A 57,671-nucleotide genomic window follows, 5' to 3' on the forward strand; every position below is an offset into this window, starting at 1 on the left:
ATATTTTAAGATACTTGTATGAAGTTTAACCGCAATGTCGCGAGGGTTTACGCAAGGTTCGGTAAGATTTAGATACTGAAACAAGTTCAGTATGACAAGATTCTTTACAGTGGTTCTGCATAGTTTTTTTCGGTGGTGGCGTTGAGGTAGGTTTTCGGTTTTGGTGGGGCATGGGATTCTTTGGTGAATTTATTTGCGTTTAGCATCCAGTTTTGTGCCGCAGCTTGCCAATTTTGCATTGGAGTTCTGCCGCCGACAAGCCAGCCGATGCTTGCGAAATAGTTGTAGAATTTCTGGGCTTCGAGGTCGGGAAATTTCTCTTGTGCGAAGTAGCTTTTGATTTCTTCTTGTGTGGGTTTGAAATTAGTATTTGGTTTTTCCGATTTTATTCCAGGAACGATGAAGTGTTTTTTTACTTTGATATTTTCAACTGAGGTCTCGAGTTGTGCTTCGTCGTCGTCTTTCTTTTTTTTGCGCAACTTTTTTTCTTTTTCGGTTTTAGCTTCCGTTTCTAAAAAATCAGGTTCTGAAGTTTCATTTATTTTTGCTTGCTGGCTTTTGTTTAAGCTGTTTTCAATGTTTGAATTGTTTATAATATTTGTATTGTTTATATAAGGTACTAGCGCTTGTTCAGTGCTTGTTTCAGAAGTAGTACAAGAATTGTTTACAACTTGTTCAACACCAATATACGAAATAGGTTCATTTTTTGAACTTCTTTCAGCTTTCAATTCCGGTCTTAAATTGTCTGAAAAGTTGAATAAAACAACATGACTTCCTCGAAATGGATTGAAAGATGGTTGGTAGTCAATGTAGCCTGACTGATGCAAATTTTTCATGCATTTGTGATACGTGGCTTTTGAACTGATTTTACTGATACGCATGACCTCATCTCGAGATATGCTGATGGGGTTTCTGAAACGGTTGCAGTTCCAGAATTGGAATAGTGCGATGTATAGGCTTACATGGGTAGGATTCAAGTTTTTATCAAGTACTACTTTTTCGAAGAAACCGGTTAGGTGTTTGATATAGTTCATGGGATAAGTATTAAGATTTAAGTATTAAGACTGGAGTTATAGTTGTGGTTTGTAGATTGTAAGTCATCAGTTGTGGGTTGAGAGTTTTGCCTTTTTTATTTTGCCGCGAAGACGCAATGGTGATTTAATTTGTAAGTAGCGCTAGGGTCGTATAGATGCGTTGTTCGTTTTAAGAACTGGATTCTGGCATATGCTGCGTTTTGAACAGTCGCAGGATTCGCAGGTGCCGTTGCAGGTTTTAGGGGTGTTTTTCATGAGTTGTGAGTTGTAGGGTTGTGAGTTATCAGTTTAGGGTTTGGTGTTTTATTGTCTTTGTAATTAATTGGATGTAAGTTTTTTATATTGTGGTTCCATTCCGATGACTCGGAAGGTTATATATAAGATGGTTTGAGTATGCTGATTTATGATTTTCGATGTTTGGCTTTTATAATTGAGTTCCGTTCCGATGAACCGGAAGGTTATGTTGAAATTATGGTTTGGATGGTCTTTTTATTTATTTGAAGAGGGTAGGGATAGCGTTGACTTTATTTCTGGTGAGGAGTTTATTGATGTCTGCTTGGTCGTAATATAAAATACCGCCTATTTTGGTATAGGTTAAGGTGCCGTTAATGCGGTGGGTTTGTAGGGTTCCGGGTGAAATGTTGAGCAGGGTACGTACTTCTTTTGATTTTAGCCATTTTTTTTCTGGCTCTTTTTGATTGTTCAAAAGCTCTTTGAGGTCTTGTAGGAGTGCGGTTTTAAATGCTGCTAAATCTTCGAGGGTAATGATTTGTACTGCCATAACGTTTGTTTTAGTTGGTTATGGTGCAAAATTGGAAGTATTGGTTTAATTTCCGTCACAAGCCACTCACAAGTTGTGATGGAAAGATTTTATTCTGCTTCATTTTCTTGTTTCATTTTGTTTGTTTCGGAGCTCTTCAATTGCTGAATATAAGACATCGGAGTCGCTTTTGTAAAGTTTTTGAAAGCACGGATAAAATTTTGAGTCGAACCAAATCCTGCCTCCTCTCCTAAAGCTGCATTGCTGTAGTAACGGGATTTGTTGTCATTTTCTAAAACGTCAATGATATATTGAATTTTTAAATCGTTGATGTAGCTTACCACTTTTTTGTTACGGTATTTTAGTACAATTCTTGCTGCATATTTACCGTTGATATTCATGTAATCGCCCAACTGTCTTAATGACATATCATTTTCAAGATATTTTTTTGATTTTTCAAATTTCTCCAACTTTTTAAGGGCCTTTGCTACGATGTCTGGGCTGATATCTAGGGTATCCCTATCATAATGGACTTGAATCAATTCATTGTTAGGTTTATCTTGAATTTCCCTTGCATTTTTAGCAAAATTTAAGTATTTTTTTCTATTCGACAAATAACGATATGCTAAAAACACAAAATCAATAATTACTATACTCAGTATAATCGATATTCTTCTGTTTTCAAATAACATCTTTTTTTGAACAATTTGTGCATTTTTGTTGTCGTATTCCTTGCGCAACTTTTTAGACAAATAGCTTTGTTTCTCCGTCAGTATTTTCTGAACGTTTGCCCATTTTTTTAAATACTTTAAGTATTCAGCGTGATTTCTGGATTCGAAATAATGAGCCAATAGTTCATAATTTTCTACTAATTCGGGTTTGATATAATCATTGGTGTCGTAGGACTTGTCTACCTCTAACAGATAAGGTATCGCCTGTTTTTGCTGATTTAAATACCAGTACGATCTACCGATATAAAAATTTGCTAAAGTTTGGTTGGGATAGTCTTTTTGTTCTATTAAAAAGGGCATTAAATCCGTGAGCTGCACTATAGCCTCCTCGTATTCCTCTAAATAATGTTGATTGATTGCTTTAGCATGTTTGAAATAGTTTTCCATTTTGCTCTCTTCTAACTCTTCACACTCCTTTAAGCCTAAATTAATGTAGTAGTCTGCAATTTGGTATTCTTTTAGCTTATTGTAACACAAAGCCAACGAATGCAATGTATTTAAATACGCTTGATCGTTTTCTACTAAAAAGTAGGGTTCGCAATTTTTTAAAAGAGCAACTGCTTCCTCATAATATCCCAGATAGTATTTGGCCTGTGCTAAAGCATATTTCAATTTGAACTTATCGTATTCTGCTTTTGTTAGAGCGAGGAAATGATCAGCTATTAAAAAATTGTCTGTTGCTTCCACTAGTTCTTTCTGATTATATGCTATGATGCCTTTGGTCAGATATGCGGTTCCCAAACATTTATTATCTTTTATTCTTCTTGCTACAATAATTAAACTATCCGCATATAATGGTAAAAATTCTTTTTTGTCCTTAAACATTACTGCCTTGTATGCTTTAAAGAGTTGCATATCTTGTTTTTCTCTTTTGGCTTTTTGCAACCATAATCTTGCAAAGGTTTTGGCTTCTTCTGGTTTTAAATGGAGATTTTGCATTTGTTGTTCGTAAAACAAATACTCAATATCATTTTTTTTAGATACTTGAAGTTTTTTAAATGTATCGGCATACGAACATGAATACCAAATTAACATTAGTATTATTAAAAGAAGGCTGTGATTTTTCATACAATTGGGGCTGTATTTCAGTAGATAAACGCGTATATTATAAACAGGTCTCTCTAACTTTCTACCATCATTTATAAAATTCCTATTTTATCAGATAAGCTTCTATTTGACTGACTTTTAGCTGTAGACTAGTTTCTATTTTATTTATTCAAATATAAGATTTTTATAGTATCAATTCGGGAATTGATGCTATTCAATTCCCGAATTGGGTTAGCAAGCAGTTGCCCATACCACACAGACCCTCTAGTTTTGCTACGAATTCAAAATCGTTTGCTTGTTTCAAAACAAGCGTTGTTCAGATTAGCCCGGGTGAAATGAACTGACCCAAACATCAGTTTCATTTTTAAAATTAATCGTATGAAAATTATTAAATTATGTATGTTATCTTTTTTATTTCTGTCTTTATCCTGTAGCGTTTCGGAAGATACAATACTGGAAAGCCAAGAAGTTTCGGGAACCCATTCTTTTGTTTATCAAAGTACATCAAGTGTGTTTGATCCGGGAAATAATGCGAATGCTTATGATACAGCAGGACAACTTCACGATGCCCTTTTTGAAGCATACTTCAGTAGTATAGACCAGAAACAACAGTCGGTGGTTGATGTGGTTCAATCTATTACTTCTTTGGCGCATTCTAATGCTCACTTTGTCCATCTGTCTGATACCTCGTATGTTTTTGACTCTTTTTTACGACTAGAAGCCGTACTTAAAAGCCCTAATGTAGCTTTAACTGCCTCCATCGATTTACAAATTGAGGATCCTACGATAGCCTTACTGTTTAAAGACTTTTTAACCCAATTTGAAGTCCACTGTAGTAGTGAAGATGACTATGCAGTTTTGCATGCAGAAGTAGTTGCTTTCGAGGCGCATATTTTATCTATGCCTTCCCTGACTACTAGTGATGTAGCGCAAATACTCACGACCACATCGGTGCTACGTTATTCGGTTGCGCGACGTAAAAAAAGACCTAAGAAAAATACCGATCCTGAATGGGATTTGCTGATCGCTAATATGACGGGCTCCTTAGAAGGATCCTCTAAAAACATGCAAGAAGCCATTGTATTTTCTTTAGTAGTAGGGATACTTGAAAATCAATAAAGTATTTAAAGCAAGAGGTGCTTTACTGCAGTAAACACCTCTTATGCTTTATAGGAATCGTCCATTCGCTTTTCTAGATTACTTTTTAATACATTTAGAAAACTGGTTTGCTCTATCGTTTTACGGCTTTTGATTTCTAGAAAAATCCGATTGTATTGCCCTAAGTCAATGTTAAAGATGGTTTCAGCTGTTTGCGCAATGGCTTTTAGTGACACTTCACCCTCGTTAATCACATTGCTAGCGTGTATGGCGTACAGTAACTCTACCAAAGCCACCTTGGTCCCCGTCCATTTTAAAAACGCTATTGGTTTTTTATCAGCTTCTGTCGTTATTACACATTGCTCTTGGTTGCTTTTTCGTCTACTTATAAACTGCTGAATAGCGTCATTTGCTATAATTCTTGCGACCGTAAAATCGTGCGCTGTAGTAAAATCTTTATCTGATTGAAAAGAATGACTGTCAGCAAATAATTTGATGTCGAGTTTTCTTCTGATGAAATATTTTTTATCGAGGGCTGCGCTTCCAGACCTGTAATATTTGTAAAAATCACTGTTTTTACAATAAAACTTTTTCAATCTCTTTTCTTCATTTTCATAATATTTGGTAATGATTTTGGTGCTTCCAACTGGCTTGCCCATTTCGATGTTATAAATTTCGATGTAGTAAATTAATTTACTTGCAAAATGCGGTTTAATAACTTTAAAAAATTCAATTTCTTGTGCTTTACTTTCAAATGTATAGCGTTTTACAAAATCTCTCAATTGCTCTAAAGTCTTTAGTACTGTTTGTATTGCTTCTTCTAAATACAAAGTAGATTCGCTTTCAAGTGCTGCAATTAATTCTAAGTTTTGCTCTAATTCCGCTTGAAGTAATGTTGTAAAATTTTTCATCGCGCTTCGTTTTTGATTTTGTTGATTCGCAAATCTATTTGAAGCGCCCAAAAGTTGCAACAGCAAGGTGGGTTAATTCCCGAATTGAATGGATCAATTCCCGAATTGCATATAATGAAAAACAGTACCAATGCTTAAAGACAAGTGCATTCCTATTATTGTTTTGAATTTTTATTGACATCATTTTGTTATTTTCAACATGAAAGCGGACGGTTGTTTTCAACAAATTAATTTACTGGAATAACATTGCTCCGAGTCGGGAGACGAAGAGCGAAAAACTATAGTTTGCACAGCTGGATTTATAAATAGCGTCGCTTCGATTCGCCAGACTTTGGAAAGCAGGTCTACACTAGCTGTTTCTTCTAACAGCTGGTGAATCTTAGTCAGATCGTATTTTACTGAAATTTTAATTTTTCTACTAGGTCATTAAAATACTGTTCACTCCAAATTTCAAGTATTTTATCGTCTTTTATAAAAGGTACCACATCTTCTTTTACATTGTTAAATGAGACTGCTTTAAATTTTTCTCGAAGTAAGCTTAAAAATCATTGGGTACTAACGCTTCCTTTGTCCAATCCCAAGTATCTTTTGCTCTAGCAGTAAAATGGTATAAATCTAAAGGAATACTTTTTTTAATGTACCATTCTAGGTCATACCAATCGCGTCCTTTGACTCTGTTCTTCCATTTTCGGAATAAAAGTGCGTGCATTTTGCCAGCAAAGAGGCTTGGCTTGTCGAAGCACTTTACATAAAATGAAAAAGGACGTGTTAAAAGTTTCATTTCAGGGGTAAAACCAAGAGGTAGTTTGCGGTCCACTTCTATTTTAATTTTAATTGTCCTGTTTGTCGTTTTTATTTCAGCCTGCTTTACAATATCTTCCAGTATTAGTTCTTTCCACTCGGATTCTGATTTGTGAAAAGTTGAATCGATATTTGTTTTTTTCTTTTTTCTCTTTCTCTCGGATGCTTACTTTTATGCCAATGGATTCAAATTCAGTCAAAATGGCATTGAAGTAGGGTTCAAGAGAAAAATCAACATTTGATTGTAGTAATGAAAAAATAAGGTCTTCTGAGAACCGATCTAAACCATAGAATATGCGTAAGGCAGTTCCTCCATAAAAGGCTGACTTTTCAAAGAAGTCGGTTCTTGAAAGCCCTGCCAGTGCTACTTCCTGCGTAATTTCTCTTAAGGCTGCCACAACCTCCTCTGTGTTTTTTGGTTCATATTCTCCAATCCATTCTTTAATCATAATTTTTCAAGTGTTTTAACAAGCATTCTTATACTTTCTTTTTTTGGTTCATCCACAATCCAGGACTTTATTTCTTTGAGGTCTAGTTTGTGCAATACTTATGGATCAATACGTAGGTCTTCTAGTAAAAAATTTCGTGTTTGTGTGGGGCTTCTTAAAGCAAGTCCAGTGCTTGTAATGATTTTATCACATAATGCTTTTTCGGTTGTGGCCATACGCACGAACTGTCCTAGTGAAAATTAAATACTTTTAATTCCAAAGCTGTAATAGGGTGAGGGCATAAAGCGGCAGCTGTACCTGCCTGTTGGAGTTTTATATTTTTTTGAAACTTTCAATGTGATTGAGCTTACTTCGTATATGCGTTCCGGAATTAGACTCCAATACGACAAGGCAGACTCAAGAGAGACATAACTTGGTCCCCATAAGTGATTGGCTACCGAAAAAGTTTCTGGACCCGTCGCGTCTGTTTCTACGCCAGCAATGTAAAGTCCTTTTTTCAAAGAAATCAAATCGCCACTCTTTATGAGTTCACTGATTTTGTCATTAGGTCTTTTGTATTCTTTGAGTAGCTCTAGTATAACCTGCCTACTTAATGGGATATTTGTAAATGGTTTGATAACTTCTTTAAAGTCTATTCTTGCTGAATTTGAATGCTTTAAATTGGAATTATTCCGATTTAAAGCAACTATTTTAAACATTTATTTTTGTGAAATTATTGATTGATAATCGGATTTATTCCGATTTAAGAGGGATTTTGCTACAAAATTGTAGTGCTTTGTAATCGTTTTACTTCGAAGGTTGGAAGGTTTCGAGGAGCAGGGAAACAATCTACTCTACCATTTTAATGGTATTTTAAATCTTAAATGCAAATGATTTGGGTTCTAAAGGACATGCTACGGTGTCTGGATATCGCATATCGTAATATGCGATATAAAAAGTGGAAAAAATAATTTTCAATTTCGAATATCTGTTTTAGAGTTGTAATAATCATAAAACTGAAACTACAACGCTAAAACATCATTTAATAAAAAGCGAAAGATTAACTCCTCAGAAGTGCATTTCGTAAGTTAGCATAGGCAAATACGTAAGAATTCACGTATCTGAAGTTGTTAGTTTAGTGGACTTCGAGGTCAGAGACCATCCTTTATTCAGCGGTTTCAATTAGTTTAATTATTCTGTACAATTCTTCAGTTACTTCATTTGTCTCGAAACAATCTTTAGCATTTCCCGATTGCCCAATTCCGCCTTCATTATATGTTAATCCATTTGTTCGTTTCAATTTTTCAATAGTTAATTCAAGAGAATCTCTGTCTAGTTGAATTGGATTTTGGTTTTGAGAATCGTAAAAATCACTAGTTCCATATTCTTTAGTTTCATCGTGACTTGTTCCGATTTTAGGAAGATATTCGTATAAAATAATGAAATTTTCTAAATCATAGTCTATCAATATTTTTAGCGAGTCAATAATTGAAAAGTTATAATAAGTCAATTCCTTTTTCTCTTTAATTATATTTAGGGCTAAACTTTCTTAAAGGCGTGGCTAGAGATGTTCATAATGCACTATTGGCAGGAGTTGGATACAATTTAAAGATCAGATTGAATCAAATCAAAGATCAAATTATTTTTTGGTTACAATTATTATTCAACTTTTTGCTAAAAATAAAGCCGCTATTTTAATCGAAATATAAAACAGTGGCTTTCTAAGGAATAACTAATTACATGAAAATCAACTATTTTAAATCTGTGCATAACATCACTTAATGGACTTTTAACCTTTGCAAAAATAATTCTATTTCTTGGTAATCCGGTTACTATTTTTAAAGGATGATTTGGATTGTGTAAACTTTTCTCTGTCTCAAATGCTATTGTCCCAACCACCATTTTTATAAAGTTTGGGAAACCAAATTAATTTACAAGCTTCATTAGGGTGTCGTGCGGCCGCTATTTGAAATCTGACGTAATTTTTGCCTAAACAATTTGCAGTAAGAAAACAATGTTTAAAAGCTACATCATCTGATAAATCAATACTTCCCTTTACGATATACGTTTCTGGATTTTGCTCTGTTTTTAAATCCCATAGTTTAAAAGAGGGGTGATTTAATTTAGAGTGCTGTACTAATTTAATTATTTCATTTATTTGTTTATTTACCGAGGCGATCCCTTGCGAAGTTTGTACTCTTTAAATACGATGGTTTGTTGCGTTTACAATGTCTGCATCTCTAAGTTTGTTTTGTTCTATTGGATTTAAGTGGTGTAATTCATCTACCTCAACGTGAATACCTAATTACGGAAAAAACGTATCGGTTAATGCTCTACCTGTGGGTCTGACCATATACTGCTGGGTTATGAATTTTAGTGTCAAATCATCCATTAGGTGCCATACTCTAGTTACCACATAATTCTCAAAACGTTTTCTTTCTGCTCTGGCAAGTTGTCGTGTAACTTAATTTATCCAAGGATTTTATTGTTTTATGAAAACTGTTATAGTTGTATTAATTAAATTTCAAAACCCCCTTCAAAAATGAAATTTTGCAGCAGATTATGTAGTTTTATATTTACTTTAAAAGCAGGAATAACCGTCCCTTCTACTTTCTCAAAATAGATCTTTGCTTTTATTTTATCAATTGTATCTTTCAATTCATCAAAACGGCCGTACTGATTGATGTTTGATTCATTTAAATTTGAGTCCATTAATCCACGAAGCTTTACTTCATCCAAGCCAAGGGTTGTTGCTAGTTTCTTAATTTGGTCATTCTTCGCGTTGTATTGGTACTCTGTAATATATTCTCTAAAGCTTTTACCATTCTCAATATGTATGATTCCTCTTTGCACATCATGAATAAATATGTTTGCAAATTTTTGTTCTTCTTGTGTTAGAGAAGCAAATGATTTATGTAATTCGTCTAGCGTTTTTTGCAATTCAATGGGGTCTACACCTTCCCTTCTCAAAATTTTCAGGTATTTATCAAAACGCGAGTTCATATAGTCGGCATCAATCTTGTCTGTATCAATCTCTGTTAAATGACCTTCAATTTCGTAAGGAACGTCGCTACTTGCAGAACCTCCACTAGTACTACTATATAGTTCTTTATACCTCAATGCAAGTATTAAATACGTGTTTTCATTTAAAAGCACATCAATCTCAAATTTACCATTTTCTTTGTCAAAAGTATATATTAACTGACTCCACTTAAAACCTTGGATTTTTGCCGCTTCTAAAATAAAATTCAGTAAACTAAAAAGTTTGGCAAATTGTCCTCTTTCTGGAATTCCAATAGGCAGTTTTTCAAAATTTTGTACACCTGCTGCTGCAAATAATTGCTCTATATCCCTATAAACAATGTTTAATGTGCTTAAGTTTTCGTCTAAATGCTCTACGAATAAATCTACTGGCTTGTCTCCGGAATACAATTTTACTGCCTCATATATATTGCGTTCCATGGAATGTGGATAACGGTAATATCGGATTGTTCCAAACGGTTTGTCTGGACCAAATAATCTATTTGTTCTTGAAAATGCCTGGATTATATTTTCATACTGAATTAATTTATCCATATACAGCGTATTGATCCATTTCGAATCAAATCCCGTAAGCATTTGATTGACTACAATAAGTAAATCAATTTGTTTTTCTGGATTATTTTCTATTCGTAAGTAAGGCTCTTTATGTGATAGTCTTGAAGCAATATCTTTTTTAAATTTACTATGTGTTGCTAAAGTATAATCTTGCTCATATCTTTCGTTATAATCCTCTAGAATCTCTACTAAACCATCTTCTTTATATTCGCCATTGCCTTCGTTATCTATATTTGGGTCGAACAGGGCTGTTATCTTTAATTTAGGGTTTGCTTCTTTTATTAACCTGTAATAATCAATAGCTTCGTTTATACTACTGGTTGCAAAAATGGCATGAAATTTATTTGCTTGACTTAATACTAACCAATTTTCTAGAATATCTTCGACTACTTTTTCTTGGTGTTCTATGCGTTCATATTGGGAAGATAGCAAATAATCTTCGATTCCATTAATGTATTTATTTACATTGTTTCTATAGCCCGCCATTTTCACATCGTTCATAAACTTATTGAAAATAACTTTCTTATTTGGGTCGGAAAGTGCTTCAGTTTCGTCAATTGCTTTTGCTTTTTCTAAAGCAATAACTCTTCGTAAATCTCTGTCTTTGTAGGTTAGTATTTTGTACGGGTCAAAGCCTAAGACATTTTTATCTCTAATACCATCTGCAATACTGTAACGGTGTAATTCGTCACCAAAAACGGTTGAGGTTGTGTTTAGTTTCTTTTGGTTTTCTTCTAAAATTGGTGTTCCTGTGAATCCGAAAAATATAGCTGAAGTAAAAGTGTTTTTAATATCAATTAACATATCTCCAAAAGTGGAACGGTGTGCTTCATCGACAATAAAAACAATTCTCTTATTGTTCATTATTTCGATGTCCTTCGTTTTTAGACCCCCTTCTTCCTTATTGATATTACTCATCTTTTGAATAGATGTAACAATTAAGGTGTTGGCTGGGTCTGCACTTTTTAACTTTGTTACTAAAACACTCGTGTTTTCGGTTGCTTGAACTTCTTCATTATCATCTGAAAAACCGCGGTATTCTTTTAATGATTGTGTGCCTAATTCTATTCTATCCATTAAAAAGATTACTTTATCCGCATCTTTAGAATTGGCGATTAATTGTGCCGATTTAAAACTCGTCATGGTTTTACCTGAACCAGTAGTGTGCCATATATAACCTCCTAGAGCGTGTTTACTTTTCCAATCTGTCTTGGCTACTTTATCTGAAATGGCATTTGCAGCATTGTATTGGTAACTTCGCATTACTTTTAAAACACCATCACTACCATCAGGAACGGTATAAAAACCTATTAGTTGGTGTGCCATAGGAATAGAAAGCAAAATTGATGCAATTTCGCTCCATTTGTTAATGGGTTCGTTATTAAAATCTGCCCAATGAAAATAGAAATCTTTATTGAATATACCTTCGGGACCAGGATTGGCAAAATATACCGTTTCTTCAGGATTCATTGCCACAAATACTTGAACCAACGAGAACAAGCCCGTAAATGTACCCGAACGTGCATAGTTTTTAATTTGTTCGCAGGCTTGACTAATTGCTACACCACTCTTTTTTAATTCGATGTGAATTAATGGCATGCCGTTTATTAACAATAGTAAATCGCCACGACGTTCGTTGATTATTTTAGATTTACTTTTAAATTGTGGTTGTTGAACGATTTGATACCTACTTTGTCCGCCTGCTATTTCATGACGGTCGTATATTTTTAAACTTACTTCTTTACCAAAATGTAATTTATCTAAAGGATTGTCTCGTTTAATAGCAACCGTTTTACCGTTTATAAAACCGTTTAGTTTTAGTGGAGTTCTTAATGTAGTGATTTGCTCTACAATTTGCTGCATTTCACCGTCTGTAAGTCGTTCATTGTTTAAACGATCTATATCTCTGTTATTATCAAATAGAATGTTTGCCCAATTTTTAAGCAAATCGGCTTCGGTTGGGTTTTTTATAATTTGGCTGTTCCACCCTTTTTGAGAGGAAAGTGCTAAAATTAAAGCTTGTTCAAATTCAGATTCTGTTGTAAATGTCATTTACTTTGTTAATTATATAATTTAGTCAATCATTCTCTGAAAACATGCTTTCTTAATACATTCAAATTTATCTAGCTCGTTTTTTTCTAATTCAATAAGAGTGTCAAGATTAGAAAGAAATTTTCCTATCTTTTTTTGTTCTTTGGGACAAGGATAAGGTATTGGCATTTCAAAAAAAATAGAATCTTTAATAGAAATCCTATCTGAGCGAGCACCTGAATCTCCATTCAACTTCATATATGAGTGCCAATATGCGCTTTTAAAATATTGCTCAAGAAAAGCGTTGTCAACATCATGAGTCCTAAAAACACAGTAAAGAGGTGACATAACGCCAGATCTAGCTAATTTATTTATATTAATAGGTCCTACAGGAGCAAGCTTTGAAATTCTGGGGTTATAAACAAAATCCTCATTTTGCACTATATAATAACCGTTCAAATTTTCTTTCTTTGATTTATCATGATCAAAAAAATCTCGCTGAGTTATTATTCCTAATCTTGCTGAGTTTGTAAAAGTTTCGTTGATTATAAATTCACTGTTTTTTTCGATAACTTTTCGCGAGATGTTTGACAACTTTGTTTTTGTCCAGCTTCCATTAAACTCTTTGAAACGAACCTCAGGAAGATCTGTACTATTTTTGGGAAACATTTTTTCAAGCATTACTTTTTTAAATAAAACTAATTTTTGATATTTTTCCTGATGGATTGATATGAGATAGTCAAAATTTTCAAATAATTCTCCAATTCGTTTTTGCTCAATATGCGATGAAGATATATTTACTTTTAGTGATATCAGATTTTCTGGTTTTACGGATTGTCTTTTTACTACAGTACCTTCCTCAAACCTTAACGCCCTTAATCTAAATTTTATGCTTTTCACTATTAATTCCATAAATGATGGTACTTCTACGGTCGTAAAAGTCACATAAATTGGTGAAATTACACCTCTTCCGTATTTATTCCTATCAATTGCACCATATTTAAGATTTGAAGGATTATACACTATATCATTAAATTCAGTCAGCTTATATACCTTGTTCGTTTGATCTAAAGTTAATTGATCTCTATTATTTGATTTCCTTTCGCTTCTATCAATAACACCTTGTCCAGAAGCGAAAGCCAAAATGGGAGCATCATCAGATATTTTTTGCATTTCTTTCCGTTCAATCAGAACTTGTCCTAGTTCTTGGTGCTTCCAGTCCTCAATAAACCCTTTAAAACGAACTTCTGGATTTGTGTTTTTCTTTTTACTTTTTTCCACTTAGTAAACTTTTAAATTCATTTAGTCCTTGCATGTCGAACTCATTGCCTTCTAATTCACTAATTAGATTAGACAATGAATTTTCTGCTTCGTTAATTTGGTTGGCAACATCTGAATAGGTCGTATTGTATTTATCTACCAATGTTTGTAGTGTGGTAGTTAGTACTTCTATCCTAGCTTTTGGCAGGTTGTTTAATGACGAAACAACAGGATTTATCCATTTTAATTCTAAAAGTTCATCAACTTGTTCCTCTTCCAGCGCTTCAATAGTTGCTTTTGTCAGTAAGTGTAATTTGTTTTTTTCTGCTTTGAGTTGTTTTTTAAGATCTTTTTCTTCGGTAATTAATTTATCTACTTTCAATATATTCGCTTCATAAGACTCCTTTTGGACGGCACCGTTCTTCTTGCTTTCTGCTCTAATTTGTTTGGCTAATTTAATAACCTCGGCATTTACAAAGTCCTCTTTTGCTTCGTTAACTGTATCTTCTTCTTTTTCTTCCTCGCTAAATGCTTCTAGAATTTCCTCATAGCTTCCTGTAATTTCTAGCAAACGATTTTCTTTTTGCTGTATGCTTAAAAGTTCTTCCTGTAAATAAGTTTCTTGTACTAAATCAAAAGGCATAATGCGCCCTTTCCAACCTTCTTGTGTCTCTACCTCTTTACCGTCTTTCTTTTTGAGTACCATGTTTGGGTCAACCACTTTAATAGCTTTAAAACCTTCGGTTTGTATGATTTCTAAATCTACTTTTATAGCGTCCCACTGATCGTCTAATAATTGATAGGCTTCGTATTTGTCAATCAACGAAATCGTTTCCAATCTTTTAAAAATATCATTCCCTAAAATTTCTTCTTGTTTAGGAATTTGCAAGGATTGCATATTGGTTATTAATTCTTGCTTTAAAAATGCCTCAAAGCTGTTGAATGAAGAATTGAATTTGTCTATAAAAGTGTTTATACTCGAATGCTCATTAATAGCAGTATTGATGTCTTCGACTTCTAATTTGTTGTTTACTTCAGAAGTTTTTGAAAATAGTGTTTCTCTTAGATTAGGGAAAGCTTCCCAATACTCATGTAGTTCATCTATTTCGTTAGTTGGAATACCACCAAACATAGAAGCATAAATATCCCAACTTTCTGTGTTTTCTAACGAATCTACATATCTTGGAATATTGAGGTTGTATTTGTTTGCTCTAATGGTATCGCGTTCTACTAACCTAGCAAATTTAGGAATTGTTTTTCTATCACGAATTGTATCACTTATACGTTTAATATCCGAAGATCTAAGGATATTACTTTTTACTTCCTTCTTAAAACACTTTGAAGCATCAATTATTAAAACATCAGTGTTTATTCGCTGTTTTTTTAAAACAATTATAACCGTTGGAATAACTGTACCAAAAAAAATATTTGATGGTAAACCTATGATTGTGTCAATATGATTGGCTTCAATTAATTTTGTACGAATGGTGCCTTCTTCACCACCACGGAACAAAACCCCATGCGGCAATACAATGGTCATAATACCATCGGGCTTTATGTGAAATAAATCGTGTAGTAAGAAAGCGAAATCTGCTTTAGATTTTGGAGCTAGTCCGAATCTTGCATAACGTGGATCCGACTCTTTATGAGTAGGTTCCCAAACTTGAGAGTATGGTGGATTTGACACTACGGCATCTACATATAGTGCATTGTAGGAATGAGTTGCGTCATTTTCATCAAAATAGGGCCAATCGTCTTCTAAGGTATCACCGTTTCGGGTAATGATATTATCTGCAAGAATGTCACGCATTACCAGGTTCATACGGGTAAGGTTGTATGTGTTCTTTTTTAGTTCTTGCGCATAGTATTTAATGTTATTTTTATTGTCCATGTGCTTGGCAACACTAGCACCAATATTGATTAGTAAAGATCCTGAACCACTACATGAATCGTATATTTCAATTTCGGTTCTGTCTTTTAAATGATTGGAAATAATCTCCGATAATAAAACTGAAACTTCATGAGGTGTATAAAACTCACCCGCTTTTTTACCTGCATTTGCTGCAAACATTCCGATTAAATATTCGTAGATAAAACCAAGTACATCATAGCCTTGGTTTCCATCCATTGGAATGTCTTTTATCAAATGAATTAGTTCGCTAATTGCCTTCGTTTGTTTGGCAGCAGTGTCTCCTAATTTACTTAAACCGGTTTCCAAGGTTTCAAAGATGCCGTCAAATAATTTTTTATGCTTGGGACTAATTAAACGGCTAAAAGCTGATAAAGCTATTCTAACATTTGAAACTTCGAAGTCTTTGCCTGAAGCAATCCATGTTGAGAATAAATTATCATAGGCTATGAAGTAGCCAATGTTACTTTTTATGTGTTCTACGGTATCAATTTCCTCCTCTGTAAGCACTTTTATTTCAGCATCAGTAAATTCTTCTTTTTTACAAAACTGGATTTGTTTGTCTGATAGGTATTTGTAAAAGATGAAACCTAAAATATAATCTTTGTATTCGTTTGCTTCAATTTTAGAACGCATTTGGTTTGCTGATTCCCAAATTTTGGATGCAAGCTGCTGTTTATTCATGTTTGTTTTGTTTGGTAAGGTACCTTTCTGGTGATTGTTATAATGTAAGCTCCACCTCATTTATGATAGGTGATTTACGATTGTACAGACATCATCAACTACTTTCTATTGTAATTGAAGCGTAAATATAATAATAATTTAGTCTCTTTTGCTTAAAGGTACTCAAATGTGCACACGTTGGGATTTTAATTAATGTAAGGACAATAAGAGGTTTTAAAGAATGTGTTTTTGATATATTTTTTGTTTTTTAAAACTATTTGCTTTCTTATTCCTATCGTTATTTAGTATGGATCTCCTATTTAGTCATATGCAAATTTTTTATAATCTCGCTTTGGAAAAGAGTGCTGAAAACGTAGTACTTCTTTTCTAATTTTATAAATTGCACTAAAATTAATACGTTATGAAAAAAATCTTCTCAATTACTTTAATTGTTTTTTGCTTTTTAAATGCAAATGCTTGGGGTTCTAAAGGACATGCTATAGTGGCGCAAGTAGCGTTTCATCATCTCGATGAAGCGACTAAGAAAAATGTATTGTCTTATTTGGACGGGATGACAATTGAGGAAGCAGCTAACTGGATGGACAATATCAAAGACGATCACTCTTACGATTATATGAAGCCGTGGCATTATGCTAATTATGGCGAAGGAAAGCCTGTGGAAATTTTGCAGGGTGCTAACATTATGTACCAACTTGAGCAGACTCTTAAAGCTTTGGAGCATAAAGATACCTTAACTAAAGCCGAAATTAAATTGAAAATTTTGTACTTGTTTCATTTGATTGGCGATTTGCACCAACCTTTACACCTGGGTTACGGGCATGATAAAGGAGGCAATACGGTACAGCTTAATTATAAAGATAAAGGTACTAACTTGCACTCGTTTTGGGACTCTGGCATCATTTATTACGAACGTATTTCTCTTAGTGATTGCTTGCAAGCACAAACTTATAGCGCTACGGAATTAAAGAGTTTACAAAAAATAGACTTGCTAATTTGGGGAAACGACTCTCGTACTTTACTTGGTGCAGTTTATGATTATAAAAAAGCAAAAGTAAGTAATGAATATGTTGCTCAAAGTGGGTTATTGATTGAAAAGCAACTACAGAAAGCTGGGATTCGCTTGGCAGGGGTTTTGGAGAAATTTTTTAAATCATAGTTATCACATCTAGCGTTGCCTTTTTATTTGATAATTATCCTAAATTATTTACTATAATTTTAAATTGGTTTTAGCTTTATATTAGAATTTTTCGATATATTGGTATCTCCAAAAGCTAAGTATTAAAAAATACAAATATTAACTTGATAAAAATTACAATTGCAGACAAACTAAGAAGTGAGTATGAGGGTTATAATGTTCTGGTAAAACTAATGTCAGAACATCAGAACACATCACAAGAATTGGTTATCATTGATTTATGCAACGTTTCCTTTATAGATGCTAATTTGTGTGCACTTATTGGGGCATTTTTTGAACTTTTAGAATCTAATCTCAATGAAATTAAGATTGAAAATATTAATAAAAGTGTTGAAACGATACTGCGTAAAAATGAATTTTTATTGCGTTTTGGATATGCGAAAATTTTTGATAATTATAATACCGCTTTAACTTATAGAAAGTTTACGCCGAAAGATGACCAGAGCTTTTCCGCCTATATACAAAATCAGCTTTTGAACAAACCGGGATTTCCGTCACATAGTGTAAAATTAGGTAAAGCTATTACGAGAAATATTTTTGAAATTTATGAAAATGCCCGAACGCATGGCAAATGTGCTTTTATACACACATGTGGTCAGTTTTTTCCTAAAGATCCCGACAAACCACTGCAATTTACAATTGTAGATAAAGGTGTAAATATTAAAGAAAATGTTTCAAATTACCTTAAAAGGGAAATGATGGGAGACGATGCCATTGAATGGGCGATGGTTAAGGGAAATACTACCAAAACTGGCTCGACATCTGGCGGCTTGGGTTTAGCAGTTATTTTTGATTTTATTAAACACAATAAAGGCAAGATTCAAGTTATTTCTTCGGATGGTTTTTATGAGTATAAGAATGGAAATATTATAAAAAGAACTATGAATGCTGTATTTGAAGGAACGATAGTAAATATTAAATTTAACCTCAATGATGCGAATCATTATATATTGCACGAAGAAGTTGATGATGACTTTGAAAATATATTTTAAACATGTACCTTTGCACCAATGATAAAAACAAATAATTTTACCATGAAACACTTAGTAATTAAAGATATAATTAATTCAGAATTAGCGGTTTCTACTGAAAATGGTAAGAAAGTTTTTGAGATTGTAGACTCCTATCTTCAGCAAAAAGAAAAGGTTGAGCTCGATTTTGGAGGCATTACAATAATGATTACAGCTTTTCTGAATGCTGCAATTGGAAGTTTGTACAGTAAAAAAGAATACACAGGGGAATTTTTAAACGAATATCTAAAGCTAGAAAATGTTGAAAAAGATGACCGTGTACTCTTTAAGGATGTAATCCAGCGTGCGAAAGAATATTTTGCTGACAAAGATTCTTTTGAAAAGAACTCAAATGACGCTTTCTATGGCAGTAACTAAGCTTTCAGATTTTAAAATTGGTTTTTCTGACCAATTTTTTTTTGATACCAATGTATGGCTATTATTATTTGGAACCGTTGCAGATTATCAGCAAAAGGACCAATTGCAGTATTCCAAATTTTTAGAACAGCTCTTAACACAAGACAAGCCACTTTTTTTAACTTCCCTGGTGCTATCTGAATTTTCAAATGTTTTATTACGTCGAGATTTTAATCAGTGGATTGATTCTAATTCTCATGTAGGAAAGAACTTTAAGAAAGATTTTGTGGGCACTGATGTGTACCAGAATTCTGTTGCATCGATTACTGTAGCGATAAATAAAATATTACGTCTACCCATTGTTACATTGGTTAGTGATAATTTTAATGCTGTAAACAATACCTCCATATTAGAAGACTTTAAAAAGATTGATTATAATGATGCCTATATTGCTGAATTGTCTAGACTAAATAATTACAAAATTGTAACGAATGATGGTGATTTTAAATTATTAGAGGCTAAAGTTGAAATTATTACTACTCAAGTATAATAGTTTTATTTTTGTATTTGTTTACCAATAAATCAAATTCAATAAACTCTGAAAGCTTTGGAGCACAAAGATACATTGGCTAAAGCCGAAATTAAATTGAAAATTTTATACTTGTTATATTTGATTGGGGATTTGCACCAACCTTTACACCTTGGCTACGGGCATGATAAAGGAGGCCATACGGTACAGTTTAATTATAAAGATAAAGGTACTAACTTACACTCGTTTTGGGACTCAGGTATTATTTATTACGAGCGTATTACTCTTAGTGATTGCTTGCAAGCACAAACTTATACCTCTATTGAATTAAAGAGTTTACAAAAAATAGACTTGGTAAGCTGGGGCAATGACTCTCGTACTTTGCTTGGAGCTGTTTATGATTATAAAAAAGCGAAAGTAAGCGATGAATATGTTGCACAAAGTGGTTTATTGATTTAAAACGGTAGTTTCATTGAATGTTTTCTGAAAAATTAAACATTAAGTGATAAAGAACCACACTATCTTCTGAGACATTGTGACATGAACAATAAGAGAAGCTAAAATCTGTTACAATTTCTCGGTACTGCAAATCTTGTGTTGTATTTGCTTCTGAAAAATTATTTGCTAATAGATTATTGATTGACGTTACATTAGCTTTAATATCTATTGGTTCTACCACAAAACCAATCATCCCATTTGTTTTATAGTGGGTTGAATAAGTGGTTGAAGCAAATCTATACATTCCGTCTTTGATATATTTTGCATTTAAACCAGTTGAACCATTAAGATTTGTAGCATTAAGCCTTTTACATTCAATAATGTAATATGCACTTGTATCCTGAAAAGTATTTAGTGTCTGAATTTTTAAATCAGTTCTACCTATACTTCTGTCTTCTGGAACCTCCCTGTCAAATAGGTAGTCAGTTAGTTTAATCTTTTTTCTGATTGAATTATCTTTCAGGTAATTTATCAATAGCACATCTCTAATAGCATTTTCATCATTCGTTAGTGATACATTGTTAGCTATCATTAAATTATAGCAAATAATGATTTTTGAAAGTACATCTTCAAATTCAGCATTATAGAAAATACCATTATATTCATAGCCAGAGGCATTTAGTTCTGTAAATATCATATCCCTTTCCTCCCCGCTTTAAGAATGGCATCAGCAAATTCATTTACATCTAAATAACCAATGGCTTTGTGCCAAAGTCGCTTTTCATTCGGTTTAAAAATATAGAAATAGTCTTTTTCAAATCCTCTTATGTCTTTCTGAATAAATAGTTTATCTGTAACTTTTTCTGAACTTATTTTTGTGAGAACGGATAAGATTTCCCAATCGCTACCTTGCTTGTCCTCCCATATTATAGCATTTTTGAAAGAGGAGACAGGAACTAATTTAAAAAACATTCCTATAATTTGGTTTGTATGCCAAATTTCTACAACAAATCTTTTACCGTCTTTTTCTAATTTTGATTTAAAACGTTCTATAAAAACGGAAGCATAATTATTAAGAATTTCATCATTTAGGTTGATTGTTGAGAACAATTCATTTTTACTATTATCGTTTCCAACAATCAAATTTAGATTAATTTCTAAAGCATAGTTAATCAATGATAATTCAGCATCTTCTAATTCTAATTTCTCGTAAATGGATTTATTTATGTTATTTAATTCAGCATTTACATCGTTTTCTAAATTATGTATTTTATGATTATCAATTAATATTTCTTGTTGCTCTGTATAGATTTGTAGTTTAGCTCTCTCAATATTCTCAATGTTTTTATTAATGTTTAATTCAAAATAGGGCAAACTAAATTTATTATAATTTTGAACTTGTTCTCTTTCTATTCCAATAGAAACAAAAGTATTGATTGCGTAATATGTAAATAGATTTGATGAAAAAATAGCAGAAATATTAAATAATGTTGATACATCATTTTTATTCAACGGTTTGATTGATGTAATACCATCTTTAAAAATTATATCTTTTGTTGCAATCGAATTCTTAACAGTAAGAGTATTCATATCCAGACCTTTCCTTGTTAGTAACATAGGGGCTTGATAAATTCTTATATCTTTAATAAGATCAATTTTTTCCTTTTCTAATAAATCTTCTTTTTCATAATCTATAAAAAAAGATTGAACAGCATTTGTTTTTATAAAAGGTATGTTTTCAATTCCTGATGTGTCTTTTGGAGTATCCAAAGCTTTAGATCTGCTATGGAAGCCTGTAGCATAAATAAATTTATTTTTATCTCCAATAATTTCTTTTATACTAAGAAAATTATCTTTTAATCTTCTTACAAAGTTAAAGTCCAAATAAGACCCATATACCAGCACTTTCCATAACCAATCAAATTCTTTTAATTTGTCTTGCTGTACTTGTTTATAATCACTTCGGTTTATGGTAAATATTTTAAACAACGAGAAAAATCTACTTTGTTTTAATGAAATATGATTTACAATGTTTTTATCAGTATTTACCCCATTTGCATAACGATAAAAAATAACGGCTGCAGGTGCTACAGCAGGTTTATTTGATTTTTCAAATACTTCATATCGTACTGGTGCTAATTCGAATACCTTATCGATAAAATATTCTTCAAGTAAATACTGCCTGAAAACGCTACATTCTTCTTTATTGTAACCCAAATTATACAAACTTCTACTCCCTATTATGAATGCAATTTGTGTTTTCTTATTACAAAAATCACTTACTCTTAGTACAAATCCCTCAGCTATTTCATTGTTATTAATTGCTATAGTAAATTTCTTTCTTAAAGGCTTCTCTTCATTCTTTCTATGTTTTAAATAGCTTTTGCCTAGATCATTCATTCCATTTCCTTTCCAAGGAGGATTTCCTAAAATAAAATCAAACTCAATATCTTTAAATTGGCTATTAAATATAGCATTCCCATCAAAAAAATCTGCTTCAAAGAAATTCGTATTAAAAAGAATAGGAAACTTAAAAGTCTCTATTGCAGGAGGCTCTAAGTAATCCAATAAAGTAAGGTAGATTGAAAAAACAGCAACCTGTACAGCACTTAAATCCTTATCAACACCATAGATATTTGCTTTTGCTAAATTTTTTATAGCAGTTTTGAATTTATCATCCTTAACCTTTATTCCAGTATCATTAATATACTTTTCAATAATTTTCCGAAGTGTTTCTACAAGGAAAATTCCTGAACCACAAGCTGGATCAAGTACTTTGCAGTAGGAATAATTGCCAGGTTTATTCAATAAAATTTCATTCAATTGAACATCTAATTTACTAATATCTGACAAATGTTTTTCTACAGTTTCTTTCAGAATGTAATCCACTAAAAAAAGGGGTGTATAATAAGCTCCCTCTTCTTTTTGATTTTCCTTGCCTATGAACATTTCATAAACATTACTAATAAATTCAATCGGGATTATAGAAAAATCGTATAGTTCAAATAGTGATAGTTGATTGTTGGCGATATTACCTCCAAGCAATAATCTTTTTAATACTTGATAATCATTTTTTCCGACTTGTTGATATTCGCTTGCTGATAATGGAAATAAATCACCATTAAAACCTTTGTCTTTATCTTCTATATATTCAAAAAATGCTTGTATACTTTCGGGATCATCTAATAGATCACAAAACTCTGTGTTAGACCAAGTACGTGATTTACCATCAAATTTTATTTTAACTTTTCGGTCAATTAAATATCGAACAAAAATAATTTTACCTAAAAGTGCATTAACAAGTTTGGCTCTTCTCTCATTGCCTTCAACAAGAATTTCACGTGCAGCTTTGATGTTCTGAAGTAAATGATAATCTACTCGGTTTTTATAATCTAATTGTTCCTTATATTGCTCCCAAGTTCTTCCAGTTACTAATTCAAAGTAGCTGAAATTTGTAAGCTTATCGGTATTTCCAAGCTTTTCTAATGATTTATTCTTTTTTAAATAATTGAATCCGTTAAAAATATCAACACTCTCATTATCAACAAAAATAGCAATTGGACATTCATTAAAATTCCAAATAGCCTCGTGTAATTCAGACTTGTTTTCTCTGTCTTTAAAAAACAATATCATTGGTTTATTATCAAACACAAAAATAGCATCAGGCTCAATTTTGCGCTCAATTAATCTTTTTACCCTATTAGGGAAGGAAGTTTCGGTTTTCCATTTATTCTCTTTTATAACGAAAAGCCCATTTTCCTTATTTAAACCGAGCTTCGAAAATATTTCATTTAATTTTTCCATTTGCTCTATTCTTATATCGTTTTAAACTCAATTCCTGCATCTTTCATCTGAAGTACGGTATTGGTTTTTAATTGGCCGTTTCCTTTCTTTTCCCGATCAATTTTTCCTCCGCTAAATGCTTCAGGTAAAATCTGTCGTGGTGCGTTGATTTTTTCTTGATCAGGAGTTAGACTTGTTTCGTCCATATTTTAGTTAACTTTTCTTTCAATTAATAATGTTGCGACTTCAACGTCAAGGATTTCTGCAATCTTGTATAGGTTTTCTATACTTGGTTGTCGCCTATTTTGGGCATACGAATTTACCATATTATAGCTCTTTCCCAATTGTACAGCCAACCATTTTTGTTTAATTCCCTTCTGTTCTAAAACGTCTTTTATTCGGTTCATTTTTGAACTTTTTATATTGTGGTCAAAAATAAGGATAAAAGTTTAACATCTCACATAATGTGCGATTAAATCATCATTCTGTTTGGCTGAAATATTAAAATTATTTATAGTTTAAATGGTAGTTAAAGCTTGAAAAAATAGCGGTGATTGGCAATATATCGATTTAAATAACGCTTTTTCAATTATGATACATTAATTTAAAGGCATAAAAAAAAGATACCTAAGCATCTTTTTTCTCTGACTTAATACTTGAGTCTAATTCTTTATAATATAATTCAAAATCGAAATCGATATCTAAAAGTTCTTTAGGATGAATACGTAAGCCTTTTGCAAGTTCAATGAAACTGGTTATTTGACAATTAATTTTATTGTTAGCAATGTCACTTATTTTTCCACTATGAATATTACATCTTGAAGCAATCAATGAATACGGTGTTTCTCCTTTGACAAATTTTACTTTATTAGCAATTAATTCTTTAATTTTTTTAGTGCTATTTTCCTGCTCCATTTTGAAATTTTTATGCAATTTGATTTAATTCATAAAAAAATTCATTACCGAATTCGGTAATAAGTAAAATAATTATTATATTTGTTTTCGATTGCAATGAAAATTGTAATTTTGCGACTCTTCAAAATATATTTGAAGCATTCGCTTAGAATCTCGTTATCAAAAACTGGTAATTTTAAACACACGAGATAATAAGTACGATGCTCACGCTCTAGGCGTGGGCTCACTTATTCGTGTGTAGGGTATACCAGTACCGTGATAACGTTTAAGCTGAGTTCCACGCTTTTTTTTTCAAAAGACCTACTCTCCTTTTATTCTTAGCACTGCTTTCTTTTACGAGGATTGTACACTGTATTCTTAATAATTAGATCCTGAAATAAATTCAGGATGACAAAGATAGGTTTGGTTTAGTTAGTTGGAAAGAAGTTGCCTACGTTGCGCTATATCTACACAAGGGTGGCTTTTTTTCTTTTATAAACTTTAGTATAAATGTTAAACGTAAGATAGTTGTGACTGTTCCTTACGTTAGCAATGAAAGAGATTCCTACGGAATGACAAAGGAATTAGATGGTGAATAGTAACAAACCGAGATCCTGATTTGCAGCGGCGAACGGAATGATAAATAAATTAGTGCCTATGGTATAAACATAATGAGATTGCCGCGTGCCTCGCAATGACAGATTGCCGAGTTTCACGCAATGACAGATTGCCGCGTTCCTCGCAATGACAAAAAAGAGGTCCCCTAATACCAGTTGCAGCCAGGTTAGAGGACCAAGACAAACAAAACTTACGTTTCATTTAACTTTTCAAAAGTATGCAAAAAAATCTACTTTTTCGGGGCAGGACGGGCTATATGCCGTTCTCCCTACTACAATTGTTGTTACTGTTCTGGTTATCAATAAGTTCTGCTCAAAGTGTTCCGGTCAGCGGAACAGTATTCGATGCGCAAGGTACCTTACCTGGCGTGAATGTAAAACTCAAAAACAAAACTTTAGGTACTACAACTGATGCGAATGGTACCTTTCAAATTATTGCTTCACCGGAAGATACTTTGGTGTTTTCTAGCATTGGTTATGTTACAATCACTACTAAAGTAGGACAACAAACAACGCTGAAAATCATCATGCAATCCGACAAAACTACACTGGAAGAAGTGTTTGTGAATGCCGGCTACTACAAAGTAAAAGACAAAGAACGCACAGGTAGCATTGCCAAGATTACGGCAAAAGAAATCGAAACCCAACCCGTGACGAATTTTCTTGCCACGATGCAAGGCAGGATGGCGGGGGTGAATATTACACAAAATACAGGTGTTGCAGGAGGAGGCTTTAACATTCAAATACGCGGTATTAACAGTTTGCGCAACGAGGGCAATGCCCCTTTATACGTAATTGACGGCGTGCCGTATGCCTCCGACCCGATTGGTTCGGGCAGTTCGGCGAGCATTATGCCTGCATTAACGAGTCCGCTGAACAACATTAACCCCGCCGACATTGAAAGTATTGAGATCTTAAAAGATGCTGATGCCACGGCAATATATGGTTCGCGAGGCGCCAATGGTGTAGTACTGGTTTCTACCAAAAAGGGAAAGAAAGGCGCGACGCGCTACAGCGCCAAGTTCTCACAAGGTTATGCACAAGTGGGTCATTATATGAAGATGCTCAATACCCAGCAGTATGTGGCGATGCGGAAAGAAGCCTTTGCCAATGACGGCATTACGGAGTATCCTGAAAGTGCTTATGACGTAAATGGTACATGGGATGCCAACAGATATACCGATTGGCAACGGGAACTGCTGGGGGGTACGGCAAAGATCACCAATATCAATGCCTCGGTTTCGGGAGGATCGGAGCGTACGCAGTTTTTGCTAAGCACCAATTACGGCTCCGAAACAACGGTGTTTCCTGGAGACTTTGGCTACAAAAAAGCAAACCTGCACTTCAATACCAATCACGAATCGGAAGACGGAAAGTTTCGCATGAGTTTGACGGGGAGCTACACGGTGCAGGACAACAACCAACCGAGTACCGACTTATCCATAGAAGCGTGGATCTTGCCTCCCAATGCACCCGCGTTGTATGATGAAGCAGGGAACTTGAACTGGGAAAACAATACTTTTGAAAACCCGTTGCGAAATTTAAATGGGCTTTCTATTGCGGAAACCCATGATTTGATTGTGAATGGTATTTTGTCCTATGCGCTGCTCCCTACCTTGGAGTTAAAAAGTAATATGGGTTTTACCGACCTCAGTCACTATGAAAGCAGCACGTATCCTTCTACCATCTACAATCCTGCTTATGGAGTAGGCAGTGATAGCTCGCTGAACTTTTACACCAATACGGCACGACAGTCGTGGATCATAGAACCCCAATTGCACTGGAAACCCACTACGGGCACCTTAAAAACAGATGTACTGTTGGGCAGCACCTTTCAAAGCCAAAACAACCGCTTGCAAGGGATGATGGCATCGGGATTTACAAGCAACAGCATGATTTATAACCCTGTTGCCGCCACCACCTTGCGGGTCACTGCCTTTGATGAGTCCGAATACCATTACCAATCTGTTTTTGGTCGTGTTAATTTAAATTGGGAAGACCGTTATATCGTGAACCTTACGGGACGTCGTGATGGATCGAGTCGCTTTGGCCCTGGAAAACAGTTTGCCTATTTTGGAGCCGTAGGTGCCGCATGGCTCTTTAGTAATGAAAACGGATTGAAAGATCAGTCTGTTTTAAGTTTTGGTAAATTGAGAGCCAGTTACGGTACAACAGGAAGTGATCAAATAGGAAACTACCAGTTTTTAAACACTTACACTCCTGCCACCACGCAATACCAAGGTACTGTAGGATTGCAGCCTACGCGACTCTACAATGCTGATTTTGGTTGGGAAACCAATAAAAAAATGGAAGTAGCAATCGAATTGGGCCTTCTGAAAGACCGGATCTTTCTTACCACCGCTTGGTATAAAAACAGGTCGTCCAACCAATTGGTTGGCGTGCCCTTGCCAGGAACTACTGGGTTTGCTACGCTACAAGCCAACTTGGATGCCACTGTAGAGAACAAAGGACTGGAAGTAACACTGCGAACGGAAAACATAAGAACTACCGACTTTAGCTGGACTACAAGTTTCAACTTTTCTAGCGCTACAAATACCTTAAAATCGTTTCCCAATCTCGAAGGTTCAACCTTTGCTAATAAATACATCGTAGGACAGCCTTTGAACATTATAAAAGTATTTCATGCTACAGGCGTAGATCCTGAAACGGGTATCTACACGTTTGAGGATGTAAACGGCGACGGGATTATTACGGCACCCGAAGATCAGCAGTTTGTAAAGGACCTCAACCCTTCCTACTTTGGTGGACTTCAGAACCAATTGCGTTACAAAAACTGGCAATTGGATTTCAGTTTTCAGTTTGTCAAACAAGAGCAGCTGAGTATTCCCGAAGCCTTTGGACTGCCAGGAGCCGTGTCTAATCAAGACGTTTCGGTATTGGACCATTGGCAGCAACCGGGGGATAAGACTCCCAAACAAATTTATACTACAGGTGCCAACGGAGTTGCAGAAGCGGCCTTTTACAATTATACGGCTAGTGATGCAGTAATTAAAGACGCTTCCTACATCCGCTTAAAAAACGTGTCCTTGCGCTTTGAATTTCCGAAGAGTTGGTTTGGAAAAGTAGGTTGTCGTGCTTCACTGGAAGGGCAAAACCTACTGACCTTTACAAAATTCAAAGGCATGGATCCTGAACAAATAGGTGTTGGGCAGTTGCCTCCGTTGCGTGTGATTACCGCTGGATTACAGTTTAATTTTTAATACTTAGAACAGATGAAAAAATTTATAAAAAACAGATTAGAAAGTACAGTACCTCTATATATGATCGTACTGATCGGAAGCGTTTGGTTGCTTAGTTTGCTGAGCAGTTGCGATAGTTTTACCGAAACGAGTATGCCCGTAACGGAAATGAATGAAAATGCTGTATTTGAAGACCCTGCGACCGCCACTGCTGCTTTGACTAACGTGTATGCGCAAGTGCGCGATGCGGGATTGCTTACTGGAAAATCGACAGGAATGTCAAAAATGATGGGGCTTTACAGCGACGAACTTTCATTTTGGGGTGCTAGTAATGATGATAGTGATAAGTATTACAAAAATACCTTAGTACCCACTACAGGTATGCTACGAGAGTGGTGGAACGCCACGTATACGCAAATATATGCCGTTAACTCCGTATTGGAAGGATTGCAAGGATCGGATGCCTTGGAACAAGAATTGAAGCACCAATTAATGGGCGAAGCGAAAGTACTGAGGGCTTTTCTACACTTTAACTTGATTCAGATTTATGGTGCTGTGCCGTACATTACCACGACAGATTATACGGTGAACAGTAAAGTAAAACGTGTAGCAGAAGCAGAAGTAATGGATCACATCATTGCAGAACTTGAGGAGGCAAGTGATTTATTAAATATTGCTTACCCTTCAGAAGAAAGGGTTCGTATCAATAGGTATGTAGCGCAAGCACTGCTGGCAAGAGTATACTTGTATAATGGCAATTGGGGGGAGGCTTCCAACAGTGCCTCAGCTGTACTCAATGCTACAGATACTTACAGTAGTTCGACTACACTCGCAAGCACTTTTTTGAAAGAAAGCACGGCTACTATCTGGCAATTTAGTCCGCGTACGGCCACACGAAACACGGATGAAGGTGCTACTTTTATATTTAATTCAGGACCACCGCCACAAGTTGCCCTAAGCGAATCTTTAGTATTGGCATTTGAAGCTGGTGATTTGAGGAAGGAAAACTGGATCAAAGCTGTGACGGATGGAACGAGTACTTGGTATCATGCGAACAAGTATAAAAAAGTTGGTAACAGCACGCCGCAACAAGAATACTCGATTGTATTGCGGTTATCAGAACAATACCTTATTCGCAGTGAAGCCCGAGCGCAACAAGGAGAACTCATTGGTGCAAAAGAAGATTTAAATGTGGTACGCCTGCTTGCTGGACTTCCTTCCACAACTGCACAATCGAAAGCAGAAATCCTAAGTGCACTTATACAGGAGCGGCGTGTGGAGTTGTTTACGGAATATGGTCACCGCTTTTTTGATTTGAAAAGAAACGGTCTGCTCGATGCTGTGTTAAGCACTACTAAAGCTTCCTGGAATACTACGGATGCATTTCTTCCATTGCCTCAAGAAGAGTTGCTATTAAATTCAAACTTACTGCCTCAAAATCCCGGTTACTAATGCAAATCTCTAACTTGAACATCGTATATCATCGCTTTCTGCTCCTCTTGACTGTTGGAACTTTTTCGTATGTTCAGGCGCAGGAAGTACCACGTAGAATACCTACTCCAGAAGATTATTCGCAGTGGACTATGGTGAACACACAAATGATGGATGCCAGTGGTGAATGGTTGCTATACCGCTTATCAGGAGCACTGAGCGATACTCTTTTTGCACAGTCGACGGTAGGAAAAAAGCGCTATACTTTTCCGGAGGCCAAAAAAGGTTTGTTTGTGAAAGATACCCATTTGGTTGTGCAGCTCAGCGAAGAGGTATATCTCATTGATTTAAAAAAAGATAAAAAACAAACTTTTAGAAATGTGGACCAATTTGATGTAGCGGGAACTAGCTTAGTTTTCTTACTTTCGACCGGAAATGCTAAGACTCTGGAATTACGAAGTTGCAGCGGAGCACTATTATACTCTGTAGCAAACGCAAGTTCCTACAAGATAAATCCGAAAACATCTGATGTTGTTGTTATTATCGAAAAACAAGGGCAATCAAAGTTAATTGTGCTCCATAGGAAAGGAAACCATTTTGTAGAACTACCTGTAAAAAAACAATTCACGAGAATTGTTCAGCTCATTTGGTCATCGAATGGCACACAACTTGCTTTTTTGGAAGAAACAAGTATGGGAATGCTGCTGTATCATTACAACATTCAATCCGAAGCGCTTACATCATTACAAACACTGCAACGTCCTTTAGAAAGCTTACGTATTCCTGCACACACGGCTATAGAATTTTCATTGGATGGAAAACAGATATTTTTTAAAGCAAGATACCGAACAGCACTTGCTAAAAATCCTGAAAATGCTGTGCAGGTATGGAATGCCGGAGATAAATGGATTTATCCCGCAGAACAAATGGTCATGGGATTTTCTCGCAGTTTGCACCTGATGATGTGGAATATACTAACGGATCAATACTTGGAGATTACCGATCCTAAATTACCGAAGGCGATTGTTACCGCTGATGCAAAATGGGCTATTTTGCATAACCCCAAAACCCATGAACCTCAATTTAAGGCAAATGCCGATGTAGATCTATCTCTCATGGAGTTGAAAACAGGAAAACTTAGCCGTTTCTTGCTTGAGCAGTTGGGGAGTGAAGTCCAATTCTATCCGACTCCAGAAGGAAAAAACATTGTTTATTTCAGAAAGGGGGTGTGGTATATCTACAACTTAGAACTAGCAGAACATCATTTATTGACCGATGTCATTGGTATTTCTGCAGACGACAAAAATCATTCTGTTGCGCTAGGACAATCTGTAGGCTGTGCAGGATGGACTGCGGATGGAAAAGCAGTGCTCCTTTTTGATGCATTTGATATTTGGGAAGTTGCCTTAAATGGAACGAGAGTAACCCAGTTGACCCATGGTAGGCAAACGGGTAGTGTGTACCGGATACTAAAAGCGGAACAAACCGACTTGGGTTCTGAATACAGAATGGCAGTATTGCCTATTTACGACCTAAAAAATGGTTTACTCCTTCATGGACGCAGTGCTGACTACAGCACGAATGGTTTATATTTCTGGAATAAAGGCTTGAAAAACGTAGCGGTCTATGAAGACCAAAAAAAAATATACGGCATTGTAAGAAAAGGCAAAAATACTGCTTGGATCTCAGAAAGTTATGCAATTCCACCACAGGTGATGGTAAGCAAAGCGCATGCAAAAGCAAAAACTATTGCTGTAAGTAATAAACAGGAAAACCATTTTGCTCCTAGAAGATTGGAAGTAATTACCTATCAATCAAATACAGGAGCAGAACTTCGAGGACTATTATACTTTCCTTACGGTTTTAAAGAAGGCAAAAAATACCCGATGATTACCTACATTTATGAGCAGCAATCGAATGCCATCCACGAGCACTTATTACCATCCAATTCGACCTCTGAAGAAGGGTTTAATGTCACTCATTACCTTTCAAAAGGCTACTTTGTATTGCTTCCCGATATTGCTTATGAAACGGATTTAGCAGGTAAATCTGCAACTATATGTGTCGAAAATGCGGTAGCGGCTGCACTGAAAATAGCTCCAATCGATCCACAAAAAATGGGTCTTATTGGACATTCTTTCGGCGGTTATGAAACCTGTTTTATCATCACGCAAAGTACCACTTTTGCTTGTGCAGTGGCAGGGTCTGCTATAACTGATTTTACAAGTACTGCCTTATCTGTATATCGAAATCTTAAAGTGCCCAACATTTTTAGAGTTGAAGAATCTCAATCGCGAATAAGTCAATCGGTTACTCAAAATAAAGAGGCTTATATAATTAATTCGCCTATCTATTATGTGAAACAAGTGGAAACGCCTTTATTATCTTGGACTGGACTGGAAGATAGCCAAGTGGAAGCTACTCAAAGTATGGAGCTCTATATGGCGATGCGTCGTGAAAGAAAGAAGCACATCCTACTTAACTATCCTAAAGAAGGGCATGGACTGACCGACATAGGAATGATTGCTGACTTAACGAATAAAATTGAAGGTTGGTTTGATCACTACTTAAAAGATGTACCCGAAGAAACATGGATGCATCCAAAGCAATAGAAAAAAATAAACAATGCAGTCTGATAAGACTGCATTGCTTTTTTAAAAATTATGGTCTGTACAATGCAATTGTACAATTTCCATCTTCGTCTTTTTCCCAAAGACGTGGATTAGCGGGATTTTGACTTACTCGACAAAAAGTACCACTAACGGTTACTGAACAACTTTGGTTTTTCATTACACAAGGAATTGCAAGTTCACTATGCAACTCAAACGGTTGTGTAACAAAATCAGCTTGCTCTTTGGAACTGTTTGCTGTTCCGAAAGCACTTGTCAATGCTAGTACCATTAATAGCACTGGCATGATCACGGTTGAAAATTTAGTTTTCATAATATTAACTATTAAAAATAATGCTTACTCTGTGAACAGGTTTTCAGCTTCCCCTGATACCGATCGGATATATTTTTGTACTGTGATATTCTTATTTTTAAATGAAGTCATTCCTTTTACATATCGATACGATACTTACTTTTTTGGATTATAATACCTCGTAATTTTATCACCCAGGTCTGCTTCAGCCAAAAAAATTCCGGAGAGATAATACAACTTAGTGCCCTCAACTATAAAGGAATCCATGTTTTGATTTTTAACTTTTTCTAGATACATACTGGCGCGATATTGCTTTGTGTTCAAGTCGTAGATATCTATGATACTCGCAGTTTTAAGTTTGTCCGATCTATCCCACTTACCAAGTCTTTCTGATTGAACAAAAATTAAATTAGCATAAACTGCCGCTTTTTTATTGATTACCAGAGGAGGCTGATCAAAAGTTCGTTCCCCATTTTTCAATTGTTTTATTGAAATCTGTGCTCGGCTCACTGTATCAATCGTTTGTATAGAATATGGATCTTGTAGGTTATTATCTGTTGTCACTATTTCATTTCGGTACGTATAGATGTAATGCACTTTTTTTTGATGATTGTTATAAAGCAAAATACCATCTGTATCAAAAAAAGGTACCTCTTGTTTAACCAGTATCTTAGGATTGAGGTACTTTTTGACGCTGTTCTCAATACTAAAAACACCCAGAACATTCGATTCAAACCTGTTACTAAACTGCCGAAAAACTACCTTCACAGAATCTTGAGGCACCGTTAATGTAAATTGAGTACTAATCCCTGCTTGCCATTTTGTTTTCCAGTTTGACACTGATCCTTTATAAATACAAGGAACACTCCCATCCATTAAATAAAAATAATGGCCGACTATATTTAATTTTAGTGATTGGTACTTGCTTAGAATTGTATCAAGTTGGATTTGATGACGTTTTTTTAAATGTAAAGATTTTGTAAACGAAAGTACTGTAAGTGGTGAAGTAAAATTTCCTAAATAAAGAGAATCAGAATTCACTCCTGCAAAATAATATGAATTTACTTCTAAATCGATTATGCGGTCTGCTACATGAACAGGCATTGGGAATTGTCTTATGAAATCGTTTTGTTCACTTACCTTTTTTTCAGAGTTTAAAAAGAGTCCCCAAACGAAGGCTATTGTTAAAGTGGTGCTTACTAAAAGAAAAGCACCTGTTTGTACTGGCGTTAATAAAGCTAGAGATCTACTTTTACTTTTGGAAATTAATAAACCTAAAAGTGCGAGAGTTACAAAAGCTGAATTAAATAAAAGGTGTGTATTCCAGTCCATCTTTTCAAGAATCCCACCACATGAGCACGGAATAAAACTGCTAAAATTTAGAATGATTAGTATGTAGGCTGTAAAAGATACCATTAAAAGATATCCTGAAAATAGTCCAGCTATTTGTGTTCGTGGCAATAATAAAAATACAACAATTACAATTTCGATTAAAGGTACAACTATGCTAAGGGTTCCAGCATAAGAAGTGAGTACAGGTGATTGTCCTAACTGCATACTGAATTTTTCATGCTCCATCAATTTTATAGCTGCTGCGTAGGTAAATAATATTATATAAGAATAATAAATCAATCGAAGTATACTATTTTGTATTTTTGTTAAATTCATGACTTTACTTTTTTATTAAATCTCCATTTCAATACCTTAATTGTTAAGTGTAAAGTTCTGTTATTCAATTGAGTGTGTTGTCATAATTTCGGGAAATCCTATTATTCAATTTCGGAGTTCCTTATTTCATTGGTTCTTTTCGTGTGATTTTCGTTGGATTACAGTTGTATTTTTTAAGAAATGCTTTATAGAAAGTTGTATAATTAGGATATCCACTCTCATATGCTATTGAGACGAAAGACATATTTGTCTGCTCGATTAATGTATAAGCCAATTTTAACCTCTCGTCAGTATATAATTTATAAATGCTAGTCTGATATTTTTTTCTAAAGTCTTCCTTAATTTTGAATTCATTTATATTCAATCGCTCTGCGAATTCCTTTGTTGTAGGTAAGGGCATTCTGAGATTGGTCATTATGTACTCGTAAATTGCTGCTATCTTTAATTCGTCCTTATTCTTATCTATCACAAAATTTGATTGCCTTGTTTGCTCTAGCAAGTTTGAAACAGTACTTATCACTACGATATTACTTGGAAAAAGCTTTTCCACCGTGCAAAAAAAATGAATTTTTTGGTTCAGATTCCCTACAAATGTCAATTTAATTTTATTTGCTGTATTTCGTTTTCCATTGCGCCTATTCTGTAATTTATCATATACTTTTTTAGACTCCTTAGTTATTATGTCGTAAAAATCCATTTGTATTAAAAAATCTTCCTTGTAATCTAATTGCTCTGCTAAGAGTTGATTAAAGCTTTGAATTATGGAACGATCTTTCAGAATTATAAGTGGCTGTAAGAATTTTTTTATAATGTATTTGGGTGCATCATTTCCTAGAGTTTGGAATAGTTGATCAATTTGCTCTGCCAACTCATTTAGAATAGCAGCCACTTGATCTAGCTCGTCCTCCTTTTTTGACTTAATTAAGCGTAACGAAAAGTTACCAGCTGCCATTTCAAAAAGCATTTCATAGATATCTCTTACCCTCTTGTAGTTTACTTGATTATTCATAAAGTTATAATTGAAAAAAAGTGTCGAGGGAAGTCTGACAAATGTAGGTATCCACTACAATGCTTACAAGAAATAGGAGGGTCAATTCACGAATTGACCCTCCTATTTCATTCTTAAATCACTTTTTAAAATATTGTAAAATACTGATTTAAAACAAATTAAAAATAATTTACAATATTTTAAGTTGCAAGGTTTGAGAGAGTTTTTGTTTAAGTAAATTCATATCATTACTTACTTTTTTATCAAGTACTTTCGCATAATGCTGCGTAGTTCTTAAATTTTTATGACCTAACATTTTACTCACGCTTTCTATTGGAACACCGTTCGTCAATGTTACCGTAGTAGCGAATGTATGTCGCGCGATGTGAAAGGTTAGTTCTTTTTCAATTTCACAAACTCCAGCAATTTCTTTTAAATATGCATTCATTTTTTGATTGGACAGAACAGGGAGTAATTTATCTACATTTATACATTGTGGATTGTCTGAATATTTATCAATTATCATTTGTGTTACTGGTAGAATTGGTATTTTAGAAGCTGATTCTGTTTTTTGCCTGTGTGTAAAAATCCATTTCTCACCATCGATACCAAAGTTTATATGCGACTTTGTTAAGTTTTTGACATCAACATATGCTAAGCCAGTAAAGCAGCTAAATATGAAAATATCTCGAACAAGTGAAAGTCTTTGTGTTTTGAAGTCTTTTTCGATGATATTTTGAATTTCAACTTCAGTTAAATAAACGCGTTCAACTTCTTTTACTTTTGATTTGTAGTTTACAAATGGGTTTTTGTCCACCCAGTCGTTAGCAATGCAGGTTTTGATTATTTTGCTAAAGTTCTTAATGTATTTAACGGCAGTATTATTAGCGCAATTTCTGACGCTTCTCAAATAAAATTCATAGTCCATTATGAATGCATGATCTATTTTGCTTAATTCAACATCCGAAGTTCCGTATTTCCATTGCATGAATTCTACTGTGTGCTTTAGAGAGGTTTTGTAGCGCTCTAAAGTACCTGCTGCATATTCTTTACCTATGAGTTCCTTTATTCGATTGTTGTGGTCTTGAAAGACGGGAATAAGTGTTCTCGCTTTTTTTTCATCTTCAAATAAAAGACTTTTAAAATTTTCAATTGATAAAACTTCATTTCTGTGAAGAAGATGCATCTGAACATCAAGAATCTTTGCCTTTACTAAATCTAGATAACTATTTATTGAACGGGAACTTTCAGTAGTGCCTTTCATTTTTGATAGTTGACTTGACCATTTAGATTTATCAATAAATTTTTTAGTGCTGTACTCTAACCTTTTTCCATTGACTGTTAAACGTACATAAATTGGAAGTAAGCCCGCCGCATTGGCTTTTGTACTTTTTGCATAGAAATGCAGTGTAATTTTTGTTATCATAGTGGTGACCTTTTAATTACTATTCAATTTCGAACTTTAATCAATAACAAACAAGATGTATATCTTTTGAACAGCTTGCTGTTCATGTGTTTACGTGTTTGATCTGATTGTTTACGATGTTTTAGCGAGACCCAGATTTCTCTGTTTTTTAAGGTCTCGATTTAGCATCGTATTAATAAAGCTTGAATGCATTATTTGGTACTTAATCAAAATAAAAAACCCTTTAAATCATAAGATTTAAAGGGTTTTGCTACCGTTTAGGATTTTTCTTGCAGAGAGGAAGGGATTCGAACCCTCGATACAGTTGCCCATATACTAGCTTTCCAGGCTAGCTCTTTCAACCACTCAGACACCTCTCTTTATTGGTGTGCAAATAACAATAAAAAAAAGCAATTTACGAAATTTAACGTGTACTTTTTTAAGACAATTCACCACGTAAAGAAGTTTCAAAAATCGTCTTAAAACTACTTGGAGCAACATTTTGCGCAAGCATATACATTAATTTTGTAATTGCAGCTTCAGTAGTAATGTCTTTGCCTGAAATTATACCTAGCTTTTTCAGTTCGGTGCTGGTTTCATATTGTCCCATATTGACGCTTCCGCCAGAACATTGGGTTACATTTACAATATGTAAGCCTTTATTTATAGCCATTTGCAGTGCTACGATGAACCACGAATCCGTAGGTGCATTTCCAGCTCCATACGTTTCAATGACCATTCCTTTTAAATTTGGAATATTAATAATAGCGTGCATTGCACCTTCATTAAATCCGGGAAAAAGCTTTAAAACAAAAACGTTATTGTCTAAATTTTTATGAACTATAAATTTCTTACCCGTTTTCTGTTGTAAAAATAAATGATTTTCTACTTTTAAATGCACACCAGATTCTGCCAAAGCTGGATAATTGGGCGATGTAAAAGCATTAAAATGTTCGGCATTTATTTTAGTCGTTCGGTTTCCCCGGTACAATTTGTATTCAAAATAAAGTCCTACTTCTTGAATAACAGGCTTATTTTTAGCTTGCAAAGAAGCAATTTGAATTGCAGTAATTAAATTTTCTTTTGCATCGGTTCGTAAATCACCAATAGGCAATTGAGATCCTGTAAAAATCACTGGTTTTGCTAAATTTTCCAGCATAAAACTCAACGCAGATGCTGAGTACGACATCGTATCTGATCCATGAAGTATTACAAAACCATCATATATTTCGTAATTTGCCTCAACCATGGTGGCAATTTGATCCCACATTTCTGGATTGATATTGGAGGAGTCAATTGGGTGTTCAAAGGACACGGTTTCAATGGAGCAATCGAGTAATTTTAGCTCAGGAATGCGTTGCAGCAATTTGCTAAAGTTAAACGCTTTTAGCGCTCCAGTTTCAAAATCTTTCATCATTCCGATGGTTCCACCGGTGTAAATCAGTAAAATTTTGGTTTTAGATGGCATTTTCATATTTTAATTTGTTCACAACGGGATTGGCATACATGGCTAAAAAACCAGCACGTTGAACGGGATGGTTCTCGTCAATTCGCATTTCCAAACGACGTTCAAAAAGCGATTTTTCAGCTTCAGAATACAAGTGTTTGTACGTTTCCGTCTGGTGCAAAATGTCGTAAGCAATATAATTTGTAGGCCACAATTTATACGATTGTAAAATAGAATGGTCAATTTCTTGTGCCAAAGCTTGAATTTGCTTGTTAGAATTGTCAAATTCAGCTTTAATGAAATCCAATTCTTCATTTATAACTTTGCCAACATGAATGTGAATTCGTTTTTTCTGACCCATAATCCCACTCATCAACGTAGTGAAATCTTCATTCTTGTTTTTAATGTAAATTTCTTTATTGGCTTCTGCCATCAATTGCGGCATTTTTAAAGCGTCCGTAGGATCATATTCATAAGAAATAGATACAGGAACAATTTTAATTTTCTTAAAATAGTCCATTAAATTGGCTTCATCAGATCCCATTCCCAGCATTTTTAAAACACCTTGATGGGTTGCATCGTTGCCGTCTTTGGTTCTTCCTTCACGTTGTGCAATCCAAACGGAACGGTTTTCACGAAGCAAAAGCTGCCCAATATATTCCGACAATAATTTAGAACTTTGCAACATTTCTCTTGGCGAAAGTCCTCTTTGTACGAGGAAATTCCGGTTCAATTTTGATAAAATGTATAGAAATTCCTTTTGAACCAAATTATCTCCAATAGCCGAAGCAGTCATGACCAATCCATGATCAAAAAGACAGGCGTTTAGCAAAGATGTATCTAAGATAATATCTCTGTGATTGGAAATAAATATATAAGAAGTATTGGGTTCTAAGGTGTCAAATCCGGAAGTGGTCATTCCGTCTGATGATTTTTTTAGCACCTGCGTTAGGGCTTGGTAAATGAAGTTGCACTGAAAATCACGTGTTGAATGTGTTTTCGTGAGTTGGTCTTTCCAATCCTCGTCGGGCAATGCTGGAAAAGCAAAATTCATCAATGCCTTCATCATTGGATGATCCTTGACTTTTAGGAGTGCCGAATTAATTTCGGAATCATAAAACGGACGAATAGCGTCAAATTTATGCATGTTTCTCTTTTATATTTGTTGTAACAAAAGAACAAATTTTAATTGACTTTTGTATTTGATTTTGTTTTAAATGCCAAAAATGTCTTTGGAATTCTGCGTTGTAATTTCGGCAATATTTTCCGAAGTAGTATTATATAATTCAGCTAATTTTGATATGACATTTACCACATAACTGCTTTCATTTCTTTTTCCACGATAAGGTACAGGAGCTAAATAAGGAGCATCAGTTTCCAAAACAATATTAGAGAGGTCAATTTGATTTAAAAATTGGTCTATTTTACCGTTTTTAAAAGTAACAACACCGCCAATACCCAATTTCATATTGTAGGAAATTGCTTCTAAAGCTTGCTCATGGCTTCCTGTAAAGCAATGGAAAATTCCAAATAATTCAGGTGATTGTTCTAGTTTTAATACTTCAAATACTTCGTCAAAAGCATCACGGCAATGGATGTTTATTGGAAGTTTGTATTTTTTGGCCAATTGAATTTGCCTTTGAAAAGCATATTTCTGTTGTTCTAAAAATGTTTTGTCCCAAAATAAGTCAATTCCGATTTCTCCTATGGCATAGAACTTTCGTCGCGCCAGCTCGGATTCCACAAAGGCGAGTTCGCGTTCTACATTTTCATTGACATAAGTAGGATGCAACCCCATCATCAAAAATACATTTTCAGGATATTTGGCTTCAATAGCATACATGTTTTCGGTATACGATGAATCTATAGACGGTACAAAAATACGCTTGACGCCTGCATTAATTGCCCGTTGCATCATCGCGTCTTGATCCTGTGCAAATTCTTCGCTGTAAATATGGGAATGTGTATCGGTAATCATCATTTTATCTGGGAAAGTGGCAAATATACAAACTTTAAAAGTTTTGGCTGTTTTCTGTTTTAAGATTTATGATGTTGCTCTTATTTGGCTTACTTTTGAAATTAGAACAAATGGTTTATAAAATTTTGCATGAAAAAATTACAAGATGTCTTACGGAAGGAAAATTATAGAAAGATAAAATTCAAGGTGACTAAAACACAACATATTACTGTAAAAGCCAGAATTAATGGCGTAAAAGGTGATTTTATTTTAGATACTGGAGCGTCAAATAGTTGTGTGGGATTTGAAAGTATTGAACTTTTTAAATTAAATGCAAGTAAGTCCAAAACTAAGGCGGCTGGAGCAGGAGCAACGGGGATGGTAACGCAACTTGCTTCGGACAATTATTTAGAATTGGGAACGTGGAAATGCCAAGATTTTCATCTCGTAATTTTTGACTTAAGTCATGTGAATGAGGCTTTGCGCCAACATAAAACGAAAGCAGTTCAAGGAATTATTGGTGCGGATGTATTGCTGGAGGGTGATGCAATTATTGATTATTCAAGTAAATCTTTATACTTGAAGAAATTATAAAACCATCAAATTACAACCGCGAATGTCCGAATTGTCAAAGCGTCCAAGTACTTCAAAAGAGCCGTTATCGTACTTTTTTCCTAAATCTTGCGTGGCAATAAAGGAACAGGAATTGATATTTGCCAAATCAATGACATTAATTCCGCCTGTTTTTCCATTGGCAATATAAGTCAAAGGATCTTCTGTATCTCGAATCTGAATGTGCATCCAAGACGGACATTCAAAAATCCCTTCGCCTAAGGAGTAAGCTTGCGACAACAATTCTGTCATGCCGTATTCTGAGTGAATGGCTTTGACGCCAAAACCTTTCGTTAAAATTTCATGCAATTCCTCGCGAATCATTTCTTTTCGACGGCCTTTCATTCCGCCGGTTTCCATGATAATGGTATGTTGTAATTTAAAATTTTGCTTTTCTATTAAATCCAGCAAAGCAAAAGTAACACCAATCAATAGTACATTTTTATTTTGACTCTCTTGTTCTATTAGTTTTTGGACTAAAGCTTCGTAATCATTGAGGTAAAATCCGCTATCGGCATTATTGGAAAGCTGAATGAGATCTTCCACCATGTGAATGAGCGATGAGCCTTGGCGTTCCAAATACGACGGTAAAAGTGCCAAAACCGTGTAATCTTCGATATTGCCATAAAATTGCGAAAACGCTTGGCGGTAACTTTGTTCGTACCAATTCAAATCGGTAATCAAATGCCGACTCGTAACAGAACCCGTTGTTCCAGAGCTTGTAAAAATAGTCTGCGGCTCGTCTGTGGTGGAAACGACATCGTGACTTTTAAAAAACTGAATCGGAAGAAAAGGAATTTGATTTAGAGATTTTACCGTTTCCTTATTTTGTTTGACTAAATCGCAAAACTGTCTGTATACTTCATTATTGTCGTATTGAAAACGAAACACTTTTAGTGCAATTTTCTCAAATTGTTTTTTCGAAGAAATGGTAAATATATCGTGCGTTGCAATCAAAATTTTTTTCTTACAAAAGTAAACAATATACTATAAATAAAAGGCATAAAAAAAAGCTCCAACGTGAATTGGAGCTTTGATTTATCTTTAAAATGTAATTATCGGATCACTAATTTTCTTGTAGCCGTTTTTCCATCTTCAGTGATTTTTACGATGTAAACGCCACCTTTTAAGTTAGAAACGTTTACAGCATTTGTAGTAGATGTTTTAACTACTTGTTTTCCTAATACATCATAAACAACAACTTCTTTAGTAGAATCAGCGTTAGTGTTGATGTAGAAAGTTCCGTTAGTTACTGGGTTAGGATAGATCTTTAGACCTTCGATTTGGTTTTGAGCTACTGATAAATTATCGTTATCAATAACACTAAAGTTGTCATAATATACAACTCCTGCAGCTGAATTTTGAGAATAAGTTCTAGTTTCGAATCTAAAAACAGATGCTGTTGCTGGAGCTGTAACAGTTACTGTATATAATTGCCATGCAGCATTATCTTCACTATAAGTGCTAGGACGAAATTCAGCTTCGTTATCAGCGATTGTTGTAAATCCAGAGGTTAGCCAATAAGACCACATTCTACTTCTTGCGTTAACATCGTTGTCTAAATAACGAAAAGAAATCGTATAGCTATGTCCAGGTATAATCCCTGCAACTTCATTTTGGATTTTTACATTACTGGAAGTGCCGGTTTGATGTTTAGCTGCGTAAGTTCCAGCATATTTAATAGTACTTTCTTGAGTTACGGCAGCAGTGTAAGGAGAAGCACTAAAGCTTGCAAGCGTTGAAGCATCTGTCCAAGTTTCAAAATCACCGTTAGGAACCAAATTTGTTTGTGCATTAGCACCAAGCGCTAAAGCAACTGAAAACAATAAAGTGTAAATTTTTTTCATAGTTTGTTTATTTAAATTATTACGCAAAGATAGTAAGTATTTTGTTTAGATATAAATAATGAATGTAAAATTATCATTAATAAATAGCACGAAGAATTATTAACTATTTGACAATCAGTTTACGGGTTGCTGTAGCGTCTCCTTCTTTAATTTTTATGATGTAAACACCAGAATTTAAAGCGCCCACATTTACTTCCTTGCTGTTTGTATTTAAAGAAGTTTGTAAAACAAGCTTTCCTAATACATCATAAATAGCGATTTCTTTTGCAGAAACGTTTTTTGAAGTAATATAAATTTTTCCGTTTGTAACTGGATTGGGGTAGAAGTTAAGATTTTCGATCGTAACTGACGAAGATTGCTTAGGTTCTTGTGCTTGAGCCGCACTTAAAGCTAAAAACAAAGTTAATAATAAGGTATAAAAGTATTTTTTTGTCATCAGATTGCTAATTAATGCTACAAAAGTATAAAATTTTTTGTTAAGCTTTCTAAATGATATACCAAAATAATGCCAAAAAAAAGCATCCGCCATTATGACGAATGCTTTTTCAATCTATGTTTTATTTGAATTAGAATCCAATTGCCCAAGATGCAGCCCAAGATGGTTTTGCAGCTCCAGCTCCAGCACCAGTGGAAACTCCTTCTGTAATTGCAGCAGCAACATCAGCGGATGCACCAGCTGTATTTTTTCCTTTGAAAGAAGTAGCTACATCCATGAAAGTTACATTTGAAATTTTCAATGCAGTACCGATAAAAGCAATCGTTTCGTCGTGCTCAATATCCGCTCCCACTTTCCATTGACTCAAATACACATTTGTAAAAATTGCTTTAGTTCCTCTTCGCAATTTAATTGCTGAATTTTCGGAAAAATTAGTAGCATCTGCTGTAGCTCCAGGTCCAACTAAACTGATATTTGTAATTGAAGGGTTAGCAATTGGTGTATTTGCAAAACCGAATTCAAAATTATCTGCTTCAATACCTCTATTTCCTTTTCCAAAATCAAGTTTTCCGTACCAGTTGGTGTTTGTTCCATTCCATCCTTCAGTCCAGTCAAATTGGTCGTCTTCGTTTCCTATTGAAATCAAATTAGACGTATTTACTGTTCCTCCAAAAAATTCAAAACCGTCATCAGCTCCATGGATAGCTTGTACATTTTGAAAAACAGTTCCAGAACCTACTCCAAATAAAGAAACGCCATTGAATTCTTTTTCACTGTTAAAAGCAGCACCAGCATATTCAATAACTAAATAGGTAATTGAACCTGAATTGTCATTAGCAATCGTTCCACCGTAAGTCAAATCTGCTACTTCTGATTGAGCTGTTGAAGTTCCACCAGTAACACGATTGATTGGTGCTTTTCCACAAATTACTAATCCTCCCCAGTCTCCAGCTGCTTTAGTAGATAATCCACTCGTCATAATAACTGGTTTTGCTGCAGTACCATTAACGTTTATTTTTCCACCTTGCGTTACGGCAATATAAGAAGCCGTTCCTGCTAATCCTTCAATTTTTGTTCCTGCAGGAATAGTTAATGTTGCTCCACTGTTGATTTGTATTTTTCCAGTCAATTGGTAGACTTTGCTTGCGTCCAAAGTAACTTCTCCTTCAGTTATAGTTCCTTTAAAGTCTGTTGGATCGGCTACAAATGTAGAACCTGGTTCCGATGGTTTTCCATTGTCATCTGATGAACAGCTAGCAAAGAAAGCAGTGCTGATTGCTAAAATTCCAAATACTTTTGTGATCGTTGTTTTCATTTTTAATAGTTATGATTAAGTATGAAGCAAATTTCAGCATTCTTCCTTCTATCGGCGTTATCCTAAAATTATCGAATCTTTACCAAATCCTCATCTTAATATTACCTCAATGTTAGCAAGTAAATTTAGCGTGTAGTCAAAAAAAAAGAGTCGTATTGCTACGACTCTCTCCTTGTACTATTGACTTTGTTTTTAAAACTGATAGTTCACACCCAAGCCGATATTTAATCCTTTAGTATACGATAAAACATTTACATCTCCAGCGCTGTTTTCTTGTACGCGATTGATTGTTGGGTTCAGAATATTCTTGATTCCCAAATCCAAACCTAGCTTGCTGTTTAATTTTGATTTTACAATTAAATCCAATGTTCCCACCGCTTGATCTACTAAATCTCCTCTGTTTGAAGTTCCAATAGAATACACGCGGTCTGAAAAATAAGTGTATGCTAAAGTCGTGGATAGTGAACTTTTATTCTCATTGAATTCTTTAACAAAAGTCAAATCCGCATTTAAAAGGAGTGGTGAAGCTCCGGTAAATTGTCCTTTAGAATGTGTAAAATCAACTTGATAATTGGTTTCTGATTTTACTTTTTCAGAATCTAGTTTCTGTTCTGTAAACATATAAGAAGCGTTTAGTCCTGCAGTAAGTTTGTTAGCATCCGTACTTCCAGACTTAAAAAGTAGTTTTCTGTATTCCAGTTCTACTCCCGCTGCATAACCAGTATTTCCTGTATTGATGTACGAAATGTCATTGGTAGAAGACGCAATGGTTACTTCGTTGATTGGATTTTGAATGTATTTTCCAAAAGCAGCAACAGAAATTAGCTCTTCATTTTCAGGAAACATTTCCCATTTTAAATCCAAATTATAATTGTCTGAACTGTATAAAAATGGATTTCCAACATGTACTTCTGTAATATCTTCGTAAACAAATAAAGCGCGTTCCTTAAATTGAGGTAATGTATAGGTTTTGCTTACGCCAAATCTGAAATTCTGTTTGTCATTTATTGCATAACGTGCCGTTAAACTTGGCAAAAATGCGTTTTTCTCTAACTTGTTTGCATCTCCTTCTGGATCCAATTGGGTATTCCAACTTACATTTTGAACACTGTTTTCACCTCTTAATCCCAATACGGCTGTCAATTTAGGACCAAATTGATATTCGATATTTGCAAAAACACCATTTATGTTTTGATCTCCAGCATAAGTCTGTGGATTTAGTGAAGAAGCCACTTCTGAGCCACCTCTAAAAGTTGAAACCTTAAAAAATCCATTGTTGAAATTTTGCTGGTTGTAAAATAAATCTAAATTATTTGGGTCAACAATGGTTCCTAAATAAGAAATATCTGTTTTTACATTGAATTGTGTAGCTTCGAAATCACGTTTTTTAAATCGACCGTTATATCCAACCGTTAATTTTCCGTTGAATAAACCATCTTCTGTTTTGGCAAATTTGTAATCCACAGTTGCATTTGCAGCCAATTCCGTTTCTTCTAAACTTTGAAAATAGCGGTTGTTGTTTGGTGCAGATTGCGAGTTGATTGTAAATCCATTGGCACCTTCATTAAAAGTATTGGTAGTTCGATCCGGCATTTCGCCGTTTACTTTGTCGTAGGATACGCCCCAGTTGAAACGCGTGCGGTCAGAAAAACGGTGTTCACCTAGCAATTGATTGATGAATAATTTATTTTGTATAAATGTAGAACGTCTGATTAAACCATTTCCGTCATCTGCTAAATCTACAATTCGACCCGAATAGTTGTCTGTGGATTGAGAGGAACTGTTTACAAATATAGAATTGAACTTTATTTTATGATCGGTATTGATTTTATAACCCACATTTGCCATCGCTGTAGCTTTTGTGTTGTAGCTAAATGAGGTGTAGTTGTCAAATTTTCTACCGTATAATCCATCTTGTCCAGGCGCGCCAGTAGCATTTTCGTTGATACCACTTGCGGCACTTCCTTCATTCTTTGATGCATAATCGTTGGTAAATGATGCAGTTCCAAATAAAGTTAACTTTCCATTTTCGCCGATAGAATAATTATCACCAGCAGAAATTCCGAAGTTTCCAGCAAATGGCGTTTTCTTCTCTAATGAAAGTGTCTGAAAATTGTAAGTATTTAATGGGTCATTTGGAATGCTTCGAGATACAAATCCACTTGAGTTAAAACCACCTTGCAATTTGAAATTATCCTTTTCGCTGATGGCATTTGAATTTCCTGAACCACCCATTTCCACTTTTATAAAACCTTTTCCTTGGTAATCCTTAGAGATAATATCTACGTTTCCACCTGCAAAATCGCCGTACAAATTACTTCCGTATACTTTATCAATAGAAATGTATTCTACTAAGTCTGTTGAAAATATGTCCAGATTGATGTTTTTTTGTTCCGGATTATTGGATGGAACGGGAAGACCATTTAAGGTGGTAGCATTATAACGATCGCCCAAACCTCGAACATAGATGGTTCCACTTCCTTCTTGCTTGGTAATTCCGGTGGTTTTAGTTACTGCTGTAGCCACGTCACTGACACCTTTTCGGGTCAATTCTTGAGCGCCAATGCTTTGTTTCATTTCAATGGCATTTTTTTGATCCATCAATAAAGCACTTTCTTTGGCACGACTCACACGTCCTTGAATAATGATGTCTTCCAGTTTTACGCTTCCAGAACTAATTGATGTATTTACAATTGTAGTTTCATTGGGTTGTACTGCAAAAGGAATTTCGACTGGCTCGTAACCTACGTAACTTACTACTAAAATATGGTTTCCCGCATTAACAGACAGTTCATATTTACCATCCATATCAGTGGCGTTACCATTTGTTGTTCCTTTAATCATGACGTTTACAAATGGCATTGCTTCATTATTAACATCAGCATCTGTAATCAATCCTGCTACTTTTCCTTTGTTTTGCGCAAAGCCTAACGAGCAAATTAAGAAGATAAGGTATAGAAAATTAAATTTCATTATTTTATTTATTAAAATTTGATGCAAAGGAAAGGGTAATTTGTAAAGACGATGTTAATGTCAGATTACCATTTGATGCGGTAATTATTAACTTAACGTTACGAGATTAAATTAAGGTTAACAATATCAAACGGGTCATTTTATCTTTATATTTACAATGGAAAAAAACTACTTTCGCATTATGAAGAAAAAAGACATCAAAATTTTACTGGTCGATGATGAGCCAGATATCCTTGAAATCATCGGTTATAATCTTTCACAGGAAGGTTACCAAATTAGTACGGCTTCTAATGGAAAAGAAGCGGTTTTAAAAGCAAAAAAAGAACTTCCACATTTGATCATAATGGATGTTATGATGCCGGAAATGGATGGTATGGAAGCTTGCGAAGCCATTAGAAAAATTCCAGAATTGAGTCATACTATTATTACCTTCTTAACCGCACGAAGTGAAGATTATTCGCAAGTAGCCGGTTTTGATGCAGGAGCAGATGATTATATTGCCAAACCCATCAAGCCAAAATTATTGGTAAGTAAAGTAAAGGCTTTATTAAGACGCTTGAAAGACGAAGAGCATAACTCAGAAACGTTGAACGTTGGCGGAATTGAAATCAATCGTGAAGCTTATAAAATAATTATGGAAGACAAGGAAATTGTCTTGCCAAGAAAAGAATTTGAATTGTTTTACTTGCTGGCTTCTAAACCTGGAAAAGTTTTTACGAGAGAAGAAATTTTAGATAAAGTTTGGGGAAACGAAGTAATTGTAGGTGGTAGAACCATTGACGTACACATCCGAAAATTACGCGAAAAAATTGGAGAAGAATTGTTCAAAACCATTAAAGGTGTAGGTTATAAATTTGAAATTTAAATAAGACCATACCTTTAGTTTGAACCAATAGTGCATTAATAAATCTAATTTCGCAAAATTTAATCCGTTGAAAAATGAGTTTTAATTTTAAACGTAGTTACAAATTTGCTATTAAATCTGCCTTGTACATCACCGTATTTGGAGTGGGGTTTGTGGGTATTTTAAGTCATTACATCTTTCATCCGGACCAAGACCATTTGACTGCATTCCTAATTGTATTTGCCTTTTCTCTGTATCTTTTTTCTTTTTTAGTCATCCAATACCGCGTTGAGGTTTTTATTTACCGCCGTGTAAAAAAGATTTATGACGATGTTTCTTTTTTAGAAAGTGCTACTGTTATCAATCAGCCTATTACTACAGATATGGCAACATTGACACGAGAAGTAAAGAAATTTGCCACAGAAAAAAAGATGGAAATTGAAACATTAAAAATAAAAGAAGCCTATAGAAGAGAATTTTTAGGCAATGTTTCGCACGAACTTAAAACACCATTATTTACAGTTCAGGGCTATATTTTGACCTTGCTTGATGGGGCAATGAAAGACAAAACGTTACGCAAGAAATACTTGGAACGTGCCGAAAAAGGGGTTGAACGTTTGGTGTATATTGTTCAAGATTTAGACATGATTTCTAAATTTGAAATGGGTGATTTAAATTTGAGTTTTGACAAATTCAATATTGTACAGTTGACCCAAAATGTTTTTGATTTACTCGAAATGAAAGCGGAGAAGAAAAATATTATTCTTTCTTTTGACAATAAATATACCAAACCCATAATGGTCTCTGGCGATCAAGAAAAAATCCAGCAGGTTCTTGCCAACCTTGTAGTGAATTCCATTAAATATGGAAGAGAAGATGGTTATGTGGAAGTTGGTTTTGATGTATTAGAGAACGGAAAAGTCATTGTTCGCGTAAAAGATAATGGAGAGGGAATTGAAAAGAAAAATATTCCAAGACTCTTTGAACGTTTCTATCGTGTGGATAAAACTGGTGCACGAACGGAAGGTGGCTCCGGACTTGGGCTCTCAATTGTGAAACATATTATTGAAGCACACAACGGTAAAATTCATGTGCAAAGTGAGTTCAATAAAGGTTCAGAATTTTCATTTACGATCGAAAAATCTAAATAATTCTGCCCAATCAACATCTTTTTCAAGTGTGGGGAATCCGCTGTAATTTTCGACTGCACTTAGTTTTTCAATTTTAAAATCCGACTGTCTACAAAACGGAGCTATTTCATCCTTATTAAATTTTTCGGCCAAATATTCTTGTTCAAATTGTCCGGGAGTAGGAATGAAAAATGCTTTTTTGCCTAGCTTTGCCAAATCCATTATTGTGGTATAGCCTGACCGTGCAAGCACTAGTTTACTTTCATTCATCGCTTTTTCAAGTTCGGAACTTTGCATGAAATTATAAAACAGGATATTTTTAGATTGTAAATTTACTTGCTGTTCTGCTACAATTCCTTTTACAAAAATCACTTTTCCAGAATAATTTTGCAATTCTATAATTACCTTTTTCTCTAGAAAAGTGCGTTGCGGTTCAGGGCCAGAAAGCAAAACCATCAAATCATATTGAAAGTCTGAATCTATTTTGCGAAAGCGACTCAAAGCACCAATGTATTTAATTTTAGGATTTGACTCCTTAGAATGTCCCAATCTTTCCGAAAGATTTGAAAGTCCAGAAACATCAGGAATCCAAATTGCATTGAAGTTCTTGAACATGATCTGATGTAATTTTGTGGAAAAATAAGTTGTAAAACCTGTCAAAACATTCAGTTGATGAGTGATGAGAATACTCGGTATTTCGGGATTATACACTCCTAATCGGTTGTCTGATATAATGCCTGAAAGTTGGTATTTGATACTCCATTTTTCAACTAACTTTCGCTCTTTGGCTGCAGCCAAAATCATATTAGGTAAATTTTGAAGCATTTTCCATCTAAAGTTTTTACCGTTTTTAGGATACGTGATGTCGTAAGAGGGCAATGTTAGATGTTTTAAGTGCGGAAATTCTAATTTTAAAAGTTTAGAAGCGGCTCCATCGGATGCAATGAGAGGTGTAAAGCCACATTTTTCCAGATTTTGAATAATCGGAATGCAACGAGTGGCATGACCTAATCCCCAATTTAAAGGGGCAACTAAAATATTTTTGTGTAAATTGTCCAAATTGCTACCTTATTATGCATACTATTTTTACAAACTTTTTAAAGTCTGATATATTTCCTTAATTTTACCAAAATATTTATAAGTATCGTGGGAAGTAAAAATAAGTTAAAAAGATTTAAGGAAAACGAAACATTTGAAAATGTATTTCAACCAACTCGTGAAGAAGTTACTTCAGGCGAATTTGCTATGAAAGGCAAATGGAGCAGTGATTTTTTTAAAAATGACCATCCCATAATTGTGGAATTAGGTTGCGGAAAAGGGGAATATTCAGTAGGACTTGCCGAACGTTATCCAGAAAAGAATTTCATAGGTATTGATGTAAAAGGCGCTCGTTTCTGGCGTGGTGCTAAAACGGCTGTGGATTCAGAAATGCATAATGTAGCATTTATTCGAACTCAAATTGAGTTACTTGACTTTGTTTTCGCTGAAAACGAAATTGACGAAATCTGGATTACTTTTCCAGATCCACAAATTAAATACAAGCGTACGAAACACAGAATGACCAATTCTGAATTTCTGCAATTGTATAAAAAAGTATTGAAAAAAGACGGCGTGGTCAACTTAAAAACTGACAGCGAATTTATGCACGGTTATACGTTGGGACTGCTTCATGGTGAAGGTCATGAAGTTTTATATGCCAACCATAATGTGTATAAAAATGAGGGAAGTCCAGAGATTGTGACTGCTATTCAGACTTTTTATGAAAAACAATATTTAGAAGTTAACAAAGCAATTACGTATATTAGGTTCAAAATTAAAGAATAAATGAGTGTAGCGTTACCGATTTTTCTCGGGTTTGTCACATCAGCCATTGGAATTACTCCTCCGGGTTTAATCAACATGACGGCTGCAAAAGTGAGCATCCAGGAAGGTCGGACACGTGCATTTGTTTTTGCAAGTGGAGCCATTACCATTATTTTCCTACAAACTTTTCTTGCTGTTTTCTTTGCCAAATTCATTGATGATAATCCTTCGGTAGTTTTATTGCTACGCGAAGTGGGTTTAGTTATTTTCAGTATTCTGACGATTTATTTCTTTTTCTATGCCAAACAAGGCAAACGTAAAGAGGAAGATACCGCATTGAGAAGTAAAAGAAGCCGCTTCTTTTTAGGAATGTTACTTTCGGCTTTGAATTTTTTTCCCATTCCGTTTTACGTTTTTGTCAGCGTAACATTGGCTTCGTATGATTATTTTTCTTTTGAAAGCAACTTTATTTACAGCTTTGTGCTCGGTTCCGGGTTGGGTGCATTGTTTGCATTCTACTGCTATATTGTTTATTTTAATAATATGGAAAGTAAAAGTGAATTTCTACTTAAAAACATGAACTACATTATCGGTTCCATTACAGGATTGGTTTCTATAGTTACTTTGATCAATATATTAAATCATTATTTAAATTAGAATATGATCAAAGAAACAGCTGATAGTGATAATTTTTTTGAAAGAGTGTATCAAATTGCGCGTCAAATTCCAGAAGGAAAAGTAACTTCCTACGGTGCAATTGCCAAATGTTTGGGTTCTGCAAAATCCGCTCGAATGGTAGGATGGGCAATGAATGCTTCGCACAATCGTGAGGATATTCCAGCTCATCGGGTAGTAAATAGAAAAGGTTTATTAACTGGAAAACAGCATTTCGACGGAACGAATTTAATGCAGCAACTTTTAGAAAACGAAGGAATAGCAATAGTTGAAAATCAGATAATTGACTTTGAAAAGCATTTTTGGGAACCGAAAAATACTTTTCTGTAAAATCTTTATTATTTTGGTAAAGTCATTTTAACCACATTCCAACTATTAATTAGATCATCATAAGTTAATTCTAAAACCGACTCTCCTTTGTAGTGTGTTTTTTGACCATTATCTTTGATTCCTTCAAATTCAACAACAAGATAGGTATAGGCAAATGCTGCCTCTAAATCATATACTACTTCATTTACTACAACTTTAATCTCCTTAAAGTTAGGAAATATATTTCTAAAAGCGAAAATTTCTTCTGAGTTTTCTAAGTGCTCTAATTCAAATTCATCAAAAAATTCTCTTGTTGCATTTAGGAAATTTTTCCAGAAATCAAAACTAACCGAATGAAGCTCTTCCTGGTGATTTGGATAATAATTTTCATAAATGTACTCGTGAGGATATAATCCTATAAAACGTTCTGCGATTTCTTCGTTAAAAACGATATTTGTTATGAAATCATAATATAAAATATCTTCATTGTCATAGTCATAAAACATTTCTACGTCAATGTATTTTTTACTCAACATCTTTAGAAATTTTTTGAGTTCTTTGCTCAATTCTTTTGCGGATAATTCACTTGATTTTTTGAAAGTAGGTTTTCCAAGAACTTCATAAATTGGCGTCTTTTCCTCTTTTTTATATTCCTCTTCTAATAAATCAGGATTCATGTATAGAGGATTGTCTAGAAATTCATTAAAAAATTCCTCGTCCTTTGCATATTTAATCTCAAGATCTATTTCACGCTTTAGTTCAATGAGCTTAAATTCTTCTTCGACTGATAATTTTGGTAAATTCTCATTCGTGATCGCATTTTGTTTATGTATTAAATTAGCAACTTGGTAAATATAATCCTGATCCTCTTGATCATCATTTTGAGGTGTCTCAGTGATCAATTTTCTAAAATGCTCAATATAATTTTTATTTTTGTGGATGGTTTCTTTAAGTAATTCTTCGTTTCTTGTTTCCCAATAATGACCTTCGTCCACACATTTAAAATCTTGAATGTATTTTCCAGAAATATAATCTAAAATAACAATTAACTGTTTGTAAATTTCAACATCCAAATCATGGGTGTTAAAAGATATACTAAAAACATGATCTTTAGCAATATATTCTTCCATTTCGAGTAATTCGAAATTTTGCAAACCACACATTCGCCCATCTGATAGAAATGTTAAGCTTAAGGATTCGTAATCATGCGGAGTGATTGTGATACCGTATAAATTTTCTAAATTAAATCCAGTAGAAAACGCATCGTTTTTAAATTTGTCATGAAATACATCGTAATTCCAGTCATTTCCAATCGCAATATCGCGCACGTCATCAATTAATGCTGATAGTTGTGCTGCTGATTTTAATCTTCCGCTGTAATGAATTGTTGGTCCCATGGCTTAAACATTTTTTTATATAAATTTATACAATTTTATTCTACCAAACAAACGGTAAATTGCGTATTATTTTCATCGCTTCTAAAAGCCAAATAACCACCATGTGCTTCAATAATGTTTTTGGACAAAGTCAACCCAATTCCTGCTCCACTAGTTCTAGTAGTAAAAAACGGAAGTAAAATTTTATCTTCAATTTCAGGGTCAATTCCGCTACCATTGTCGGTTATAATAATGTAAAGACGCTTTTCTTTTAATTCGGCACTTATTGTTATTTCCTTCTTTTCTTTTTCTGCTAAAGCAAATAAGCTGTTGGTGAATAAATTGATAAAAACTTGCTCCATTTGATTGGAATCTACCGAAATCCAGCGGTTAAAATCAATCGTGTTCTTTACTTCAATTTTTTCCTTTTTAAAAAGCGGTTTCATAATTTGAACGCAATTTTCAATCAACGTCGAAAGTTCGATTTTTTCCTTTTTTGGCGTCGGTAACATCGCTAATTTTCGATAACTTTCTACAAATTCTTGCAAATGATTACTTCTGTTATGCATCGTAATCACGCTGTCTTTTATGTCTTGCAAATCTTCTGGACTCAATGATTCTTGACCTACTAATTCTTTTAAATTTTGCGAAAGCGAACGAATTGGTGTCAATGAATTCAGTAATTCATGCGAAATAACTTTCATTAAATTTATCCATGCTTCTTTTTCTTTTTTGTCAATTACTTTCTGAATGGAATCCAGTAAAACCACATAATATTCTTGATTATGTGTTTTAGTTCGCGAGGATTGCATGACAAAAATTTGCATTTCTTGCTGGTTGACTCTAATCTGTAGTGTCGTTTTAATCTCGCTGAAATTTTGCTCCTCAATTAACAAACAAAGCGATGGCAATTGATTTTTTAAATAGTGCCACTTGGAAACTTTTGGCACTTCAAATTGCTTTGAAAAACAATCGTTCATCAAGAAAATAGACCAGTCACTTTCTTCCTTTTGCAAAATTAAAATACCCGTTTCGATGTTGTTTAAAATGGAACGATATATAATGTCTTTTGAAACTTGTTCGTTTTCCTTTTCCTTCAATGAGTTATACAATTGAAACAATCGACGGTAATTTTGAAACGATTTGTGTTTCGAGAAATCAGCAGAAAAATCTTTGTTTAAAATTGCATTAATGGTTTTATCATAAAACAAAAATGCATTTTTGAGATAGAAATACAATTCGATGATGAACGATGCAACAACAAATGCAACGAAAATAGAAGTGTAAATCAAACTTTTTTCTGCCAAATAAAACACAGCGGCGAAACCTAAAAGGATTAGGATTATTCGCATAAAAATTTGATTGTATATTTTAAAATTTGCTAACATATTACGTTTTTGTTCCTTTCTCTTTTGGAGAAGGGCTAGGGATGAGGCTGTATTTTTCAATTCTTCGGTACAATGAAGCTCTGGATAAACCCAACTCATCGGCAGATTTACTGATGTTATTTTCGTTCTTGACCAAAACTTTTTCAATCGCTACTTTTTCAATATCTGAAAGCTGAAACTCATCTGGATTTTCGTGTTTCGTAATTATTTCTAAATCTAAATCTGAAGTTTTTATGGTGTTGTTTTCACAAAGAATAACGGCACGTTCTATGCGGTTTTCCATTTCTCGAATGTTTCCATTCCAAGCGTGGTTTTCTATTTGAGTCAACGCTTTTTCATCAAAGACAATGGTATTTCGTTCGTATTTTGCAATCATTTTCTCTAATAAAAAATGGGCCAACGGAACTTTATCCGCCATTCGTTCGCGTAAAGCGGGTAAGGTAATTTCCATCGTGTTTATACGGTAATACAAATCTTCGCGGAAATTTTTAGCGTTCAATTCTTCCTTCAAATCTAAATTGGTAGCGGTAATAATCCGAACGTCAATCTTGCGAGGTTTGGTTTCGCCTAAACGTGTTACGGTTTTGGTTTGGATAACTTGCAATAATTTGGATTGCAAATGAAGGGGTACATTTCCTATTTCATCGAGAAAAATAGTGCCGTTTTCTGCTGTTTCAAATTTTCCAATGGTATCGACTTTCGCGTCCGTAAAAGCACCTTTTGCATAACCGAATAATTCACTTTCAAAGATATTTGCATTCAAAGAACCCAAATCAACATGAATGAACTCGTTATTTTTACGTTCTGAATGTTCATGAATGTAGCGTGCTAAAACATATTTTCCTGTACCATTTTCTCCTAGAATTAAAACATTGGCATCCGTTTTTGCCACTTTATTGGCTAAAGAATATGCTTTTTCGATGGATTGCGATGTTCCAATAAAATACGATAAACTGGGTTTATTTGTAGAAATATTCTTCTTATTTTTCCGAGATGCAGCAACGCCTTTTTTAATCGTTTCAACTAATTTTTCATTGTCCCAAGGTTTTAAAATATAATCGGAAGCACCACTTTTCAATCCTTCAACGGCAGTTTCCACTTTTCCAAAAGCGGTCATTAAAATTACAATCGTATTAGGCGAAAGTTTTTTAATTTCTTTTAAAAAATACAAACCTTCTCTTCCATCTTCAAAACCGATGCGGTAATTCATGTCGAGTAAAACCAAATCAATTTCGGTTTCTGCTAAAAGTTGGACTACATTTTTGGGATTACTTAAAGTGTAAATCGTCTCAAAATGTTTTTTCAAAAGCATTTTCGCCGTAAAAAGAATGTCTTCTTGGTCGTCAATAACTAAAATGGTGGCGTTGGTCTTTTTCATTTTTGGAAATTAGCGGGATTTTAAAATCTGCATTAAAGGTTCATTAACGTAATAATTAGTTTTGCCAATTTTTATTTTTCGCAATAAATTTGCTTCCACCAATTGATTCAAATAAGCACGAGACGTGTTTCTATGAATTTTCAACTCTCGCTCTAAAAAATCGATTTTTGTATAAGGATGTTTAAACAATAAGTTGATTAGGTCGTGACTGTAAAATGTAAAATTTTCTCTAATCTCTTTTTTATAAAAGTCCATTAAGTCTTTGATGTTATTCACAACTATTAATGTTTCTTTTGCTGTTTCTTCCACACCAATTAACATCCAAATAATCCAATCCTCCCATTTTTCGTCAGTCCTTATATTTTGTAATAGCTTGTAATATTGAATTTTGTTTTTCGTGATATAGTGACTTAAATATAAAACTGGAATATCAAGCAATTTTTGTTGAACTAAATATAGAATATTCAAAATCCGTCCTGTTCTTCCGTTTCCATCATAGAACGGATGGATTGTTTCAAACTGGTAGTGAATAATTGCCATTTTAATTAAACCGTCTATATCCTGCAAGGATTCTTCATTAATATACTTTTCCAAATTAGATAAAAGAAGCACTATTTCATCATAATTTTGTGGTGGGGTATAGATGATTTCGTTTGTTTTAGCATTTTTTAAATTTGTACCTGGCAATTTTCTAATAGGATGATTAGGGCTTACAACTTCTTGAATTTTTGTGATATCGTTAATTGTAATAATTCCTTTTTCTTGAATTGAATTATATCCTTTTTTTAATGCAAATGCATAGTTTTTGACTTCTTTAGCATTTAAATTGAGTACTTCATCATCAACCATCGCTTGATACATTTCGTCGTCAGTGGTAACAATGTTTTCAATTTCACTACTGTCTTTTGCTTCTTGTAAAGCAAGAGTATCTAATAAAATTTGCGAATTTGGTATTTTCTTTATGTCACCTTTTAGCTCGCCCAATGCTCTACTTGCTTTATTTAAAGCTTTTAGAATTTCTTTAGTTTCAAAATCAAAACTAATTGGCAACGGCTGAATTTTGAAATTTTGCATATCTAAATCAATTTAAACAAATGTATGTATTTTATTCTCATGCACAAAAAAACGCAAATTTTGTGCACGTTATTTTCTCATGCACAATAAAGCTACAAATTATGTGCACGTTACTTTTTCTTCGTAAGCACCGTTCATTTTCGGACAAATGGTGTTCATTTTCGAACACTTGGTTCTAATGATGTTTTATATTTTAGCAGTAATCAAGGGATTGCAAATCTTTAATTTGTGGCATAAAATTTCCAATAGGTATTTAAAATCAATACAATGGACACTCTCATCAAGCGTAAAAATAACAAAAAAAAGTATGTATTAATTGCTTTGCCGATTATATTGGTTTTGGGTTATTTTATTACTACTTCGTTAACCAAGAAAAGAA

The 57,671-nt window shown here is 34.3% G+C and carries 50 protein-coding genes, 1 tRNA gene and 1 pseudogene (1 of these 52 only partly in view); 16 read left to right on the top strand and 36 right to left on the bottom strand.

All coding sequences use genetic code 11. The annotated features are described in order from the left end of the window. Positions 1–104: 104 nt before the first annotated feature. The 3 genes from H602_RS0117005 to H602_RS0117020 all read right to left on the bottom strand — a co-directional run bounded on the left by H602_RS0117005 (position 105) and on the right by H602_RS0117020 (position 3,593). Positions 105–1,034: a transcriptional regulator gene (locus tag H602_RS0117005; protein ID WP_026979102.1), complete on the bottom strand. Its 930-nt coding sequence runs from the start codon at positions 1,032–1,034 to the stop codon at positions 105–107. 493 nt (positions 1,035–1,527) lie between these two features. Then, the gene (locus H602_RS0117015) at positions 1,528–1,815 is read right to left on the bottom strand and encodes a helix-turn-helix domain-containing protein (RefSeq protein ID WP_026979103.1); all 288 of its coding nucleotides are present in this window, start codon (positions 1,813–1,815) and stop codon (positions 1,528–1,530) included. Between the two features lie 89 nt (positions 1,816–1,904). Beyond that, on the bottom strand, positions 1,905–3,593 hold the full coding sequence (locus H602_RS0117020) for a helix-turn-helix transcriptional regulator (RefSeq protein ID WP_211224098.1): 1,689 nt from the start codon (positions 3,591–3,593) through the stop codon (positions 1,905–1,907). 357 nt (positions 3,594–3,950) lie between these two features. Between H602_RS0117020 and H602_RS19100 the strand changes: the two genes are divergently transcribed. After that, positions 3,951–4,691, top strand: coding sequence for a hypothetical protein (locus H602_RS19100; protein ID WP_157505156.1), 741 nt, complete (start codon positions 3,951–3,953; stop codon positions 4,689–4,691). A gap of 41 nt (positions 4,692–4,732) precedes the next feature. Here the strand turns inward: H602_RS19100 and H602_RS0117030 are convergent, their stop codons facing one another. The 10 genes and pseudogenes from H602_RS0117030 to H602_RS0117065 form a co-directional block, all read right to left on the bottom strand. After that, on the bottom strand, positions 4,733–5,581 hold the full coding sequence (locus tag H602_RS0117030) for an RteC domain-containing protein (RefSeq protein ID WP_026979105.1): 849 nt from the start codon (positions 5,579–5,581) through the stop codon (positions 4,733–4,735). 538 nt (positions 5,582–6,119) lie between these two features. After that, positions 6,120–6,512: a nucleotidyl transferase AbiEii/AbiGii toxin family protein gene (locus tag H602_RS20435; RefSeq protein WP_342663511.1), complete on the bottom strand. Its 393-nt coding sequence runs from the start codon at positions 6,510–6,512 to the stop codon at positions 6,120–6,122. Further along, on the bottom strand, positions 6,439–6,831 hold the full coding sequence (locus H602_RS20440; protein WP_211224100.1) for a nucleotidyl transferase AbiEii/AbiGii toxin family protein: 393 nt from the start codon (positions 6,829–6,831) through the stop codon (positions 6,439–6,441). Before H602_RS20440 ends, H602_RS20435 begins: the two co-directional genes overlap by 74 nt. 239 nt (positions 6,832–7,070) lie before the next feature. After that, the gene (locus tag H602_RS19505; RefSeq protein ID WP_051224620.1) at positions 7,071–7,529 is read right to left on the bottom strand and encodes a type IV toxin-antitoxin system AbiEi family antitoxin domain-containing protein; all 459 of its coding nucleotides are present in this window, start codon (positions 7,527–7,529) and stop codon (positions 7,071–7,073) included. Positions 7,530–7,975: 446 nt separating this feature from the next. Beyond that, entirely contained in the window at positions 7,976–8,278 is a 303-nt protein-coding gene (locus H602_RS0117045; RefSeq protein ID WP_026979106.1) for a hypothetical protein, read from the bottom strand. Positions 8,279–8,686: 408 nt separating this feature from the next. Then, positions 8,687–8,989 (bottom strand): hypothetical protein, encoded by a 303-nt coding sequence (locus tag H602_RS20570; protein WP_169516050.1) that lies wholly within the window; start codon positions 8,987–8,989, stop codon positions 8,687–8,689. 126 nt (positions 8,990–9,115) lie between these two features. Continuing rightward, positions 9,116–9,262 (bottom strand): annotated as a pseudogene (locus tag H602_RS20575) (AbaSI family restriction endonuclease); the annotation flags it as partial. Positions 9,263–9,327: 65 nt separating this feature from the next. Continuing rightward, entirely contained in the window at positions 9,328–12,459 is a 3,132-nt protein-coding gene (locus H602_RS0117055; RefSeq protein WP_026979108.1) for a type I restriction endonuclease subunit R, read from the bottom strand. Between the two features lie 21 nt (positions 12,460–12,480). Then, positions 12,481–13,719: a restriction endonuclease subunit S gene (locus tag H602_RS20390; protein ID WP_026979109.1), complete on the bottom strand. Its 1,239-nt coding sequence runs from the start codon at positions 13,717–13,719 to the stop codon at positions 12,481–12,483. Further along, positions 13,706–16,291 carry a type I restriction-modification system subunit M gene (locus H602_RS0117065; protein WP_026979110.1) on the bottom strand — a complete coding sequence of 862 codons (2,586 nt, stop codon included), beginning with the start codon at positions 16,289–16,291 and terminating at the stop codon, positions 13,706–13,708. The genes H602_RS20390 and H602_RS0117065 overlap by 14 nt, the downstream gene beginning before the upstream one ends. Positions 16,292–16,691: 400 nt before the next feature. Here H602_RS0117065 and H602_RS0117070 point away from each other — a divergent pair, with 400 nt between their 5' ends. The 5 genes from H602_RS0117070 to H602_RS19120 all read left to right on the top strand — a co-directional run bounded on the left by H602_RS0117070 (position 16,692) and on the right by H602_RS19120 (position 19,841). Beyond that, positions 16,692–17,447: a S1/P1 nuclease gene (locus H602_RS0117070; protein WP_026979111.1), complete on the top strand. Its 756-nt coding sequence runs from the start codon at positions 16,692–16,694 to the stop codon at positions 17,445–17,447. 143 nt (positions 17,448–17,590) lie between these two features. Then, positions 17,591–18,478: a hypothetical protein gene (locus H602_RS0117075; RefSeq protein WP_051224623.1), complete on the top strand. Its 888-nt coding sequence runs from the start codon at positions 17,591–17,593 to the stop codon at positions 18,476–18,478. 42 nt (positions 18,479–18,520) lie between these two features. Then, on the top strand, positions 18,521–18,874 hold the full coding sequence (locus H602_RS19115; protein WP_169516048.1) for an STAS-like domain-containing protein: 354 nt from the start codon (positions 18,521–18,523) through the stop codon (positions 18,872–18,874). Continuing rightward, positions 18,861–19,403, top strand: coding sequence for a type II toxin-antitoxin system VapC family toxin (locus H602_RS0117085; RefSeq protein ID WP_026979113.1), 543 nt, complete (start codon positions 18,861–18,863; stop codon positions 19,401–19,403). The genes H602_RS19115 and H602_RS0117085 overlap by 14 nt, the downstream gene beginning before the upstream one ends. 57 nt (positions 19,404–19,460) lie before the next feature. Continuing rightward, complete coding sequence (locus H602_RS19120) at positions 19,461–19,841, top strand: S1/P1 nuclease (protein ID WP_026979114.1); 381 nt, start codon at positions 19,461–19,463, stop codon at positions 19,839–19,841. Positions 19,842–19,851: 10 nt separating this feature from the next. Here the strand turns inward: H602_RS19120 and H602_RS0117095 are convergent, their stop codons facing one another. From H602_RS0117095 to H602_RS19125, 5 genes are all read right to left on the bottom strand, one after another. Then, positions 19,852–20,517 carry a hypothetical protein gene (locus tag H602_RS0117095; RefSeq protein ID WP_026979115.1) on the bottom strand — a complete coding sequence of 222 codons (666 nt, stop codon included), beginning with the start codon at positions 20,515–20,517 and terminating at the stop codon, positions 19,852–19,854. Next, positions 20,514–23,624: an Eco57I restriction-modification methylase domain-containing protein gene (locus tag H602_RS0117100; RefSeq protein ID WP_026979116.1), complete on the bottom strand. Its 3,111-nt coding sequence runs from the start codon at positions 23,622–23,624 to the stop codon at positions 20,514–20,516. The genes H602_RS0117095 and H602_RS0117100 overlap by 4 nt, the downstream gene beginning before the upstream one ends. A gap of 11 nt (positions 23,625–23,635) precedes the next feature. Further along, positions 23,636–23,809, bottom strand: coding sequence for a hypothetical protein (locus tag H602_RS20030; protein ID WP_157505160.1), 174 nt, complete (start codon positions 23,807–23,809; stop codon positions 23,636–23,638). Positions 23,810–23,812: 3 nt separating this feature from the next. Continuing rightward, a complete protein-coding gene (locus tag H602_RS0117110) occupies positions 23,813–24,010 on the bottom strand; it encodes a helix-turn-helix domain-containing protein (protein ID WP_026979117.1) in 198 nt (65 codons plus the stop codon). Positions 24,011–24,230: 220 nt separating this feature from the next. Next, a complete protein-coding gene (locus tag H602_RS19125; RefSeq protein ID WP_035759945.1) occupies positions 24,231–24,518 on the bottom strand; it encodes a hypothetical protein in 288 nt (95 codons plus the stop codon). An 853-nt stretch (positions 24,519–25,371) separates the two neighbouring features. On the opposite strand from H602_RS19125, the gene H602_RS0117120 reads away from it, so the two are divergent. From H602_RS0117120 to H602_RS0117130, 3 genes are read left to right on the top strand one after another with little or no spacing between them, the layout of a single operon-like run. Continuing rightward, positions 25,372–28,335 carry a SusC/RagA family TonB-linked outer membrane protein gene (locus tag H602_RS0117120; protein WP_026979118.1) on the top strand — a complete coding sequence of 988 codons (2,964 nt, stop codon included), beginning with the start codon at positions 25,372–25,374 and terminating at the stop codon, positions 28,333–28,335. A gap of 12 nt (positions 28,336–28,347) precedes the next feature. Then, the gene (locus H602_RS0117125) at positions 28,348–29,766 is read left to right on the top strand and encodes a RagB/SusD family nutrient uptake outer membrane protein (RefSeq protein ID WP_026979119.1); all 1,419 of its coding nucleotides are present in this window, start codon (positions 28,348–28,350) and stop codon (positions 29,764–29,766) included. Next, the gene (locus H602_RS0117130) at positions 29,766–32,357 is read left to right on the top strand and encodes a S9 family peptidase (RefSeq protein WP_084404285.1); all 2,592 of its coding nucleotides are present in this window, start codon (positions 29,766–29,768) and stop codon (positions 32,355–32,357) included. The genes H602_RS0117125 and H602_RS0117130 overlap by 1 nt, the downstream gene beginning before the upstream one ends. Before the next feature lie 49 nt (positions 32,358–32,406). Here the strand turns inward: H602_RS0117130 and H602_RS0117135 are convergent, their stop codons facing one another. From H602_RS0117135 to H602_RS0117170, 8 genes are all read right to left on the bottom strand, one after another. Then, positions 32,407–32,688 (bottom strand): DUF6520 family protein, encoded by a 282-nt coding sequence (locus H602_RS0117135; protein WP_026979121.1) that lies wholly within the window; start codon positions 32,686–32,688, stop codon positions 32,407–32,409. Between the two features lie 135 nt (positions 32,689–32,823). Then, positions 32,824–34,335, bottom strand: a complete 1,512-nt coding sequence (locus H602_RS0117140) for a MauE/DoxX family redox-associated membrane protein (RefSeq protein WP_026979122.1) — start codon at positions 34,333–34,335, stop codon at positions 32,824–32,826. A 121-nt stretch (positions 34,336–34,456) separates the two neighbouring features. Beyond that, positions 34,457–35,344, bottom strand: coding sequence for a helix-turn-helix domain-containing protein (locus H602_RS0117145; RefSeq protein ID WP_026979123.1), 888 nt, complete (start codon positions 35,342–35,344; stop codon positions 34,457–34,459). A gap of 169 nt (positions 35,345–35,513) precedes the next feature. Continuing rightward, positions 35,514–36,749: a site-specific integrase gene (locus tag H602_RS0117150; protein WP_026979124.1), complete on the bottom strand. Its 1,236-nt coding sequence runs from the start codon at positions 36,747–36,749 to the stop codon at positions 35,514–35,516. Between the two features lie 272 nt (positions 36,750–37,021). Further along, positions 37,022–37,108 (bottom strand) — tRNA-Ser (locus H602_RS0117155). A 59-nt stretch (positions 37,109–37,167) separates the two neighbouring features. Continuing rightward, positions 37,168–38,196 (bottom strand): asparaginase, encoded by a 1,029-nt coding sequence (locus tag H602_RS0117160; RefSeq protein WP_026979125.1) that lies wholly within the window; start codon positions 38,194–38,196, stop codon positions 37,168–37,170. After that, positions 38,186–39,322 carry a 1-acyl-sn-glycerol-3-phosphate acyltransferase gene (locus H602_RS0117165; protein ID WP_026979126.1) on the bottom strand — a complete coding sequence of 379 codons (1,137 nt, stop codon included), beginning with the start codon at positions 39,320–39,322 and terminating at the stop codon, positions 38,186–38,188. Before H602_RS0117165 ends, H602_RS0117160 begins: the two co-directional genes overlap by 11 nt. Before the next feature lie 66 nt (positions 39,323–39,388). Further along, entirely contained in the window at positions 39,389–40,156 is a 768-nt protein-coding gene (locus H602_RS0117170) for a TatD family hydrolase (RefSeq protein WP_026979127.1), read from the bottom strand. 126 nt (positions 40,157–40,282) lie between these two features. Between H602_RS0117170 and H602_RS0117175 the strand changes: the two genes are divergently transcribed. Next, on the top strand, positions 40,283–40,726 hold the full coding sequence (locus H602_RS0117175; protein ID WP_026979128.1) for a retropepsin-like aspartic protease: 444 nt from the start codon (positions 40,283–40,285) through the stop codon (positions 40,724–40,726). On the opposite strand, the gene H602_RS0117180 is transcribed toward H602_RS0117175, so the two are convergent. The 5 genes from H602_RS0117180 to H602_RS0117205 form a co-directional block, all read right to left on the bottom strand. Continuing rightward, on the bottom strand, positions 40,721–41,701 hold the full coding sequence (locus H602_RS0117180; protein WP_026979129.1) for a LuxE/PaaK family acyltransferase: 981 nt from the start codon (positions 41,699–41,701) through the stop codon (positions 40,721–40,723). The two genes, H602_RS0117175 and H602_RS0117180, sit on opposite strands and share 6 nt — an antisense overlap. 98 nt (positions 41,702–41,799) lie before the next feature. Continuing rightward, the gene (locus H602_RS19510) at positions 41,800–42,591 is read right to left on the bottom strand and encodes a T9SS type A sorting domain-containing protein (RefSeq protein WP_051224629.1); all 792 of its coding nucleotides are present in this window, start codon (positions 42,589–42,591) and stop codon (positions 41,800–41,802) included. A 103-nt stretch (positions 42,592–42,694) separates the two neighbouring features. Beyond that, positions 42,695–43,027 (bottom strand): T9SS type A sorting domain-containing protein, encoded by a 333-nt coding sequence (locus H602_RS0117195; RefSeq protein ID WP_026979130.1) that lies wholly within the window; start codon positions 43,025–43,027, stop codon positions 42,695–42,697. Between the two features lie 130 nt (positions 43,028–43,157). Beyond that, positions 43,158–44,342, bottom strand: coding sequence for a hypothetical protein (locus tag H602_RS0117200; protein WP_026979131.1), 1,185 nt, complete (start codon positions 44,340–44,342; stop codon positions 43,158–43,160). 192 nt (positions 44,343–44,534) lie between these two features. Beyond that, the gene (locus tag H602_RS0117205) at positions 44,535–47,315 is read right to left on the bottom strand and encodes a TonB-dependent receptor (RefSeq protein WP_026979132.1); all 2,781 of its coding nucleotides are present in this window, start codon (positions 47,313–47,315) and stop codon (positions 44,535–44,537) included. Positions 47,316–47,496: 181 nt separating this feature from the next. Between H602_RS0117205 and H602_RS0117210 the strand changes: the two genes are divergently transcribed. Next, a complete protein-coding gene (locus H602_RS0117210) occupies positions 47,497–48,180 on the top strand; it encodes a response regulator transcription factor (protein ID WP_026979133.1) in 684 nt (227 codons plus the stop codon). Positions 48,181–48,254: 74 nt separating this feature from the next. Beyond that, positions 48,255–49,310 carry a sensor histidine kinase gene (locus tag H602_RS0117215; RefSeq protein WP_026979134.1) on the top strand — a complete coding sequence of 352 codons (1,056 nt, stop codon included), beginning with the start codon at positions 48,255–48,257 and terminating at the stop codon, positions 49,308–49,310. On the opposite strand, the gene H602_RS0117220 is transcribed toward H602_RS0117215, so the two are convergent. Beyond that, positions 49,284–50,348 carry a glycosyltransferase gene (locus H602_RS0117220; protein WP_026979135.1) on the bottom strand — a complete coding sequence of 355 codons (1,065 nt, stop codon included), beginning with the start codon at positions 50,346–50,348 and terminating at the stop codon, positions 49,284–49,286. The genes H602_RS0117215 and H602_RS0117220 overlap by 27 nt on opposite strands. 87 nt (positions 50,349–50,435) lie before the next feature. Between H602_RS0117220 and trmB the strand changes: the two genes are divergently transcribed. Genes trmB through H602_RS0117235 form a run of 3 tightly spaced genes read left to right on the top strand, consistent with a single transcriptional unit; the run spans position 50,436 to position 52,097 of the window. After that, a complete protein-coding gene (gene trmB, locus H602_RS0117225) occupies positions 50,436–51,113 on the top strand; it encodes a tRNA (guanosine(46)-N7)-methyltransferase TrmB (RefSeq protein ID WP_026979136.1) in 678 nt (225 codons plus the stop codon). After that, on the top strand, positions 51,114–51,749 hold the full coding sequence (locus tag H602_RS0117230) for a LysE family transporter (protein ID WP_026979137.1): 636 nt from the start codon (positions 51,114–51,116) through the stop codon (positions 51,747–51,749). A gap of 3 nt (positions 51,750–51,752) precedes the next feature. After that, entirely contained in the window at positions 51,753–52,097 is a 345-nt protein-coding gene (locus H602_RS0117235) for an MGMT family protein (protein WP_026979138.1), read from the top strand. 8 nt (positions 52,098–52,105) lie between these two features. On the opposite strand, the gene H602_RS0117240 is transcribed toward H602_RS0117235, so the two are convergent. Genes H602_RS0117240 through H602_RS0117255 form a run of 4 tightly spaced genes read right to left on the bottom strand, consistent with a single transcriptional unit; the run spans position 52,106 to position 57,292 of the window. Continuing rightward, positions 52,106–53,473 carry a hypothetical protein gene (locus H602_RS0117240; RefSeq protein ID WP_026979139.1) on the bottom strand — a complete coding sequence of 456 codons (1,368 nt, stop codon included), beginning with the start codon at positions 53,471–53,473 and terminating at the stop codon, positions 52,106–52,108. A gap of 35 nt (positions 53,474–53,508) precedes the next feature. Beyond that, positions 53,509–54,804, bottom strand: a complete 1,296-nt coding sequence (locus H602_RS0117245) for a sensor histidine kinase (RefSeq protein WP_245574962.1) — start codon at positions 54,802–54,804, stop codon at positions 53,509–53,511. 37 nt (positions 54,805–54,841) lie between these two features. Continuing rightward, a complete protein-coding gene (locus H602_RS19140) occupies positions 54,842–56,218 on the bottom strand; it encodes a sigma-54-dependent transcriptional regulator (protein WP_051224632.1) in 1,377 nt (458 codons plus the stop codon). Between the two features lie 9 nt (positions 56,219–56,227). After that, entirely contained in the window at positions 56,228–57,292 is a 1,065-nt protein-coding gene (locus H602_RS0117255; RefSeq protein WP_026979141.1) for a Fic family protein, read from the bottom strand. 267 nt (positions 57,293–57,559) lie between these two features. Here H602_RS0117255 and H602_RS0117260 point away from each other — a divergent pair, with 267 nt between their 5' ends. After that, positions 57,560–57,671, top strand: the 5' portion of a protein-coding gene (locus tag H602_RS0117260; RefSeq protein ID WP_026979142.1) for an efflux RND transporter periplasmic adaptor subunit. 1,130 nt of this gene lie beyond the right edge of the window; 112 of the gene's 1,242 nt are visible here — the first part of the coding sequence; its start codon is at positions 57,560–57,562; its stop codon lies beyond the right edge, outside the window.

This window comes from Flavobacterium tegetincola DSM 22377, from assembly GCF_000425485.1.
Classification (GTDB): domain Bacteria; phylum Bacteroidota; class Bacteroidia; order Flavobacteriales; family Flavobacteriaceae; genus Flavobacterium; species Flavobacterium tegetincola.

Bases quoted from the DNA above. Each gene is read 5' to 3' on its own strand.
- H602_RS0117005 (WP_026979102.1), bottom strand. From the start codon at position 1,034: ATGAACTATATCAAACACCTAACCGGTTTCTTCGAAAAAGTAGTACTT.
- H602_RS0117015 (WP_026979103.1), bottom strand. From the start codon at position 1,815: ATGGCAGTACAAATCATTACCCTCGAAGATTTAGCAGCATTTAAAACC.
- H602_RS0117020 (WP_211224098.1), bottom strand. From the start codon at position 3,593: ATGAAAAATCACAGCCTTCTTTTAATAATACTAATGTTAATTTGGTAT.
- H602_RS19100 (WP_157505156.1), top strand. From the start codon at position 3,951: ATGAAAATTATTAAATTATGTATGTTATCTTTTTTATTTCTGTCTTTA.
- H602_RS0117030 (WP_026979105.1), bottom strand. From the start codon at position 5,581: ATGAAAAATTTTACAACATTACTTCAAGCGGAATTAGAGCAAAACTTA.
- H602_RS20440 (WP_211224100.1), bottom strand. From the start codon at position 6,831: ATGATTAAAGAATGGATTGGAGAATATGAACCAAAAAACACAGAGGAG.
- H602_RS19505 (WP_051224620.1), bottom strand. From the start codon at position 7,529: ATGTTTAAAATAGTTGCTTTAAATCGGAATAATTCCAATTTAAAGCAT.
- H602_RS0117055 (WP_026979108.1), bottom strand. From the start codon at position 12,459: ATGACATTTACAACAGAATCTGAATTTGAACAAGCTTTAATTTTAGCA.
- H602_RS0117065 (WP_026979110.1), bottom strand. From the start codon at position 16,291: ATGAATAAACAGCAGCTTGCATCCAAAATTTGGGAATCAGCAAACCAA.
- H602_RS0117070 (WP_026979111.1), top strand. From the start codon at position 16,692: ATGAAAAAAATCTTCTCAATTACTTTAATTGTTTTTTGCTTTTTAAAT.
- H602_RS19115 (WP_169516048.1), top strand. From the start codon at position 18,521: ATGAAACACTTAGTAATTAAAGATATAATTAATTCAGAATTAGCGGTT.
- H602_RS0117085 (WP_026979113.1), top strand. From the start codon at position 18,861: ATGGCAGTAACTAAGCTTTCAGATTTTAAAATTGGTTTTTCTGACCAA.
- H602_RS0117095 (WP_026979115.1), bottom strand. From the start codon at position 20,517: ATGATATTTACAGAACTAAATGCCTCTGGCTATGAATATAATGGTATT.
- H602_RS0117100 (WP_026979116.1), bottom strand. From the start codon at position 23,624: ATGGAAAAATTAAATGAAATATTTTCGAAGCTCGGTTTAAATAAGGAA.
- H602_RS20030 (WP_157505160.1), bottom strand. From the start codon at position 23,809: ATGGACGAAACAAGTCTAACTCCTGATCAAGAAAAAATCAACGCACCA.
- H602_RS0117110 (WP_026979117.1), bottom strand. From the start codon at position 24,010: ATGAACCGAATAAAAGACGTTTTAGAACAGAAGGGAATTAAACAAAAA.
- H602_RS19125 (WP_035759945.1), bottom strand. From the start codon at position 24,518: ATGGAGCAGGAAAATAGCACTAAAAAAATTAAAGAATTAATTGCTAAT.
- H602_RS0117120 (WP_026979118.1), top strand. From the start codon at position 25,372: ATGCCGTTCTCCCTACTACAATTGTTGTTACTGTTCTGGTTATCAATA.
- H602_RS0117125 (WP_026979119.1), top strand. From the start codon at position 28,348: ATGAAAAAATTTATAAAAAACAGATTAGAAAGTACAGTACCTCTATAT.
- H602_RS0117130 (WP_084404285.1), top strand. From the start codon at position 29,766: ATGCAAATCTCTAACTTGAACATCGTATATCATCGCTTTCTGCTCCTC.
- H602_RS0117135 (WP_026979121.1), bottom strand. From the start codon at position 32,688: ATGAAAACTAAATTTTCAACCGTGATCATGCCAGTGCTATTAATGGTA.
- H602_RS0117140 (WP_026979122.1), bottom strand. From the start codon at position 34,335: ATGAATTTAACAAAAATACAAAATAGTATACTTCGATTGATTTATTAT.
- H602_RS0117145 (WP_026979123.1), bottom strand. From the start codon at position 35,344: ATGAATAATCAAGTAAACTACAAGAGGGTAAGAGATATCTATGAAATG.
- H602_RS0117150 (WP_026979124.1), bottom strand. From the start codon at position 36,749: ATGATAACAAAAATTACACTGCATTTCTATGCAAAAAGTACAAAAGCC.
- H602_RS0117160 (WP_026979125.1), bottom strand. From the start codon at position 38,196: ATGCCATCTAAAACCAAAATTTTACTGATTTACACCGGTGGAACCATC.
- H602_RS0117165 (WP_026979126.1), bottom strand. From the start codon at position 39,322: ATGCATAAATTTGACGCTATTCGTCCGTTTTATGATTCCGAAATTAAT.
- H602_RS0117170 (WP_026979127.1), bottom strand. From the start codon at position 40,156: ATGATGATTACCGATACACATTCCCATATTTACAGCGAAGAATTTGCA.
- H602_RS0117175 (WP_026979128.1), top strand. From the start codon at position 40,283: ATGAAAAAATTACAAGATGTCTTACGGAAGGAAAATTATAGAAAGATA.
- H602_RS19510 (WP_051224629.1), bottom strand. From the start codon at position 42,591: ATGAAAAAAATTTACACTTTATTGTTTTCAGTTGCTTTAGCGCTTGGT.
- H602_RS0117195 (WP_026979130.1), bottom strand. From the start codon at position 43,027: ATGACAAAAAAATACTTTTATACCTTATTATTAACTTTGTTTTTAGCT.
- H602_RS0117200 (WP_026979131.1), bottom strand. From the start codon at position 44,342: ATGAAAACAACGATCACAAAAGTATTTGGAATTTTAGCAATCAGCACT.
- H602_RS0117205 (WP_026979132.1), bottom strand. From the start codon at position 47,315: ATGAAATTTAATTTTCTATACCTTATCTTCTTAATTTGCTCGTTAGGC.
- H602_RS0117210 (WP_026979133.1), top strand. From the start codon at position 47,497: ATGAAGAAAAAAGACATCAAAATTTTACTGGTCGATGATGAGCCAGAT.
- H602_RS0117215 (WP_026979134.1), top strand. From the start codon at position 48,255: ATGAGTTTTAATTTTAAACGTAGTTACAAATTTGCTATTAAATCTGCC.
- H602_RS0117230 (WP_026979137.1), top strand. From the start codon at position 51,114: ATGAGTGTAGCGTTACCGATTTTTCTCGGGTTTGTCACATCAGCCATT.
- H602_RS0117235 (WP_026979138.1), top strand. From the start codon at position 51,753: ATGATCAAAGAAACAGCTGATAGTGATAATTTTTTTGAAAGAGTGTAT.
- H602_RS0117240 (WP_026979139.1), bottom strand. From the start codon at position 53,473: ATGGGACCAACAATTCATTACAGCGGAAGATTAAAATCAGCAGCACAA.
- H602_RS0117245 (WP_245574962.1), bottom strand. From the start codon at position 54,804: ATGCGAATAATCCTAATCCTTTTAGGTTTCGCCGCTGTGTTTTATTTG.
- H602_RS19140 (WP_051224632.1), bottom strand. From the start codon at position 56,218: ATGAAAAAGACCAACGCCACCATTTTAGTTATTGACGACCAAGAAGAC.
- H602_RS0117255 (WP_026979141.1), bottom strand. From the start codon at position 57,292: ATGCAAAATTTCAAAATTCAGCCGTTGCCAATTAGTTTTGATTTTGAA.